Raw genomic sequence first — 56562 nt, forward strand, 5'->3', positions numbered from 1 at the left:
ACGAAGTGAACAACGTTGCACTGAACGATTGCAAGGTCGCCATGAAGCACATAATCGAGCTTGTTGAACCAGACCTTCACCCAAGGCTTGAGCTTGAAACCCTTGTCGTCTGGAAACTCGGGATTGCCGCCAATGAAGTAGGAAAGTGCGCCTTCCTTGGTCGAGCGAAAGGTCTGTAAACTGAAGGTCAACGTCGGCTTGAACAGCACCTTGCCCTTGTCATAGTCGTAGTTGTCACTGAGTATCTGCGCTGCTGTGGCCGCTACATCGCCACCTTCTGAGTGGATCTTGCCAATTCGGACGACGTTGTCGCACCAAACTTGCAAACTATCGACCACCAATTGGTCGATAAAAGCTTTACTACTCATACTATTTCTCTTTCTTAGGAGCCTCGGTGAGGCGTTGGTAAATCGCCGTGTAGTGTTGAGTGCTGAAACCACGTACTATATGGATACGGGCGTTCTCGAACTTGAACAGCTTGCGGATCAGCATTGACCGTCCTCCTTGCCGGGCTTGGTGGGCGGCACCGGGTCGTATCCACCAGGATGCAGAGGGTGGCAGCGCCCAAGACGCATCAGGGTGAGCCATGAGCCTTTGAGCGCGCCATAGGTCTTCAGCGCCTCAATGGCATATTGCGAGCACGTGGGGTGGAAGCGGCAACGTTGACCGAGCATCGGGCTGATGAACAATTGGTAGCCGCGCACCAGTAGCATCAGCAGTTGTGAGGGCCAGCGCTTCATGCAGGCTCCTTGGCAACTGGGCGTAGCAGTGGTCCGGTAGATGTGTCTTCAACCATGAAGCCTAGGCCTTCCAACTCCTCGCGCAGCGCATCCGCTCGGGCGAAGTTGCGATGTTTGCGCGCCTGTTCACGTTGCACTAGAAGAGCCTTGAGCCTCTCGTCATCGGCATACTGCGCGACGGCTAACGGCGTTGTCGGACGTAGCGTTGCCAGGGCGGCATGGGGCTCCTGTTGGAATAGTCCCATCAATCCCGCAGAAGCCAGCAACAAAGACTTGGCATGTGATTGTTGAACCGGGGTGACCGCGTCATCGAGTTGCTTCAACAGAACGTGCAGTCGCATCAAGGCGTTTGGGACATTCAGATCATTGCGCAAGGCCTCCAATACCTCTGGGTCTACCTCGGTTTGGGGCTGGATAGGTACCTGTTCGACCTTTACCAGGCTCTCGTAATAGCACGTCAAGGTCTGTTTCGCGGCCTGGAGACGTTGGGCGTTCCAGTTCAGCGGTCGACGGTAGTGAGTGGACAGCAGTGCCAGCCGGATTGCTTCTCCCGGCGCCTGTTCCAGTAGCTCGCGCATCAACAGCACATTGCCCAGTGATTTGGACATTTTTTGCCCATCCACTGTAACGAAGCTGTTGTGCACCCAGGTGCGGCAATAGAGTGTGCCGTGTGCGCAAGTACCCTGTGCGATTTCATTTTCGTGATGGGGGAAGATCAGATCCTGCCCACCGCCGTGAATGTCGATGGTGTGTCCCAGGTGTTGTCCGATCATGGCCGAGCACTCCACATGCCATCCGGGTCGGCCTCGGCCCCATGGGCTGTCCCAGCCTGGCTGGTCCGGCGTCGACGGTTTCCAGAGCACAAAGTCCAGCGGGTCGCGTTTGTACGGAGCAACTTCCACACGAGCGCCTGCCAGCATGTCTTCGGTGCGTCGGCCCGACAGTCGCCCATAGTCTGGATAGGACGATACATGGAACAACACATGCCCTTGCTTGATGTAGGCGTGGCCCCGTTTAACCAACGTTTGAATCAGCTCGATGATCGCAGGGATGTGGTCGGTGACACGAGGTTCGAGTTCAGGCGATAACACACCCAGTGCTTGCATATCCTCATGGTAGGCGTCGATATAGCGATGGGTGATGGTACTGATGGGAACGCCCGCAGCGGCTGCAGCAGCATTGATCTTGTCATCCACGTCGGTGAAGTTGCGTGCGTAGATCACCTGTGGGTAGTCGTGCCGCAGCAGTCGGGACAGCAAGTCAAAGGCCACGGCGGGGCGCGCATTGCCGATATGGGCGAAGTTATAGACCGTAGGGCCGCACACATACATCGTCACCCGATCCGGTTGTTCGGTGCGCAACGGCTCCTTTTGGCGCGTCAAGGTGTTGTACAGGCGGATGTGGGGTGTCATCGAGCGGACTCCGTGGCTTGCGGGAAGACCTGCTGGAAGGCCCGGAAAGTGGCTTCGATCGCGCTTTTACTTACATCCTGCGTGATAAAGACCAACCGAGAACGATGATCGTTGGTCGGCCAAGTGGGTGACGGAACGGGAGGGTGGAAGATATGCTTACTTCCATGTATAACAATCGGCTTGTCATGCCCTTCAACATTCAAAAAGCCTTTGACGCGCAAGATCAAGATGTTACTGCCGAGCAGATTCATCAGCACCTTCAGCCACCTCACAAGCAAGTGATCCAGCCCCATCCCGCCGAGTTTGTTGATGATGACCAAAATATCCGCCCTCTTGGTTTGTTGTACGAGATGGTTCAACACGATTGTCTTGCCACTGTCGAGAAGACCTGTTAGTAACGTCACAGAAATCAGATTATGGGAGGAACTAGAGCTCATGTAAGTACTCCTTCAGGTAACGGAGAGGCCCAAGCCACTGCATCATGAGGATGCAAACTCTCAAGATGACGGACGTGAATGCTGGGTCGTATATAGTCGTCCAGGGCAGCCTCGATACGACGCACTGCGTCTTCGACGAACATCAGGTTTTGGCCGTTGAGCGATGCGAATACTTGTTCATCAGCACGTTTGACGGCCGTTTGCAGTGGTGTGCCGACAGCCTGCTCAATTCGCTCGATTAGTGGCAGCAAACCAAGCATAGTAGTCTCATCGTTGGTGTTCACGGCGACCACCGCTTCACTGCGTTGGCTGTGTGGTGTTGCCAGAGAGGCATGGCGACGCAGCCAAGCTGCCGCGCTAGTGGTTTCTATAGACTCCTGCGCTTCGAAGGCTTCCTTGAACCTTTGTTCGATTAGCTGTCGAGACAGAGCTGCCGAACAGGGGCATGTCGAAGAGTAACCTACGGTGACTTGCATGCGACAGTTGAACCTGCCGTCGATGAGCGAGGCGTCAAGGCGAACTGGGTAGGACTTCCAGCCAGAAAGGTCTTGAGTAATTAACGCTGGGCGGCGCACCAGCAGATCCAAGTTCAAACGCAGCCGTGCGCTGCGGCTGTCGCAGTCTTGATGGCTGTCGATCATGGCCTTTAGTAACTGATGTAAGCCGGCGCGCGAAAGCGCTTCACCTTGGCCTAAGGTATCCAGCAATCGGTACAACCGAGACATATGGATGCCCTTGATGTGTGGTACCGGCAGGTCAACCTGCACATCGGCGCGCGCATGCAGATCACGGCGGTACCCCGGTTCAGCCACAGTGATGGGGAGGTCGATATTCTGCATACCGACCCAGGCGAGTGGGCTCAAGTTGGAAGAAATATCAGTGATTGAGACATCAGGTAGTGCTATATTCATACTCAAATCCAATGTGGAATGGGGTGCACCCCACTCGGTCTGGAGCATGGGGAGCACGGTCGAATTAGGACCAGTTGGGGAAAGGGTTATGCCAAGTTGTCCAAACGTTGGGGCCGTGAGCCATTTCCTCGTCGGTCAGCAAACAGGCTTCAAAACGGGCACGTAGCGCTGTTTCGTCCATGTCCATGCCAATCAATACGAGCTCTTGGCGGGCATCACCTACTTGGTCATCCCATTTCGCACGAATCAGCGCGACCGATTCTGGGTCTTGCGGCCAGTGCTCCTGTGGCATTGCTGCCCACCAGTAGCCAGCAACACCATGCCGCGCGACAGCACCAGCCTGTGACCAAGAACCAGCTAATGTCGGGTTTGTCGCCAGCCAGAAGAAGCCTTTAGAGCGAACCACACCCTGCCATTCGCTTTCGACCAGATCGAAAAAACGCTGGGGGTGAAAGGGGCGACGAGCTCGGTAGACAAAGCTACTGATGCCGTATTCTTCAGTTTCGGGAGTGTGCGTACCACGAAGCTCCTGTAGCCAGCCTGGAGCTCTGGACGCTTCGTCGAAATTAAACAAGCCCGTATTCAGCACGCGCTCCAGCGACACCTTGCCAAACTCCGCGATTTCGATGCGGGCTCGGGGGTTGAGGCTGCTCAAAATAGCCATCAACCGCTCGCGTTCTTCGGTGCTGATGAGATCGATTTTGTTGAGCACAATCACATCGCAAAATTCGATCTGCTCAATCAGCAGATCCACTACTGTGCGCTCGTCTTCTTCACCCAGGGACTCGCCGCGCGACTGCAAACTGTCATATGAGCTGTAATCGCGCAGGAAGTTGTAGGCATCGACTACCGTAACCATGGTATCGAGCTGAGCCATTTCGTTCAGACAGCGGCCATCTTCCCCTTCGAAAGTGAAGGTTTCAGCCACAGGTAAGGGTTCAGAGATGCCTGTAGACTCGATAACTAGTTGGTCGAATTTTCCTTCTCTTGCGAGGCGTTCGACCTCTACAAGGAGATCTTCGCGTAAGGTGCAACAAATACAGCCGTTGCTCATTTCTACCAGCTTTTCATCCGCGCGCGACAATTCGGCACCGCCCTCGCGCACTAGATCAGCGTCAATATTGACCTCGGACATATCATTAACGATCACCGCAACGCGCCGTCCCTCACGGTTATTAAGAATGTGGTTAAGCAAAGTGGTCTTGCCCGCGCCAAGAAAGCCAGATAAAACGGTGACAGGGAGTTTGTGGTGCGTGAGCAGGGTTTGAGTTTGGGGGCTCATTTATGTATACCTGTGTAAATATGAAATATAGTGCTAATGTTTTCTAGATTCAGATGAGAGTTGTCTGAGCAAGCTTCATGCAGTTCACACACGCGCCACGGAGTTCAATTGCGTGGTCTCCCATAAAAAAATCGTGGTTTTCTGCCCAGCACTCCAAGCGTTGACCTAGATCGTTATCGACAAACTCGTCGATATGTCCACAGCTTTCACAGATAGCGAATGCCTTGAAACTAGGCTTGCAGCGCTGAGCGTACTTACAGGTGACGTAAGCGTTCAGAGTTTCCAAGCGATGTGCAAGACCATGTTGTATTAGCTGTTCCAATGCGCGATAGATCTGCACGGGGGCCTTTAAGCCAACTGCACGTAGCTGTTCAAGAAGTGCATAAGCGCTGAGTGGGCGATCAGCGCGTTGCAGAGCGTTCAAAACAAGCTGTTGGTTTGTGGTCAGTTGCATTGAAATCTCCTAGTCAGTCTCATGCGAACTGGTTGGTAGAATTAGTTACTTTGTTGTAACGTTATAACATATCAATATTAAAGCGGTAGTTCAACTTCAAGAGTTTAGCGAGTTTGGATTATTGTATTATTTTTTAGGGCCGTTATACGGCTAACCTAGCTTTAGTAAGATGCTCTAGGTTGGTCTGTGGAATGAGTGATTTGGAGCAATAGCACCACTATGGAGAATCAGATGCGGTTTACTGCCACATCTGAATGCTATAGATTAACAGGAGTTATTTCTGCAGTTATACGTAAGGAAGAGATAACTCTTGTTGCGGTGCTTTTAGTTGGATGTGGTTTATGATTTTCGACGTCGACTTTGCAGCCAAGCGATAAAGCCTAGGAGTAATAATCCCGGAATCCACATCCATTCTTTCTGGATACGATCGGTCGGTGCACGAACGCGTAAAATTTCCTGATCAAACTCTAAGCCAAGGTCAGCCGCTTGGCTGCCAAAAGCCACGTTGTCGATCAGTAGTTTGCCATCTTCAACCATCAGTTCTAGGCCTAGTTTTTCTAAGCGTTGCTCACCTGTATCGCCAGAAGGCACTGGCAGTAACAGGACAAACTCACGGGGCTGACCAATACCATCTTCACCCATGATCCGTAAACGTAGTTGGCTGCCTTCATCTACTTGACCTAAGGCTTGCACCATTTCGGTTGGTGGAATTTCTTGGTAAGGGTCATGCAGCTTATCCATCCAAAAGCCTGGGCGGAATAAGGTGAAAGCCACTAACAACAGTAAGACACTGTCGTACCAACGGTTTTTGGTGATAAACCAACCTTGGGTTCCAGCGGCAAAGATCAGCATCGCGATAGTGGCTACAACAAAGATTAATAACCCGTGCCAAAAGCTCACATCGATTAACAGTAAATCGGTGTTAAAGATGAACAAGAAAGGCAGTGCTGCAGTACGTAAACTGTAGTAAAAGGCCTGCACGCCGGTTTTAATTGGACTGCCCTTAGAAACTGCCGCCGCCGCGAAGGAGGCCAGTCCCACCGGAGGAGTCACGTCGGCCATAATGCCGAAGTAAAACACGAATAAGTGCACGGCAATTAATGGCACGATCAGTCCATTTTGTTGGCCCAGCTGGACAATCACGGGTGCTAGCAGGCTTGAGACCACAATGTAGTTGGCGGTAGTGGGTAAACCCATACCTAAAATCAAGCTAAATACCGCAGTAAATAGCAGCATCAACAGTAGGTTGCCCATCGACAGTAGCTCGACTAAATCAGCGAGAACTAGCCCAACACCGGTTTGGGAAACGGCACCGACGATGATTCCAGCCGCTGCGGTTGCAATCCCAATCCCGATCATGTTGCGCGCACCGGAGATTAAGCCTTCACGTAGGTCGATTAAACCATCGGTAAAACTGCCATGATTAAAGCTATGGTCTTTGCGCATCCAGTTCAGCAATGGGCGCTGGGTGATTAAAATCAGCATCAGCATCACACTGCCCCAGAACGCGGACAATCCGGGCGACAAGCGTTCGACCATCAAACACCAGACCAACACCACCACCGGTAAAATAAAGTGCAGACCAGACAGCAGCACCTCTTTCGTTTTCGGTAGCACATCAATCGGTTTATCTGAGGCATCCGCCGGCAGCGGTGGATTTGAAGCCGCAATTTTTAACAAGCCTAAATAGGTGACCAATAAAATAATGGCCGAACCTAACAGCATGTACTCGCCAAGCACGGGCTTGAGCCAGCCGAGCCCGTAATATACCAGCAGTGAAATACCCGAGATCAGCATCACGCCAAAGGTAAAACCGGTTAAGCGGCGTAACCAAGGTTTGGGTGTGTGTTCACCAATTGGCTGCATGCCCAGTTTTAGCGCTTCAAGGTGCACAATATATAGCAAGGCAATATAGGAAATTGCTGCTGGTAAGAAGGCATGCTTGATCACTTCAACGTAGGGAATCCCCACATATTCCACCATCAAAAACGCAGCAGCGCCCATCACTGGCGGCATAATTTGCCCATTAACCGAGGACGCCACTTCCACTGCACCGGCTTTTTCTGCTGAGAAACCAACGCGTTTCATCATCGGAATAGTGAACGTACCGGTGGTCACTACGTTGGCAATTGATGAGCCAGAAATCATCCCGGTCAGTGCAGAAGAAACCACCGCCGCTTTGGCTGGACCACCGCGCATGTGTCCCAGTAGGCTAAAGGCTAGCTGGATAAAATAGTTACCGGCTCCAGCACGTTCGAGTAGCGCCCCAAAGAGTACAAATAAGAACACAAAGCTGGTGGAAACGCCCAATGCAATGCCGAACACCCCTTCGGTGGTAATCCACTGATGGTTTGCGAGCGCATTAATACTGACGCCGCGGTGGGCGATCAGGCTGGGCATATAAGGGCCGGCCAAACTGTAGATTAAAAAGATTAGGGCAATAATCGCCAGTGGTGGACCAAGGGCGCGACGGGTGGCTTCCAGTAGTAAGGGAATACCAATACAGGCGGTTACCATGTCGCCAGTTGTTAAACTACCTGGGCGTAGCGCTAACTGTTGATAAAAAATAAACAGGTAGGCGGCACTGGCGGCAGCCACCAGTCCCAAAGCAATATCAATTAAGGGTACACGGTTACGGGGTGAGCGCTTAAAGGCTGGATAAGCTAAAAAAGCTAACAACAACGCAAAAGTTAAATGGATTGCGCGGGCTTGGGTGTCATTAAACACCCCAAATCCGAAAATGAAGGGCAGTGGTGAGGCAATCCATAGTTGGAAGCTCGACCATAATAATGCCAAGCCAGCCATCACCTTGGCCATTACGCCATCGGGCAAGCGCGCACCGGTATCTTGAGCAATTAGCTCTTGGGTAGAAAGTTGTTTCTCAGGCATAAAAGAACCTGCTGTTAACAGCTAAGAAAGCGAAAAACGCCCGCACCTGAGTAGGTGGGGCGTTCAATTACAATCACGAAGTAACGCGTTTAAGTTACATCCAGCCGCGTTCTTTGTAGTAACGCACCGCACCGTCATGTAAAGGCGCAGAGAGACCGGCTTTGATCATTTCTTCTTCTTTTAGATCTTTAAATGCAGGGTGCAATTTCTTAAAGCGATCTAAGTTATCAAACACCGATTTAACTAAAGCATATACCGTGTCATCGCTGACTTTAGCGCTGGTGGTTAATACGGCTTTACCGCCAATCGATGGCGTGGGATTGTCATTACCCTTGTACACGCCACCTGGAATTTCGGCTTTGGTGTAGTAGGATTTTTCTGCTAGGAGCTGATCAATTGCTTCGCCAGTGACCGGAACTAACACCGAGTCGACGGTGGTCGTGGCTTCTTGAATTGCACCATTGGGATGACCTACGAAGTAAGTCATGGCATCAATGTTATTGTCGCCTAACGCACTGGCTTGTTCAGCTGGTTTAAGCTCTGCAGCTAAGGCAAAGTCTTTTTTACTCCAGCCTTTGACCGCCATGATTTCTTCTAAGGTGTCACGCTGACCTGAACCTGGGTTACCAACGTTTACACGTTTGCCTTTAAGGTCATCAAAGTTGGCGATATGCGCATCGCGGCGGGCCAAAATGGTGAATACTTCACTTTGGAGAGAAAATACTGCGCGGATATCGTCCATTGCGCCTTCTTTTTCAAAGGGCGCCAGACCTTCCATAGCTTTGTATTGGTGATCAGATTGCATCACCCCAAAGTTAAATTCGCCGCTGCGAATGCCATTTACGTTGGCCACACCGCCACCACTGGCTGGGGCGTTGCATTTGATGCCGGTAGTTTTAGTATCGCGGTTTACAAAGCGGCAGATTGACTGCCCAGCTACGTAATACACTCCGGTTTGGCCACCTGTACCGATGGTTACAAACTTATCGTCTGCTTGCACAGCGCTGGTAGCGCCTAAGCTAAGACCTGCCAGCGTAGCGGACAGGGCCCATGCGAGGGATTTACCTTTAATCATGGGATGACTCCTTGATGTTTGTTTGTCGAAAATGCTGAAATGCAATTTTTTCGAGATCGGGCGGATATTAACGTATTTTTAATCGAATGCGTATTATCCCAAGGTTTTGCGAAAAACTTTAGAATTGCGTTGGAAGTTGTATAACTCTGCTTTTTTCTGTGGTAACTGTTCGAGCTGGCAAGGTTCAAAGCCGCGCTCTTGGAACCAGTGTGCGGTACGGGTGGTAAGGACAAACAGGCTATTTAAGCCCTGGGCTTGAGCGCGCTGCTCAATCCGCTCCAGTACGGCATCACCACGGCCGCCGTGGCGATATTCAGGGTGGACTGCTAAGCAGGCGAGCTCTCCTGTTTGTTCTTGGGGAAACTCATATAAGGCGGCGCAGGCAATGATGGTGCCGTCACGCTCGACAATCGAGAAGTGGCTGATTTCTTGCTCAAGCAGATCTCTTGAGCGGCGCACTAGGATTCCTTGTTCTTCAAGGGGGCGGATCAGCTCCAGTAAGCCGCCCACATCTTCAATACTAGCCTCACGTACTTGTTCAAATAGCCCGGCACTAATTAAGGTGCCGCTGCCATCGCGGGTAAAGAGTTCGGTTAATAAGGCGCCATCTTCGGCATAGCTGACTACATGGCAGCGCTTAACAGTCTCAGCGCAGGCTTGTACGGCGCTACTTAATAACGAACGACTGGGCGCGGTAGTGGGTAGTTGCTCGGCTAGCTGCCGCGCTTGTTCAAGGTTCAGTTCACGTAATAGTTGCTGCTTAGTATCGACAATGCCAGGTTCGGGGCTAAACAAAATTAACTTATCGGCATGCAAGCTGAGCGCTGCTTGGGTTGCAACGGTTTCGGCTGATAGGTTAAAGGCCTCACCGGTAGGCGAATAACCTAATGCAGATAGCAGCACAATATTTTGCCGCTCTAATACTTGGCTAATCGCTGCACGATTAATCCGCCGTACTTCACCAGTGCTTTGTAAATCAACACCCTCTACTACGCCAATCGGTTTAGCTGTTACCCAATTACCGCTGACTACTTGGACCTGGGCGCCGCGCATGGGAGAAGAGGCCATATCGGTGGAGAGTAAGGCTTCTATTTGAATCCGTAATTGACCTACTGCCTGTTGCACACAGTTTAAGGTGGGGCCATCGGTAATACGCAGACCTTGATGATAACGCGAGGCCAGCTGTTGCTCGGCCAGTCGCTGTTCAATTTGTGGACGAGCGCCATGCACCAGTATCAGCTTGACGCCTAGGCTATGGAGTAAGACTAGGTCGTGAATGATGGCTTGAAAATTGGGGTGAGCCATGGCCTCGCCTGGCAGCATAACCACAAACACTCGGCCGCGGTGGGCATTGATATAGGGCGAGGCATTGCGTAGCCAGGTAACAGAATTGGGCATGGTTAATCCAAAAGCAAAGTAAAGTCAGTGATTAATTTAATGCATCAGTCAGTTTACGCAAGGGTTGGCGCTAATCTGTGAGGCGATATGTTCTTTAGGCATAAAAAAACGGTATTGGCAGAGCCAATACCGTTTCGGTTAACGCTGTAGCTTAGAGGAAAATCAGCTTTAAAATGCTAAAGAAGATAATCGCTAAGAACGCACCGGCTGGTAAGGTAATGGCCCATGACATAAAAATCGAACCAATCACGCGTAAGTTAAGTGCGCCAATACCGCGGGCTAAACCGATGCCTAAGACCGCCCCGACTAAGGTGTGGGTAGTCGATACCGGTAAGCCAATGGCTGAAGCGCCTACCACCGTTGAAGCAGTAGCAAGCTCAGCAGCAAAGCCACGGCTTGGAGTAAGTTCGGTAATTTGTCCACCTACGGTGGCAATGACTTTATAGCCGTAAGTGGCTAAGCCGATCACAATCCCTAGGGCGCCGAGCAACAGTACCCAAGCGGGTACGGCTGATTTCGTGGTGAGCTCGGTTAAGCCTTCGGACTGAATCACACCGGCAATCGCCGCTAAGGGACCGACTGCGTTGGCTACGTCGTTAGCACCATGGGCAAAGGCCATAGAACAGGCGGTGAAGATCATTAGGATCGCAAAGACTTTTTCAACTCCCGCAAAGTAGGTGTTGTTATTGGCTTGGGTGTCGACCTTAATGTTGCGCAGCAACAAGATACCAAGCAGCATCACTAAAATACCCACCCCGATGGCCAGTAAAATACTTTGCTCATCCGATAAGTCTAAGCCCACATGCTTTAACCCCTTGGACAGGGTCATAATTGCCACCATAAAGCCGGTGACAAACATATAGAAAGGTACATAGCGCTTAGCATTGGCGAACGGATCATCGGTATTAATAATCAGTTTTTGTACACTGACAAATAAACCAAAGGCCAAAATTCCAGATAAGAAGGGCGTAACAACCCAGCTCATGGTGATCGGAATAATCGCTGCCCAGTGCACTGCATCGAAGGACACGCCAATGGCTGAGAAGCCAACCACCGCACCAATAATAGAGTGGGTGGTAGAGACCGGCCAGCCTTTACTGGTGGCAATCATTAGCCAGGTACCAGCGGCTAAGAGTGCCGACATCATGCCCAAGACTAGTAAGTCTGGTGTCATGACATCCATATCCACAATGCCATTTTTAATGGTTTCGGTAACCTGACCACCTGCGAGATAAGCGCCGCAGAATTCAAAGACCATGGCGATAATAATCGCCTGTTTAATGGTTAACGCTTTGGAGCCTACCGAAGTTCCCATGGCGTTAGCGACGTCGTTTGCACCGACCCCCCACGCCATAAAAAAACCAAATAGACAAGCCAGCACCAAGAGTACGAAGCCGTAGTCGGCGAGAAAAGACATATAAATAATTCCGCTAGTAAAAAGCTTAGCGCGTTACCTTAACGCGCTAACAGTTGTTCCAGACGGTTACCGATTCGCTCGGCACGGTCAGCGACATCACCGATCCATTCGATAATGGTGTATAAGAACATCACATCGACTGGAGGCAAATCCTTCTCCAGTGCGTAGAGAGAGCGGCGTACTTCAATTTGGATACGATCGGTATCGTGCTCGATATCTTCTAGCACTTCGATCATCCCAGTAATACGCGCCACTTGGCGAGAGCCAAAGCCGGTTTCTAAGACTTCATCGAGTTCGTTCATGGCCCGCAACGCTTGTTCGCTGGCATCCACACTGCGCTGCACATACGCCAACATGGCGAGTTGCATAGGCTGTGGAATAGTCATTTGACGGCCTGTCATCAGTCCAGCGATATCTTTTGCGCGGTTGGCTACTTTGTCCTGTACACTGAGCAGCTCTAATAAGTCTGAGCGTGGCACAGGTAAAAATAGGCTTTTAGGCAGGTGAATGCGCACGTTTCGTTTCAGCTTGTCAGCTTCTTTTTCAAGACGCGACATTTCTTGCTGAACTTCAGTCACTTTAGGCCAATCTTCGGCGATAACCGCTTGAAAGAACGGGACTAAGTGGGTCGCACATTCATGTGCTTTAGCAATATGTTGTTGCATCGGCCCGATAGGGGAACGACCAAACAAGCTAACAAAGGGATTAATTGACATAGCGAGCAACGCTCAGTTTCCAATGATGGCGCTAATTATACGGTGGGAACTGTCGCTCGACTAGCATCCTTGCGCTTTCAGCGTTTTTAAACAGGTAAAACATGGCAATTGAAACAGAAATTAAGCTGCAAACAACGCTAGAAGGCTTGCAGGCCTTGCGTCAGTCTACAGTTGTAGCAAAGTTACAAAAAGATACGGCTTGGCAAACTAAGCAGCTAAATAATCAGTATTTTGATACCCCGGACTGTCGTTTGGCGCATTCAGCAGTGGCGCTGCGGATTCGCCAAGATGGTCAGCAACTGATCCAAACGCTAAAAACCCGAGGCCAAAGTGTGGCCGGTTTAGCAGCGCGTAATGAGTGGGAGTGGCCACTCACCAGCGAGCAATTAGACCTAACACGCCTTGATGACAGCTGCTGGCCGATTGAACTTAATGACTTAGATAAAACACAGTTGCAGCCGATTTTTCGCACTGACTTTAGCCGAGAGTTACTGGAACTAGCCTTTGACTATGAAGGGCAGCCAGTAGTGATTGAGCTGGCGCTGGATCAGGGCCAAGTGACGACAGCCCAAGGCAGTGAGGCAATCTGCGAAGTGGAGCTTGAGTTGCGTCAAGGACCCGCAGTGGCCTTGTTGATTGTCGCTCAGCAATTAGCAGCTGAGGTAGTTTTGCTACCCTGTGATGTGAGTAAAGCCGAGCGAGGTTACCGCTTGTTAGGTGCTGAACACTATGCACTCCGCTTAGCTAAATTGCACTTAGCTCAGGAGGATACCCTAGATCAAACGATTGCCGCTTGTAGTGGGTACTTACTCGGTAATAGTCAGCGTTTAGCTGAGCACTATCGCTTTACCGGGCAGTGGAAGTTGTTTGAGCAATGGCTGCAGCAGGTGGCTCAGTTAAAAGCCTTCCTGAGCAGTTTGGGCTTAGCCGCACCCCGTAAAACTACCGCCCATTTACGTCAGCAATTAGAAGGCGTTATTGCTCATTGGCAATCCCAGATCCAAGCAGGGAGCCAGCAACAAAGTGCCCGTGAGCAAGTTGCAGCCAGTTTCAATGAGTGGTTACAGCAACCGGCCTGGGGCCAGTTTGTACTGGCCATGGCGCTCTGGATTGAGCAACAGGCCTGGCAAGTTGGGCGTAATGCTAAGGGGCAACGTCAAGGCCAAGCGTTGTTAGTGAATTGGCTAAGCCACTTCTTGCAAGATGAGTTGCACGCTTTATCAGTGACTGACTACCTACGAGAGCCGCAACGCATTAATGAGCAACAGCCACGGCTAGCGCGGATATTAGTCTGGCTAGAGTTAGCCCGCGAGCAGTTGGCGCTGGCTGAGATTGATCAACTATTGGGCAGTTTACGGGCTATTTATAGCCTCAGCCAAACCACCGAGCAGTGGCCAAGTGCTGAGGCAACGGTTGCCAGTGATGAATTAGAACAAGTGGTGATGACTCCAGCGGCACAGCTTATTGAGCGATTAATTGAGTTACGTCGTTTATCGGCGTGGAAACAACTGGTTAAATAATCCTTATAACAGGATGTGCTGCTCTGCTGTGAAGACGCAGGCGTACATTGATTAGACATACACAGCGGAGAATTAAAGATGGATATGGGAACGGCAGTTATTGTTTTTTTTGGCTTAATCGCCGCCATTATTTTTATGGGCTTCAAGGTGGTGCCTCAAGGTGATGAGTGGACTGTAGAGCGTTTTGGGCGCTATATCAAAACCTTAAAACCTGGGCTGAATGTGATTGTACCTGTAATGGATACCATTGGCCGTAAGCTCAATATGATGGAGCGGGTATTGGATATTCCACCGCAAGAGGCGATCAGTGCTGATAACGCCATTGTGCGGATTGATGCTGTGTGTTTCTTTCAAGTGATTGATGCTGCGCGCGCGGCCTACGAGGTGAGTGATCTGGAATATGCCATTCGCAACCTAGTCATGACCAATATTCGCACGGTATTAGGCTCAATGGAGCTGGATCATATGTTAAGTCAGCGCGACTCTATTAATGAGCGCTTACTGACCACGGTGGACCATGCTACTGCGCCTTGGGGGATTAAAGTCACCCGGATTGAGATTAAAGACATCACCCCGCCAGCGGATCTAGTGGACGCGATGGCTAGTCAGATGAAAGCAGAACGCATTAAGCGGGCGCAAATTCTGGAAGCTGAAGGTAAGCGGGCAGCAGAGATTTTAACTGCAGAAGGTGAAAAGCAATCACAAATTTTAACCGCCCAAGGTAAACGTGAAGCGGCGTTCCTTGAAGCCGAAGCCCGTGAGCGGGCTGCCCAAGCAGAAGCAGAAGCTACGCGCATGGTATCGGAGGCGATTGCTGAGGGTAACGTGCATGCGGTGAACTACTTTGTGGCACAAAAGTATGTGGATGCCTTAGGCAAGGTCGCCTCTGCCAATAACAGTAAAATTATCATGATGCCCTTAGAGTCTACCCAGTTAGTTGGCTCGGTTGCAGGGGTGGGTGAAATCATTAAGGCTGCATTTGACGGAAAGAAATAAATGAGTGCGCTGTTAACCGAACTGACACCATGGACGTGGCTGGCAATCGCCGGTTTACTATTGATAGTTGAGGTATTTGGGACAGCTGGCTATTTCTTATGGTTTGGTATTTCTGCGGCCCTAGTGGCCGCAGTACTTGCATTGTTCCCTTTGCCTTGGACCTTGCAGCTGACGTTGTTTGGTTGCCTAGCGTTAGTCACGGCTGTGATTTGGTGGAAACGTCTTAAATTGCGCGCACCAGAAGCCTTTAGCCTGAATAACCTAGGTAAAGAATACCTAGGACGTGAAGTGTTACTGCATGAGGCGATTATTAATGGTCGCGGTAAGATCAGGCTAAATGACAGCTTTTGGTTGGTGGAAGGTCCGGAGCTGGCTGCAGGTAGTGCCGTGCGCATCACCGGGCAAAATGGCGTGATTTTTAAAGTGGAGCCGGCCTCAGCGCCTCGACACTAATTAATCCACGGGCAGAATAGGAGGGTGGCCATGTGTTTATTAGTCTTTGCTTGGCAGCCAGGTACTGAACAGCCGCTTGTGTTATTGGCTAATCGTGATGAGTTTTTGGCGCGCCCTAGTGCGCCCTTAGCCGCGTGGCCAGATCAGCCGCAGATTGTGGCAGGACGTGATTTAGATGCTCAGGGCACTTGGTTGGGGGTTAATAGTCAGGGCAGTGTTGCGGCGCTGACTAATATTCGCGACTTAAACTTAGCGGAAGGGCCGCGCTCTCGTGGGCAACTAGTCAGTGACTTTCTGCAAGCGCAGTTGAGTCCCGAGCACTATCTACAGCAGGTCGTTGCCGAGCGGGGGCTGTATAGTGGCTTTAATTTACTGCTGGGTAACCGCCAGCAACTGTGGTTTTTTAACTCGACTCAAATTAAGCCTCAGCGTTTAAGTCCAGGAATTTATGCCTTATGTAATGCCAGTCTAGATACACCCTGGCCTAAGTTGGTGCGTTTGCGTACGGCCTTTAGTGCTTGTTACCGCACGGCTAGTGATCAGCAACTATTGGCATTAATGCAAGATTCACAGCGCGCAGAGGATGAGTTTTTGCCCGATACCGGAGTGGGCTTAACTGCTGAGCGGTTATTGTCGAGTATTTTTATCCGCGGTGAGCACTACGGAACGCGAGCGACGACCTTAGTGCGTTTGTTGTCAAGTGAGTGTCAGATTACTGAGCAAACCTATTTAACTGAAGGGCAAAGGCCAGCTCCGGTGCAGTTTAGGCTGCCATTGGATTAACTTATTACAGTATATTTATCGCTTAGCTATTGGCTGGATAACGGACGTATACTTAGTCCGAGTCGAATTGAATAATTTGAATTTAATGATTAATTAAGCGTCTTAAACAGCTTAAATTGACCTAATTTGGGAGCCATCGATGCGCAAACTACTGTTATCTTCTTTTCTTGCAACCAGTTGTTTATTCGGAGCCCAAGCCTTGGCGGTTGAGCCAGTGGCGGGAACCAACTACGTAGTATTAGAGAGCCCTGTGGCGGTCTCGAAAAAAGATCAAATTGAAGTAGTAGAGCTGTTTTGGTACGGCTGCCCCCATTGCTATCAGTTAGAGCCGACCCTTAATCCTTGGGTTGAGCAGCTGCCTGAAGACGTCAACTTCGTCAAAATGCCAGCGATGTTTGGTGGTGCTTGGGATGTGCATGGCCAATTGTTCTATACCTTGCAGGCCTTAAAGGTTGAGCAGAAAGTGCACGACCGAGTATTTGATGCGTTGCATAACAAAAAACAGCGCTTAGCCAATGCCAAAGAAATTGCCAGCTTCTTAGAGGCCGATGGCATTGATCAAGACACCTTTAACAAAACTTGGAATTCGTTTGGGGTTAAAAGCCAAATGGAAAAAGCCCGCCAACAAGCTATGGCGTATCAAGTACAAGGTGTACCGGCCTTGGTAATTAACGGCAAATACCGTTTTGATATTGGTATGGCTGGTGGCTTAACCGAAACCACTGAACTGGCCGATGCCCTGATTGCTCAAGAGCGCCAAGCGACTGAGTCTGAATAAGAGTAAGTAGCGCGTATTATGATTTTATCCCGTCGTCCTGAGGACCGCTTAGTCGCTCCCTGTCAGCCCGAAGTGAATGAACACTTTTTGGTGGATAATAAAGTGTGGGTGGATGACGGGATATTGCGCCTACTGAGTTTTAATATTCAGGTAGGCATTAATACCGCAGCTTATCGCCACTATGTCACCCGTAGCTGGCAGCATATTTTACCGCACCAACAACGCAACAATAATTTGCATCGGATTGCCCAGTTAGTGAGTCAGTTTGATGTGGTTGCACTGCAGGAAGTAGATGGCGGCAGTTTACGTTCGGGATATATCAATCAAGTGGAGTATCTGTCTAAACTGGCGCACTTTCCTTATTGGTATCAACAGCTCAACCGCAATTTAGGGCACTTTGCCCAGCACAGTAATGGTTTGCTGGCGCGTTTTCAGCCAGAATTTATCGAAGATCATCCCTTGCCTGGACCGCCTGGTCGAGGTGCAATCTTGATGCCCATTGGCCACGGTGAGCAGCAAGTGGCCGTGGTGATGATGCACCTAGCCTTAGGCGCTCGGGTCCGTAATCGGCAGTTGGAGTATGTCAAAGAGTTAGTCAGCGATTATAAACACTGCATCTTGATGGGCGATATGAATACCCTGCCAGATGTGTTGCTGAATAACTCGCCCCTAGCTGAACTAAAGCTACGGGCCCCGCAATTAGAAGCAACCTTTCCTAGCTGGAAGCCCCAGCGCTGCTTGGATCATATTTTAATTTCCTCAGAGCTAGAGTTAGAAAGCGTAGAAGTATTGCCGGTTACCATTTCTGATCATTTACCGGTGGCCATGCGCATTCGCTTACCTCAAGTGATTAGCATCGCTCGGCCTTATTTAGCTAATCCAATGCTGGGGCTCTAACTGATTAGTATGCCTTGGTATTGGACGGGAATTCTAATTTAGGAGACTAACAATGCAACGTTTACATTGGGGCAATGAGTTATTTACTGTGTCGTTCAACAGTTAATTTAATTAAAGTGATTGCTACCCTGTAACTATGTTAGGTTACGGAAAAAAGAGATTGGTATTTCATTAACCTTAGATCTTACAATAATTTTTTATACTTCTAACGTGTAGCCTAGGCCTTTATTAAGCTAGAACTGCACAATTTTACATAGGTGGTTAACCAATATGTCCTTAAAAGTCGGCGTGGTAATGGATCCCATTGATGAGATTGCATTCTATAAAGACAGCACCTTAGCGATGTTACTTGCAGCTCAGGCCAAAGGGTGGTCGTTATTTTATATGGAGCCGCATGATCTGTACCAGCTTCGTTCTGAGGTGCGGGCAAAAATGTGTCCCTTACGTGTTTTTAACGATTCTGAGCATTGGTTTGAGTTGGATCATGAAATTGATTTAGCACTAGGTGAGCTTGATGTCATTTTAATGCGCAAAGACCCTCCATTTGATAATGAGTTTTTATATAGCACTTACTTATTAGAGCAAGCCGAGCAAGCAGGTTGTCTAGTGGTAAATAAAGCTGCCAGTTTGCGCGATTGTAATGAAAAGCTATTTGCGACGTTATTTCCTGAGTTAACTCCAACCACTTTAGTTTCACGTCGTCCTGATATTATTCGTCAGTTTGTGCAAGAGCAAAAAGATGTAATTCTCAAGCCGTTAGACGGCATGGGTGGCTCGTCTATCTTTCGACACCGAGAGGGAGATCCGAACTTATCTGTAATTTTAGAAACTCTAACAGTACATGGTACTCAACAAATTATGGCACAAGCTTATCTGCCAGCGATCGTGGAAGGTGATAAGCGTATTTTGATGATTGATGGTGAGCCTGTACCTTATTGCTTGGCACGAATTCCAGCACAAGGTGAAACCCGCGGCAACTTGGCGGCTGGCGGACGTGGTGAGGCGCGCCCCTTAACCGAGCAAGACTTAGCCATTGCTAAGGCGGTCGGCCCAGAGTTACGTAAGCGGGGTTTACTCTTTGTTGGCCTAGATGTGATTGGTGATCGTTTAACTGAAATTAACGTCACCAGCCCAACATGTATTCGCGAGATTGATCAGGCTTACGATACAAAAATAGCTGCACGCTTGATGGATGTAATTGAGCAAAAGGTTTCTGAAAAAGCATAAGTTTTAGCGTTAAGTTAACAGCATCTAATATCTTAATCATTGATATTACATCCAGGGTGCTGTTAATTTTTCTGTAAAGTATTTGTATGCTATTCGCCAACTAGTTTTTATTGTTTATTGTCAAATAAGCATTTGTCTAAGAGTTTAGCTGCTGCATTCAAGTGTTGAGCTCTTATTGCTTTGATTGAAGACTGTTGTTTATTCGCTCAGAGAGGATTTTAGCTGAAAAGCTATGTGTAAAGCTTATTCAAGTACCTTAGTAGAGTAGAATGGTGTACATGAAAAAAGATAATTTTGTTTCATTACGGCATCACTTTTTAATTGCTATGCCCAATTTACAGGACAGCTATTTTAGCCAGTCTGTGGTGTATCTGGTTGAGCACAGCCCCAAAGGGGCAATGGGGCTGATTATTAATCAGCCCAGTGGGCTTAATCTATCGGATATTTTGCAGCAGTTACGTCCAGAAAATACGGCGCCTACGGGTTTTATGCATAGTGTGCATAATGGCGGGCCAGTAGACACTGGACGTGGTTTTGTGCTGCATTCAGCTGAACAAAACTATCGCGAAAGCATTGAGCTTAACGGCTTACGCTTAAGTACTTCACAAGACGTATTGTTTGCCATTGCTGACCAGCAAGATGCGCCAGCAAAAAGCCTGATTGCGCTAGGTTTTGCCGGTTGGGATGCGGGGCAGTTAGAGCAAGAGTTAGCGGCTAACAGTTGGCTTATGGTACCCGCTACTGAACGCATTATCTTTGACACACCAGCCACTGAAAAGCGGGCCCAAGCTGCTGCGCTGCTGGGGATTAATCTTAACCAACTCTCTACCCAAGTAGGTCATGCATGAGTGGGCAATCGATTCAAACAGTGCTGGGATTTGACTATGGCACCCGCCAAATTGGTGTGGCAGTTGGACAAACGGTCACCGCCCAAGCGCGTGAGCTGACCACCCTCAAAGCGCAAAATGGTGTACCTAATTGGGAGCAAGTCGCGCAACTGCTCGACGAGTGGCAACCCGATGCAGTGGTGGTGGGTTTACCGTTAAATATGGATGGGAGCCGTAGTGAGATGTGTGAGCGGGCAGAGAAATTTGCGCGCCGTTTAGAAGGACGTTTCAATGTCACTTATTTTATGCATGATGAGCGTCTGACTACCTTTGAAGCCAAGGGACAGCGTTTGCAAGCCGGTGACTATGCTAAAAATTTTCGTGAGCGACCTGTGGATGCCATAGCAGCAGCGCTGTTATTACAGGGATGGCTTGAACACTTTGTGCAACACTAGGAGGAGCCATGACTTTACCTCAACCCCATGACCTATTACCGGTAATGGCGCAGCAGCTAGAGGCGTATTTAGCCGAGCGGCAAATTGAACAACCCCACTTTGTCAGTATTCAAACTGGCGGGGTATGGGTGGCTAATGCCTTATTAGCAGCAATGAATCGAGCTGATCAGCCATTGGGAACCTTAAATGTATCCTTTTATCGCGATGATTTTAGCCGCAAAGGGCTGCACCCATTAGTCCGCCCATCACAGCTGCCCTTTGATATCGAAGGCCAGCATTTAGTGTTAATTGATGACGTGTTAATGAGTGGCCGAACCATTCGTGCAGCACTGAATGAACTGTTTGATTATGGTCGCCCAGCCAGCGTGACCTTAGTCTGCTTATTAGATTTAAATGCTCGCGAATTGCCGATTCGCCCTGATATTGTCGGGGCAACACTTACTTTACCTGCCGCGCAGCGAGTAAAATTAACCGGACCTGAACCTTTAGCCATTGAGCTAAGAACTCTTGCGTAATTGTCATACTGGAAACGCCCATGCCCTCTAAATTTGCTGCTTGTCCTTTGCAACTTAATGAACACGGTCGCTTGCGACACTTTCTCTCTTTGGATGGATTACCGAAAGAGATGCTCACCGAAATCTTGGACACAGCCGATTCCTTTTTAGAGGTGGGCGCTCGAGCAGTTAAAAAAGTGCCGTTACTGCGTGGAATGACAGTGTGTAACGTGTTTTTTGAAAACTCGACCCGTACCCGCACCACCTTTGAACTGGCAGCTAAGCGTTTATCAGCCGACGTATTAACGCTCAACGTTTCAACCTCGTCGACTAGTAAAGGTGAAACCCTGACCGATACCTTGCGTAACCTTGAAGCGATGGCGGCCGATATGTTTGTGGTGCGCCATGCCGACTCAGGCGCTGCCCACTTTATTGCCGAGCATGTCAGCCCCAATGTAGCGATTATCAATGGCGGTGATGGCCGTCATGCACACCCGACTCAGGGGATGCTCGATATGTTGACCATTCGTCGACATAAGGGGGATTTTTCTAAGTTATCGGTGGCTATTGTTGGCGATATTCTGCATTCGCGAGTGGCGCGCTCAGATATGTTGGCGCTGAAGACTTTAGGTTGCCCAGATATTCGAGTGATTGCGCCAAAAACCTTATTGCCTGTGGGGCTAGAGCAGTATGGGGTATCGGTTTATCACGATATTGAGCAGGGCCTCAAAGACGTGGATGTGATCATTATGTTGCGCTTACAGCGCGAGCGGATGCAAGGTGGGCTGCTGCCTAGCCATGGCGAGTTTTTTCGTTTATATGGGCTCACAGAGCAGCGGCTAGCTTTAGCTAAACCAGATGCCATTGTGATGCACCCAGGGCCGATTAATCGTGGCGTAGAGATTGAATCAGCGGTAGCCGATAGCGCCCAGTCGTTGATCTTAAATCAAGTTACTTACGGCATTGCGATACGCATGGCAGTGTTGTCTATGGCGATGAGCGGGCAGATGGAGCAACGGAATGAGTTTGAGCGTTTAGCGGCACAGGAGATCAACTAACATGCGAATTCAGATCAGTGGCGCCCGTTTAATTGATCCAGCCAATCAGCTAGATCAAGTAGCCGATATTTTTATTCAGTCCGGTAAGGTGGTTGCGATCGGACGGATGCCCCGTGATTTTGTGGCCGATCAAATGATCGATGCCCATGGTTTAGTGGCAGCACCAGGGTTAGTCGATTTAGCCGCTTCGCTGCGCGAGCCAGGCTATGGCCGTAAAGGCAATATTGCCAGCGAAACCTTCGCTGCCGCAGTCGGTGGAGTAACTAGCCTATGCTGTACGCCCTTTACCAAACCGGTAACCGATACTGCAGCGGTGGTTGACTTAATCTTAGAAAAAGCCCGCGATCAAGGCTTTACCAAGGTATATCCTTTAGGTGCGCTAACCCAAGGTTTAAAAGGTGAGCAATTAGCAGAGTTAGTTACCTTAAAACAAGCTGGTTGTGTGGCCTTTACTAATGGTTTGCAGCCGATTGTGAATAACCGCGTGTTGCGCCATGCCTTAGAGTACGCTGCGACCTTTGATTTAACTGTGATCTTTCAACCTCAAGACGCTGATTTAGCTGCCGGTGGTATTGCTCACGAAGGTAAAACCGCGAGCTTCCGTGGCTTAGCGGGCATTCCAGAAACCGCTGAAACCGTGGCGTTATCTAGGGATTTACTACTGGTTGAGCAAAGTGGGGTACGGGCGCATTTTAGCCAGATTACCACTGCTAAAGGCGCTTATTTAATTGCTAAAGCCCAAGCCCGTGGTCTGCCGGTGACGGCTGATGTGGCAATGTATCAGTTGCTATTAAATGACGAAGAATTAATCGATTTTTCTAGTGACTACCATGTTATTCCGCCGATTCGCTCACAAGAAGATCAGCAAGGCTTACTCGAAGCGGTGAAGTCTGGAGTCATTGGTGCAATTGCTAGCCACCATCAGCCCCAAGAGCGCGATGCGAAGCTAGCGCCGTTTGCCGATACTGAACCTGGTATTAGCAGCATTGAAATTCTTTTACCCTTAGCGTTACGTTTAGTTGAGCAGGGGCTATTGGATTTACCGACCGCGATTGCCCGCTTAACCTATGGCCCAGCACAAGCTCTGAATTTAAAAGCAGGCCGACTGACGGTTGGCTCGGTTGCCGATTTGGTGTTATTTGATCCGCAGCAGAGCATCACGGTAGGTGAGCGTTGGTATTCGAAAGGTCGCAATTGTCCGTTTATGGGTGAAACCTTGCCGGGGCATGTGCGCTATACCCTGCTCAATGGTGAAATTATTTACCGCGCCTAAACCAGCGCTAAATATAACGGGGCGCTTAACTGCCCCGTTATTGATGGCAGTGATTAACTGGTAGGTAAAACACGGCATACCATGGTCTTTAGTACACGGCTTTCGTTGATCGCCGGATGGCTTGGGTAGCAAGGGCTAGCACCACTGACTTGTAGCACTTGTAGGTTACGATCTAAGTGGCGAGCACTGGCCAGCAACGCTGCTTGCATTTGTTCTTCATTAAAGAAGGGCGAGCGCGAGTTGACCAGTAATAAACCATCGCGGTTGAGTAAACGCATGGCACCTTCATAGAGTTTGCGATAGCCTGCTTCACCGGTTTTGAGGTCTTTTTTACGCTTAATAAAGGCCGGTGGATCAATAATCACCAGATCAAAACGCTGTTCTTCGGCTTTTAGGCTCTGCAAACCTTCTAGTACTTCCCCTTGTAAACACTGCACGATCTCTTGCACTTGATGCTGTTCAGCGTTTTCTAACAGTAAATCAGTGGCTAATTCGCCAGCTTCTAAGGCGACTACTGACTCTGCTCCAGCAATCGCTGCAGTAATTGGCCAAGCGCCAGTGTCGGCATACAGGCAGAGTACGCGTCTATCAGTCACCCATTGCGCCAGCTGCTGACGGCTGCTTTGTAAGTCAAACTGCCACGAAGTTTTTTTCTTTTCTAAGGCGTGGGTGACAAAATCAAGGCCGTTTTCTTCCACCATCAGGGCTTCAGGAAACTCGCCATAGGCAGTTTCTACATAGCGTGGCAGCTCTTCCCAGTCGCGGTTAGGTAAATCATGGCGCCAGAGCACGGCTTCAGGCTTAAACACTTGCACGATTGCTTCCAGCAGCAGTGCTTTGTGCTGCTCCATCGCTTGGGTAGAAAGCTGCACAACAAAGTAATCACCAAAGCGATCAATCTCAATCCCGGGTAAAAAGTCAGCTTCGGCATTCACTAAACGATAAAACGGGCTAGGATAGATTGCATCGCGCAATGAGGCGGCAATGTTTAAGCGGTGTACCAGTAGCGATTTATCAAACGGATGCTCAATATCGCGGGAGTATAAACGGGCACAGACCAACTGATTAGGCGCCATTAAGGCAATACCTAATGCCTTACCTTGGGCGCTTTCAATAATCACCGCTTGGCCTTGGCTAAATTGAGTCAGAGGTGTGAGTTTAGTATCGACTTCATTGCTGTAAACCCACAGATGGCCGCTGCGCAAACGGCGGTCGGCTTGGGCCTTGAGTCGAAGAATCGCCAGAGACATGTAACTACCCCAAAAAATAATAAAAAACTGGGCCGTAGTTTACCTTGCGGTAACATACTGCGCTCATTCTTCTGTTACTTCGTCTTAGGATTGATCACCTTGTTTAAAGTACGCTGGAAAATCGTTGTTCTTATGGCCTTATTAATATTACTCGGTAGTGCCAGCCATTATTTTCATTGGCATCAACAGTTATTGTTTTGGGTTAAAGAAACCACAGTCAGACAAAAAGTGCGCGAGCAAAGTATTTGGTTGCCCGATTATGAGGCGGTGATTCAAGCTAAGGAACTGCCGGGCCTAGAAAAGTATGAGACCTCGGCTTTAACTTGGAACCCAGCCACTCAAACGTTATTTAGCGTAACAGGCAAGATACCGCAACTTGTGGAAATCTCACCTGAGGGTGAGCTGTTGCGCAGAATTGAGCTTGAAGGGTTTGCTGATCCGGAAGGGGTTGAGGTAATTGATGCACAACGCATGGCTATTATCGATGAGCGTCGTGGCGAAATGGTGGTGTTTAAACTGCCGATTAAAGGCGATGTATTACGTTATGCAGAATTGGTCGCAGTCAACTTAGGCATTGTTAAAGCCGGCAATAAAGGTTTTGAAGGGATTGCTTGGGATGCGGTGAATCAGCGCATGATTTTAGCTAAAGAACGCAGTCCCTATGGGTTGTTTAGTCTGCCATTTCCTGACGACAATAACTTTCCTAAGACCCTGCAAGAGCTGCCTTCGAAGCATTTATTTGTGCGTGATATGTCATCTCTGGCGATTGACCCACGTACAGGACACATGCTGGTGTTATCCGATGAGTCGCGGTTGTTGGTAGAGCTAGATGAAAATGGGGAAACGGTCAGCTATATCAGTTTAGTTCGCGGTTTTAACGGCTTGAAAAAGAGTATTAATCAAGCCGAAGGGGTAGCGATAGATGAGCACGGCACAATTTATTTAGTCAGTGAGCCAAACTTATTCTATGTCTTTAAAAAGCTCAAGAATTAGCAATAACTTAAGCCTTAGCTTGTGCCAGCAGGGGACGCAAACTGGCAAACCACGGCGCATCTTTTGCTAATGCCATAAAATAAGGGTTAAGTAAGCTCGCTTGAGCTGGGTAATTAAAACGACTGCCATCTAACTTCAATACTACGCCGCCAGCGCCTTCGACTACCGCTTGGGCGGCGGCGGTATCCCACTGCGAAGTGGGCGCAAGGCGTGGATAAAAATCGACTAACCCCTGGGCTAATAAACAAAACTTGAGCGAGCTGCCAATGTTGGCCAGTTCTACTGCAAATTGTTGTTTGAGGGTGGCTAAGAGTTGCTCTTGTAACTCTGAACTATGGCGGCGACTGGCGACTACAGTCAGTGTTTCAGGGCTGTTACGTACCTTAATCGGCTGTGGGCTGCTGTGTGGTTCGATTAACCAAGCGCCTAACTCAGCGCCGCCATAAAAACATTGCTGCCGCACAGGTACGCCAACTACACCAAAGACCACTTGGCCCTGCTCGATTAGCGCCACATTGACGGTAAATTCATCACTGCCATTGATAAACTCTTTGGTGCCATCGAGCGGATCAACCAACCACCAACGCTGCCATTGCTGGCGCTCACTTAGGGCAATAGCGCAGTCCTCTTCCGAGAGCACTGGGATTTCGGGAGCAATGTGCTGCAAACCTTGGCTTAAGACATGATGGGCGGCCAAGTCTGCCGCAGTGACTGGGGAGTTATCTGGTTTTTGGCTAACTTCGGTGTTGGTTTTCCAGTAAGGCAAAATGGCTGCACCGGCTTCCATCACCAGCGCCACAACGGCTTGCATTAGCGCATCAGAAATCTGCATTAAGGTGCTCCCTTAACATCAGTAGGCTTGAGTAAGCCGCGCTGCTGTAATAGATCGCGTACCACATAGAGCGCCGCTAAAGCGCGGCCTTCCGAAAAGTTAGGGCGAGCTAATAAGCCGAGTAAGTCATTGAGCGAGGCTGTTTCAACCCCCATAGGTTCAGGCTCATCACCCTCAAGCCGAGATGGGTATAAATCGCGAGCCAGCACCACTTGTATGCGTTGGCTCATATAGCCGGGCGATAAGCTCAGCTCGGTGATCCATTCTAGTTCACGGGCAGCATAGCCTGCTTCTTCTTGCAGCTCACGATTGGCGGCCATTAAGGCATCTTCACCGGGATCAATCAGCCCCTTAGGTAGGGTTAATTCGTAGCTTTCAGTGCCGGCGCAGTACTCTTCAATTAACACAAAGTTTTCGGCATCGAGCATGGCCACAATCATCACCGCACCTAGGCCGCCGGGTTTACCGCGTAAGCGCTCGTAGGTGCGCTGCACGCCATTACTGAAGCGTAGCTCTAATTGTTCTACCCGAAATAAACGGCTCTTTGCCACTTCTTGAGTAGCTAAAATTTCAGGTTTTTTACGCATATAGAGGCTCCTTTAGTGATTCCTTGTATCATACCTTGCTCGACAATCAATTGAATGGGTTAGTTTGCATGTTGCCATTACCGTGGGCCGAGATAGATACCGTGCTATTAGATATGGACGGTACCTTGCTGGACTTACATTTTGATAATTATTTTTGGCTGCATCATTTGCCTGCCTGTTATGCCAAGCAACATCGGCTGAGCCTAGAGCAAGCAAAGGCCTATTTACAGCCATTACTGGCCAGTTATCAAGGTCAATTAGCCTGGTATTGCACCGACTTTTGGAGCGAAAAGCTGCAGCTGCCGATTGTGCAGATGAAACGTGATACGGCCGAAAAAATTGCGTGGCGCCCAGAAGCCCAAGCATTTTTACAGCGTTTAGGAGCGATGGGTAAACAGCGGGTGTTAATTACCAACGCCCATCCTGACTCGTTACAGATTAAGTTAGAACAGGTGGCTTTAGCGCCTTATTTAGACCAGATAATTAGCTCCCATACGCTTGGCTATCCGAAAGAAGATCAGTGTTTCTGGCAGGCACTACAGGCACAGTTGCAGTTTAGTCGTGCGCGGAGTGTGTTCTTTGATGACAGTGAAGCGGTGTTAACCAGCGCTCAGCACTATGGCGTTGCACATACCTTAGCCATTGCCCAGCCAGATAGCCAAGGGCCATTCAAGCATTACCAGCACTTTAGTGCAGTACAGAGCTTTATGGCGTTATTTGAATCTTAATAACTATTCAGCCCGCATATTGCGGGCTGAATATATCGGATTAGAAACTAAAGGCTGAAGGTGCTGGTGGCGGTGGTGGAGGAACCCAAGCACCACTGGCTAAATAGTACGCACCAGCAGCTACTATCAGGGAAAAGACTAAGGCGATCCAGCCGCCTCCTTTGGCATCTTGTTGGCTGTCATGGGTCGCTTTGGCTTGGCCGGTGATCATGGGTTTGACTAAATTATGCTTTTTAACTAACGCATGCAGAGCAATGGCCAGAATGTGTAAGCTAATTAAGCCGACAATAAACCAGAGGCCTAAGCGGTGCAGGCTGGTGATTTCTAAGCTGGTGCTGGTGCTGACCAAGCGGGCTAAGGGACCGCGAAAGGCAATGTCGTCGTAGGTAAATAAGCCCGTCACTGCTTGCCAGGTCAGCAAGCCGAGCAGCGCGAAAACCGATAATACGCCTAGTGGATTGTGACCGGCTTGGTGCCACTGACCCTTCAAGTACTTTGGCAATTGCAGTACCGAGCAGAGTAAGCGATCAATTCGGGCATAGGTCGAGCCAACTAGCATCCAGCTCAAACGAAAGGCCAGTAAGGCGACAATCAAGATGCCTAAGCGTCCGTGCCATTGCATTAAACTGCCGCCTTGCCAGCCAGTATAGAGCGCACCGAAGGTGGCAGCGGCAAGTAACCAATGAAACACCCGCAAGGGTGCATCCCATACACGAATTGAGCGAACCATGATGACTCCCTATAGTAAGTAAAAATAATTAAAAATTAGTAGGTGTTTTAGCTTTTTCACGTGCTCTTTCGGTACTAATTAAACCACGGCTAACTAACTCATGCAGTGAGCGATCAAGAGTTTGCATGCCTAAAGCTCCACTGGTTTGAATTGCGGAGTACATTTGGGCGATCTTATCTTCTCTTATTAAGTTTCGAATGGCAGGGGTATTAAGCATGATTTCATGGGCAGCAACGCGTCCCCCTCCATTTTTTTTCAATAATGTTTGGGAGATTACTGCTTCTAGTGATTCGGAAAGCATTGATCGGATCATAGGTTTCTCTCCAGCAGGAAACACATCGATGATACGATCAATGGTTTTAGCTGCAGAGGTGGTGTGTAGGGTACCGAAAACTAGATGCCCTGTTTCTGCAGCTGTAAGAGCTAAACGAATAGTCTCTAAGTCACGTAACTCACCTACTAGAATAATATCTGGATCTTCTCGGAGAGCTGAGCGTAATGCTTGATTGAAATTTAATGTGTCGCGATGTACTTCACGTTGATTTATTAGACAGCGTTTCGACTCGTGAACGAATTCGATAGGATCTTCAATGGTGAGAATATGGCGATGAAAGTTGTTATTTAGATAGTCGATCATCGCTGCTAGAGTCGTGGACTTACCAGACCCTGTTGGACCAGTAACCAACACTAAGCCACGTGGAGTTTCAGCAATACGGCGAAACACGTCTCCCATCTCTAGGTCTTCCATGGAGAGTGCGGTGTTTGGAATAGTTCGAAACACTGCTGCTGAGCCGCGATGCTGAGTAAAAGCATTGACTCGGAAGCGGGCAACACCAGAAACTTCAAATGAGAAATCTGTTTCTAAATTAGTTTCATAGTCTTTTAGTTGGCGATCATTCATAAGACTACAAATTAATGAATGAACCTGTTTGTGCTCCATTATAGGCGCATCCATTCGACGCATATCACCGTCTACACGAATCATTGGTGGTAATCCTGCCGATAAGTGTAAATCTGATGCGCCTTGTTTGGCACTAAAAGCCAGTAATTCGGTAATATTCATGATGCTCCAGAAAACCTTTAGATAACAGGTGTTAAGTGGTCAGCGTTAAGCTATTAATGGTAACTATAAATGTAGAGTCTGATTTGATTTACATCTTAAAAACTCAAACTATTTTTAATAAACTGTTTAATAAAGAATCAAAATTTAATCATGTCTACTAACTTAGCACAAAATTTTCAGCAAGTTTGCCAACGGTTGGAACAGGCAAGTTTAGAGCTTGCTGCTGGGGCAGCCGCTCCACAACTCTTAGCGGTTAGCAAATACCACAGCAGTTCTTTAATTGCAGAGCTATATCAATTAGGGCAGGTTGCTTTTGCAGAGAGCTATGTGCAAGAGGCCTTAAGTAAGCAACAGGAGCTAGCAGGGCTTGCAATAGAGTGGCATTTCATTGGGCCAATTCAATCCAATAAAACTAAACAAATTGCGCAGCACTTTACTTGGGTGCATTCGGTTGATCGCTTAAAGGTTGCCGAGCGTTTAAATAAAGCCTGTGCTGATAGTGGTCGGCGTTTAAATATTTGTTTGCAAGTTAATATCAGTCGTGAAGCCAGTAAGTCAGGCTGTTTACCCGAAGAACTGCCAGCCTTAGCTATAGCTGTGCAGTCTTTGCCTTATTTGCAGTTACGAGGATTAATGGCTATTCCTAACCCAACTGAAGATATCGCCGAACAGCGTGCAAACTTTGCTAAAGTGGCAGCATTGCAAGCGCAGCTTAATCAAATCCTTGATGACCCATTAGATACGCTATCTATGGGGATGAGTAATGATTTAGAGGCAGCCGTGGCTGAAGGTGCCACCTACGTGCGTATAGGAACAGCGTTATTTGGTGCACGTACTTAATATTGGGGAATTTGGAACGATGAAAAAAATTGCATTTATTGGCGGTGGTAATATGGCCGCCAGTCTAATCGGTGGTTTAGTGAGCAATGGATGGACTGCCGAGTATATTATAGTGAGTGATCCAAGTGTTGAGCGACTGGCATATTTACAGCACACTTTTGGAATTCAGACTACGCAAGATAATAGTGCAGCAGCAGCGTATGCTGAAGTGATAGTGTTAGCAGTCAAACCTCAGGTGATGCAGTCTGTTTGTATGAGCTTGAGTGAGCAAGTAGGCTCGCAATTGATTATTTCAATTGCTGCAGGCATTCCCTGCTCAGTTATTAGTCAATGGCTGGGCAGCCAAACAGTCATTCGCTGCATGCCCAATACTCCAGCTTTGATTGGAGCGGGTATTAGTGGATTGTTTGCAACTGCAGTAGTTACAGCGGAGCAAAAACAATTAGCAGAAAGAATTTTGCAAGGTGCAGGCAAGGTCAGTTGGTTAACACAAGAAGTACAAATTGATGCGGTAACTGCTATTTCAGGAAGTGGTCCGGCATATTTTTTCTTGCTAGTTGAAGCGATGATAGCAAGTGGTGAGCAACTCGGCTTAAGTCGTGCGGTGGCTACTGAGCTAGCTCAGCAAACGGCCTTAGGCGCAGCTAAAATGCTTGTACAGAGTCCGCATGATGCAGCGACCTTGCGTCAGCAGGTGACTTCACCACAGGGTACAACGGAAGCAGCGATTAAGACTTTTTTAAACGGTGGTTTTATGGCCTTAGCTGAGCAAGCCATTACCGCAGCTGCGACTCGCTCGCAAGAGTTGGCTCAGCAGTTGAGTCAGTAACCGAATGAATTTATTAGCAGAAGTTGAGTAATTTATGAACGAAGCACTTTCTGGCGGGCAAGCGTTACTGTATGCAGTAAAAGTATTAGGTGGCTTTTATATTTTTTTAGTCATGATGCGTTTTTTACTGCAATTGGTGTACGCAGATTTTTACAATCCAATTTCACAGTTTATGGTTAAAAGTACTCAGCCATTATTAGCTCCATTAAGACGCTTATTGCCATCTAAAGGACGTCTAGATTTTGCGTCTTTAGTTCTGGCAGTTGGGTTGCAAACAGGGCTAATTCTCATAATGTTGGTACTGATATTTGATAGCAGTGTGTTGGGCGATTTTGCTCTCAGTGCGGTACTTTGGAGTATTGTGTTGTTAGGTAAGTTAGCGGTAAAAATATTTTATTTTTCGTTAATTATCAGTGTGATTTTATCGTGGATCGCACCAATGAGTCGCCATCCTGCTGCAGAACTGATTAATCAGGTAGTTGATCCAATGCTAGGTATTTTCCGACGTTTCCTTCCTAATTTAGGAGGGCTGGATATTTCGCCAATCTTTGCCATTATTGGACTTAACTTGCTTGATAACTTTGTACTGATGAATTTAGCTCAGGCAGTTAATATGCCCAGTATTTTATTAGGGAGTTTTTAATTAGTGCTTGAGACAGTATGGCGTCAAGAGGGTGAGGATATTGTCTTATTTTGTCACTTGCAGCCTGGTGCACGTACAACTGAATTAGCAGGCTTGCATGATGGGCGTCTTAAAATACGGATTCAAGCGCCTCCTGTTGAAGGTAAAGCTAATACAGTCCTGATTCATTTTCTGAGTAAATTATTCGGTGTGCCAAAACGTCGAGTTCTTATTGAATCTGGTGAGCTTAATCGACAAAAACGTGTGCGTATTATTGCGCCTGCAAACAATCCGCTTTTAACTTAGGCAATTTGTAGGAACAGAAGATGTTGCTTGTTCTGAGTAGGTATATGCTATGAAAAATTGTGATAAAACACACTGAAAAATAAGCCAGTCAATACCTGTCGTACAGTAGATTCTGTCACTCGCCTAAGCCACATTTGTTTAAAGTTAGTAAAATAAGTGCGGCTAACCTTGCCGCACTGCGCGGCAAAATCTAGACTGCATAGCTTACGTATGAGAGAGATTGGTCGTGCCTTCTACATTTCCTGAAGATTCTGTGGGGTTAGTGACTCCACAAATCGCTGAGTTTGAGCAGCCACTTGAGCTGGACTGCGGCAAAACCCTACCGGCTTATCAAATTATTTATGAAACCTATGGCCAGTTGAATGCTGCTGGCAGTAACGCAGTGCTAATTTGTCACGCGTTATCGGGTCATCATCATGCGGCTGGTTACCATTCGCCGGAGGATAAAAAGCCTGGCTGGTGGGATGCCTGTATTGGTCCGGGTAAAGCCATTGATACCAATAAGTTTTTTGTGGTGAGCTTGAATAACCTTGGCGGCTGCCATGGCTCTACTGGACCTGCCAGTATTGATCCTGAAACCGGCAAGCAGTACGGCGCAACCTTCCCAATTGTTACGGTTAAGGATTGGGTGCGTAGCCAAGTGCGCCTAGCGGATCGCTTAGGTATTAAACAATGGGCAGCCGTGGTTGGCGGCAGCATGGGCGGTATGCAGGCAATGCAGTGGAGTATCATGTATCCCGAACGGGTACGCCATTGCGTGGCAATTGCTGCGGCGCCTAAATTATCTGCGCAGAATATTGCCTTTAATGAGGTAGCGCGCCAAGCAATTATGAAAGATCCTGACTTTCATGGCGGAGACTTTGCCGCCCATGGCGTCATTCCTAAGCGTGGATTAATGTTGGCGCGGATGGTCGGGCACATTACCTATTTGTCCGATGACTCCATGGGGCAAAAGTTTGGCCGTGAACTGCGCAGTGATTGCCTAACCTATGACTTTAATAATATCGAGTTTCAGGTTGAAAGCTATTTGCGTTATCAGGGCGAGCAGTTTTCTACCCGCTTTGATGGCAATACCTATCTGTTAATGACTAAGGCTTTGGATTATTTTGATCCTGCCGCTGACTTTAACGATGATCTGAGTGCTGCAATGGCTGAAGCCAGTGCCAGTTTCTTTATTGTGTCCTTTACTACTGACTGGCGTTTCTCGCCGGCGCGTTCACGGGAAATTGTCGATGCGTTGATTTCAGCTGACAAGCGAGTGACTTATTTAGAGGTGGATGCGCCCCAAGGGCATGATGCGTTCTTGATTCCGATTCCTCGTTATTTACAAGCCTTTAGCGGCTTTATGCAGCGGATTGAGGTGTGAGATGCGTGCCGATTTAGCGTTAATTGAACAGTGGATTCCTAAAGGCAGCCGGGTGCTGGACTTAGGCTGCGGTGATGGTGAGTTGTTGGCTTCATTGATGAAGCACAAACAAGTCACTGGTTATGGTTTAGAAATTGCGGCCGACAACATTGCTGCCTGTATCGACAAAGGCGTCAATGTGATTGAACAAGACCTTGACCAAGGCTTGAGTAATTTTGATAGTGATAGTTTTGATGTGGTGGTGATGAGCCAAGCACTGCAAGTGGTGCATTACCCGGACAAAATTTTGCAAGAAATGCTGCGGGTGGGTAAAACCTGCATCATCACCTTTCCAAACTTTGGGCACTGGCGTTGCCGTTGGTACTTAGCTACTAAAGGGCAGATGCCGGTGTCTGAGTTTATGCCCTACACCTGGTACAACACACCGAACATTCACTTCTGTACCTTTAAAGATTTTGAGGTGATGTGTCAGCAAATGAATATGCAGGTGTTAGATCGTCTCGCGGTAGATAGTCAGTATGAGAAAACCGTGGCCAGTGATCTGTGGCCGAACCTCTTTGGTGAGGTGGGGATTTATCGGGTCACGGCTAATCGTCACAACTAAGGAGAACAGCATGCGTCATTTAATCGTCCTATTGCTCAGTGCGGTGTTAGCTTTACCGGTATTGGCTGCAGAGCGTATGCAGCGCTTAGGTGAAGTGGAGGCCCATTACAGTGTGTTTAATTCCAGTTTTTTACAGCCCGAGATTGCTAAAGCCAGTGGCTTAACCCGCAGTAAAGAGCTAGGCGTATTGAACTTGTCTTTTGTGCAACAGGGTAAAGGTCAGGTAGTAAAACTTAGCGGTACGGTGACCGACTTAATGAGTAAAACTACGCCATTAACCTTTCGCGAAACCAAAGAAGGCAGTGCGGTGTATTACTTAGCGCAGTTCAAGCAAAGCAGCCGTGAAATTTTAAAATTCAAGATTGAGGCTGAGTTTGCCGATGGCCAGCGCCATACCCTGCAATTCAGCCAAGAAGTTTTTCCGGACTAAATTTTCTCAGTAAATAAGTAGCGACTTAATGAAAGAACTTGTTCTCGCCAGCCATAACCCAGGCAAACTCAAAGAGCTACAAGCGATGCTCGGAGCGCAGGTCAAACTGCGTTCGATTGCTGAGTTTAGCCAAGTCGAGCCTGAAGAAACGGGCTTAAGCTTTATTGAAAATGCCATTTTAAAAGCCCGACATGCTGCCGAAGTTTCGGGCTTACCGGCCTTAGCCGATGATTCGGGACTGGCTGTGGATTATTTAGGCGGTGCGCCGGGTATTTATTCGGCGCGCTTCGCTGCCGATGAAGGTGCTAAAGGTGATGCGGCGAATAACGCCAAATTGTTGCGCGTGCTTGAAGGTGTACCTGAAGCTGAACGGGGTGCGCAGTTTGTCTGTGTTTTAGCACTTATGCGCCACGCGGCTGATCCACTACCGCTGGTGTGTGAAGGACTGTGGCAGGGCCGTATTTTGTTGCAAGCTCAAGGCCAACATGGCTTTGGCTATGATCCTTTATTTTGGCTTGAGGAGCATCAGTGCAGTAGCGCAGAGTTAGCCCCAGAGCTGAAAAATCAGCATAGCCATCGGGCGCTGGCGATGCGTTTGCTTAAGCAACGCTTAGGACTGTAAATGCCCAGTTCTTTGCTGCAGTTACCGCCGCTTTCACTGTATATCCATATTCCATGGTGTATTCGTAAATGCCCGTATTGCGATTTTAACTCCCATGCCGCTGGCCCTGAATTACCTGAGGCAGCGTATGTGGCTGCATTGCTTGAGGATTTGCAGCAAGATTTAGCTTGGGTGCAAGGGCGTAAACTGGCCTCAATTTTTTTTGGTGGTGGCACTCCTAGCCTGTTTTCTGCCAATGCTATGCAACAGATTTTAACCGGAGTCGAGCAGTTAATTCCATTTCAGCCAGGGATTGAAATTACCTTAGAAGCTAATCCTGGTACCTTTGAGCAAGACAAGTTTACTGGCTTTCGCCAGACCGGCATTAATCGGTTATCGATTGGAATGCAAAGCTTTCAAGACGATAAGCTTAAGGTACTGGGGCGAGTACATACCGGCACAGAAGCCATGCGCGCCGCAGATATGGCACGCACGGCTGGGTTTGATAACTTTAACTTAGACCTCATGCACGGTTTACCTAAGCAAACTGTGGCAGATGCAATGGATGACTTAGCCCGTGTCTTTGCTTTGCAGCCGACACATATTTCTTGGTATCAGCTGACCATGGAGCCCAATACGCTGTTTTGGAGTAAGCCGCCGGTACTGCCTGAAGACGACACCCTGTGGGATATTCAAGAGCAAGGGCAAGCACTGTTAGCTGAACAGGGGTATCGCCAGTATGAAACCTCAGCCTATGCCAAGCCTGGCTATCAAGCGCAGCACAATCTTAATTATTGGCAATTTGGTGATTTTTTAGGCATTGGAGCTGGCGCCCACGGCAAAATTACCCAAGCCGATGGCCAAATTCTACGAATGTGGAAAACCCGCCAGCCTGCGGATTATTTGAATCCTGATAAAGCTTTTTTAGCCGGCAGTAAGGTGCTGATGGCTGAAGATCTGCCATTTGAATTTTTGATGAACACCCTGCGTTTAGTTGAGGGTGTGCCGAGTACGCTGTTTAGCCAGCGCACAGGCTTGCCGTTAGCCCAATTAGCAGCAGGCCGACAGCAGGCCGAGCACAAGGGATTGTTAGACAAAAATCTTGCGTATTTACGACCTAGCGCCCAAGGGCAGCTGTTTTTAAATGATTTACTACAGCTGTTTTTAGAGTAATTGAGTAAATTTTCGCTAAAAAAAGCACAAAATGTTACTTCCAGTCGGTCTATTGGTTCTAATAATTAACGATTAACCGCCGGTTAATTTTAAGTGAATGCGTCAAGTGTTGGCACTTGGCGCTTGAGTAACAGGGTAGAACAGACCGATGAAAAGCTCTAAGAAAGCGTCGCCCGAAAACCATAGCAGTCAGTTTAGTCTGCTTAAACAACAGCGTTTCGCGCCATTTTTTTGGGTGCAGTTTGCAGGAGCTGCAAACGACAACTTATTTAAGTTTGCCTTTACCGTAATGGTCACCTATCAGCTGAGTGTCAGCTGGATGCCACCGAGCATGGCAGGTCTTGTGATTGCTGCGTTGTTTATTTTTCCTTACTTATTATTCTCGGCGACTTCAGGACAAATCAGCGATAAGTTCGCCAAAACCAAATTAATTCGCCACGTTAAAGATTTAGAAATCGGCATTATGCTGCTGGGGGTTGTGGGCTTTGTCCTAGAAAGTCCTGTGGTGTTATTACTATGTACTTTTTTAATGGGGCTGCAGTCGACCATTTTTGGTCCACTGAAATACGCCTATTTACCCCAAGTTCTCAATCAGCGTGAACTAACCGGTGGGAATGGGGTGATTGAGATGGGCACCTTTGTGGCGATTTTATTGGGTAACGTCGCAGGTGGCTTAATGATTGCGGTGCCCGAAATAGGTCACTATCAGGTCGCGGCAGCCTGCTTGGGCTTAGCAGTACTGGGGCGTTTAATCGCACAAGCAGTGCCAGAGCTACCGGCCACTGATCCGCAGCTTAAAATTAATTGGAATCCCTTGACTGAAACGTGGCGCAATCTAAAACTGGCACGAGCCAATCCGGTGGTGTTTCGCTCTATGCTGGGGATCAGCTGGATGTGGTTCTTTGGCGCGGTATTTTTAAGTCAGTTTCCCAGTTTTGCCAAAGAAGTACTGCAGGGTAATGAGCAAGTAGCTTCATTATTGCTGGTGGTGTTTTCGGTGGGTATTGCTATCGGGTCCTTACTTTGTGAAACCCTTAGCCGCCGCCAAGTAGAAATTGGTTTAGTGCCGATTGGCGCTATTGGCATGAGTCTGTTTGCGGTGGATCTGTATTTTTCTACCCGTGGTTTGCCAAATCAGGCCGAAATGGGCCTAGCCGCTTTTATGCAGCAGCCTGCACACTGGCGGGTATTAGTGGATTTATTAGGCTTAAGTTTATTTGCCGGCCTGTACAGCGTGCCAATGTATGCCTTGATTCAAATGCGTACGGAACCGACTCATGTGGCACGGATGATTGCTGCCAATAATATTTTAAACGCACTCTTTATGATTGCTAGCTCCTTACTTGCTGGTGGTTTATTGGCTGCGGGTTTAACTATTCCCCAAGTGTTTTTAGTGGTTGGGGTGATGAATGCACTAGTAACTTTTTATATTTTTATGCTGGTGCCGGAGTACTTTTTACGCTTTTTATCTTGGCTACTTTCCAACCTTATTTATCGCTTTAAGGTTAGTAATGCTGAGGCCATTCCCCAGCAGGGGCCGGTGGTTTTAACCTGTAACCATGTCAGCTTTGTTGATGCGGTCTTGCTTATGGCTGCTAGCCCCCGGCCGATTTACTTTTTAATGGATCACCGGATTTTTAAAACTCCAGTCTTAGGCTGGGTATTTAAATTAGCCAAAGCCATTCCTATTGCACCCCAGCGCGATGATGCGGCCGCCTATGAGCAAGCCTTTGAGCAAGCAGCGCAGGTGCTAAAAAACGGTGATGTGTTAGCGATCTTCCCTGAAGGAGCCATTACCCGTGATGGTGAGCTAGGAGCGTTTAAACCGGGGCTATTAAAAATTTTAGCCTCAGCCAAACAAGCGGGCTTGTCGGTACCGGTGATCCCTATGGCGCTCACTAACTTATGGGGTTCGTACTTTAGCCGAATTGAGGGAGTAGCGATGAAAAAGCCATTGCGTCGTGGCCTTTGGAACAAAGTGGGACTGCGAGTAGGGGAACCCATAGCCGGTGATCAAGTGCGAATGGATCAGCTCAAGCAGCAGATCCAGGCATTACTTAATCAAGCCTAAGCACACAAAGTTAATGGCGGTGGCGGTGTTGAGTTTAAAGTGCGCCGTCACCAGTTACTGAGCAGACTCGTAGGTAGGGGTAAAGGCTTTAACAAAGCCATTTTTTAGCACTGATAAAAAAGCTTGTAAGGGGCTCAGTTTGGCGTGCTGAGTGGTGCCCTTAAGCTCAACCTTGGTGGCAAACTGATTTTTTGCTTGGTTTTTTAGTGCTGTTTCACCAGTACCAACCAGCGCTTCCCATAGCCCTTGGAAAATATTCTTATCCGGATTTTTAATATCTTGCTGGTAGTTAAATACCTCAACGTTATGCAGCAAGGGTTTGATGTAACCGCTGAGCTGCGAGTCTTTTGCTTCAACATCCAGCACCACATCGCCAGTACCTTTAGCAAAATCAAACTTAGCGTAAGCTTGGGTAAATTCATTAAAGTGTTTGAGTGCCACGTCCGTGGTTTTGGCTTTAATGGCAAAGTTTTGCCAATCAGTTAAGGGGTCAAAGGAGGCGCTAGCCTCTATTTTGGCCGCATTAAATAACTGGCCATGCCCAGTAAAGTGCGCCACTCGCTGACCTTGAGCGTCCTCAATATTGGTTAGATTACTGATGCTGCCTTGAACTTGATCAGCATACAGATGCACTTTGGGCTGGGTGGTAAAATTGTAAAAGGCTAGCTGTCCATCATGGATCTGTACTTCGTTAAGCTTAATCGGCACTAATTGCCGCAGTTGCTGACGCCAGTCCACGCCCTGACCGGTTTGTGAAGCACCTGTTCGGCCGCCATCAACAAAGTTGACTTCAGGTTGTTCAAAACTGACGGTGGCAACAACAGAGTGCCGGTTCCAAAGAGCTGGCCAGCTAATCGAGATAAAAATTTGTTTGGCGGCAAATAAAGGGACGGGAATTTCTGCATTCTTTTTAACAATGCTGAGTTGGTCGATTCGATAAGCCCCACGCCATAATTGCAGATCAATGTGCTCAATATGGCCACGATATTGCTCTAAATTATCTAGTTTTTGATTGAGATAGTGTAATAACCAAAGGGGTAGTAGCCATTCAATGGCGATGACTAACAATAACAGGCTAAACAGGAGCCCCAGGGAAATTTTAGCGGTACGAGACATGGCATTACCCTACCTAGAGTCAGTGGTGGCGATAAACTAATCGACCGAGAATAGGGCTAAGGGTTCGCGCATGTGCGCTGCGCAAAGTTTAAATTAGTCGTCAAACTGCAGTGCAGTTTCTAGCATCGTTAAAAAAGCACGGGTTTTAGTGGGCATTAATTGGCGACTAGGAAACACCGCCCACGCGGTTTGCGCTGGTAAGCACCACTCAGGTAATACCCGCTGCAGCAGGTTTTTGTGCTGATAAATTTGCGTAAAATAGTGAGGCACGGCGATGATACCTGCACCGCGGCAGGCCAAATTAATCAACAGTTCTGGCGAGTTGGCAGTGAGGCGTCCAGGAGGTAAGCCTTGCCATTGTTCTTGGCCTTTTTTTAGTAACCACGGGATACTGGCGCCTTGGCCTGTCATTAAGCGGATCGAGTCAAACTGCATTAACTGGTCGGGCGTGGCAGGCGTGCCTCGTTCCCGTAAGTAAGCACTTGAGGCATACAAGCCACATTCAAAGACGCGCAGTTTTTTGGCAATTAATTGTGGATTGTCATCCACATTGCCAACTCGCAGCGCCAGATCAAAAGCTTCACCTAAGAGATCAACTCGGCGGGCAGATAAATCGAGCTCAAGACTGACATGGGGATGCAGCGCACTAAAGGCCGCCAGCATATCGACCAATAAAATATTAGCAAAGTCAGCCGGCATTGATACCCGTAATCGCCCGCTTGGTTGAGCTTGACGACTATCGCTAAGCTGCTGGGCTGCACCTACTTCAAGGCTAATTTGTTGCGCGTGCTCGAGTAACTGTTCGCCAAATTCAGTTAAGCGCAAACGCCTTGTGGTGCGTAGTAACACCTGCTCGCCTAATACCTGTTCTAGCTGGCTAATCCGCCGAGAAACGGTGGACTTAGGCAATCCTAAGCGATTGGCGGCGGCGGTAAAGCTGCCAAGTTCAACCACTTTGGCAAAGATCACCAAATCATCTGCGGTTAATTGTTCTTCAGGTGGAACAATGTTATCCATTTTCCCTCTCTAATCAGTGTGCGCAACAGTTGCTAGGATAACCCCACATTTAACGATTAACTATTTTATTTTATCCAGCCAGTGCTAAGGAACTCTCGATGAAAATTTTACAAGTGAATGCCAGCGTACGCGGTGATCAAGCTAACTCTACAAAAATTGCTAACCAAATAACGGCAGCCTTGCTCAATAAGCACCCAGAAGCTGAAGTAATCATTCGTGATTTAGGCCAGCAATCACCCGCGGTATTAGACAGTGCTGGTGTTCAAGCGCTATTTACGCCAGAAGAGGTACGCACACCTGAGCAGCAACGCCGCGTGGCCTTAGATGATCAGTTAATTGCTGAAGTGCAAGCAGCCGATGTGCTGGTGCTTGGCGTGCCGATGTATAACTTTGGTAACTCGATTCAACTAAAAAGCTGGATTGATGCACTGTGCCGTAACGGTACTACCTTCCGTTATACCGAAAATGGCCCAGTCGGTTTATTAACCGATAAGACAGTGTACGTCGGCTTTGCCCGAGGTGGGCGCTACCGTGGTACTGAGCAAGATAGCCAAACTCCATACTTAAAAACTGTACTGGGTTTTATTGGATTAACTGATGTGCGCTTTGTGTATGCCGAAGGATTAAATATGGGCCCCGATGCTGCCGCCCAAGGTTTTGCTGAGGCCGAACAAGATATTGCTCAGCAGGTGCAATAATTTCTGAACCTTGTTATTAACGACGCTGGAGATTGAGATGAAACACGTTACCCAACAAGCGATTCAACGTAGCCGCGAAATTGAATCAGTCGTGGCTGGGCAAGCAACCTCAGACGGTGCAGGCGTGCAACTTACCCGTTTACTTGGGCAACAACTGCAGCGTCGTTTAGATCCATTTTTGATGCTCGATGCGTTTGGTAGCGATAATCCGGATGATTACATTGCCGGCTTTCCTGACCACCCACACCGAGGATTTGAGACAGTGACTTATATGCTGCACGGCAAAATGCTACACCGCGATAGCCAAGGTAATGAGGGCTTATTACAAGACGGTGGGATGCAGTGGATGAGTGCAGCCCGTGGGGTGATTCACTCAGAAATTCCCCAGCAAAGTGCAGGCTTAATGCAGGGCTTTCAGTTATGGGTAAATTTACCGGCGGCCAATAAAATGGATCAGCCGTGGTATCAAGATGTAAACCCCGAGCAAATTCCGGCTATAGAAACTGAGCAGGGCGTACAGGTAAAAATTTTGGCGGGCGAAACCCATGGGGTGCGAGGAGCAATTCAGCGCCCAGTCACCGAGCCGCTGATTTTAGATATCAGCTTGCCGGCTAATAGTGAGTTTTCCCAAGCCTTGGCTGCCGAGATGAACGCTTTTGTCGTGCCTTATCAAGGAGAGCTGCGATTGGCTGGGCAGAGAGTGAGTAGCCATCAGTTAGCGATTCTAAATAATTCAGCAGCTGCCGATGGTGTTATTTTGCGTAGTGCTGAGCAGCCAACACGGGTGTTATTGATAGCGGGCAAACCACTAAAAGAAGATATTGCGCAATATGGCCCCTTTGTGATGAATAGCAAAGAGGAGATTTACCAAGCAGTGAATGATTTTCAGCAGGGTAAGTTCGTTTAATTCACGCTGTTTAACAGGTCCACGCACTCAGCCTTTGCCCACAAGCGCTGGGTGCGTTAAGATTTGCCCCTTAAATTGGACACTGTAAAGGACATCGCGATGAAGCGCGTTTTATATCCTGGTACCTTTGACCCCATCACTCGCGGTCATAGCGATCTTGTGGAGCGTGCGGCCCGCATTTTCGACGAAGTAATTGTAGCGGTTGCGGCTAGCCCGAAAAAACAGCCATTATTTAGCTTAGAAAAGCGCGTAGCCTTGGCCGAAGAAGCCTTAGCGCATTTACCTAATGTACGGGTATTGGGCTTTAGCAATCTACTTGCGCACTTTGTAAAAGAAGTCGATGCCCATGTACTGATGCGTGGTTTGCGTGCAGTTTCTGATTTTGAGTATGAATTTCAACTGGCCAATATGAACCGTAAATTAGCCCCTGATGTTGAAAGCATGTTTTTAACCCCATCAGAAAAATACTCCTTTATTTCCTCAACCTTAGTGCGAGAAATTGCGGCGCTTGAAGGAGATATTTCTGAGTTTGTGCATCCCGCAGTAGAGGCGGCTTTAGCTGAGCGCCGTCGGCAAGTGGCGGCTGAAAAAGCGGCTAATTAGCTGACTCGTTGCGCGGAATAATGTTTTGTAGGAGTAGCCAATCATGGCGCTAGTCATCACTGATGATTGTATTAACTGCGATGTGTGTGAGCCGGAGTGTCCGAATAGCGCGATTTCGCAGGGCGAAGAAATTTATGAAATTGATCCCATGCTCTGTACCGAGTGTGTGGGGCACTATGATGAGCCGCAGTGCCAGCAAGTATGCCCAGTAGATTGCATTCCGTTAGATCCTAATAACGTTGAAAGCAAAGATGAGCTGATGGAAAAGTACCTGATCATTACTGGTAAAGCTTAAGTTTTACTACGCAGCTTGCATAATCTGCTCAATCACTAACGCCAAGTAGCCAACGGGATACTTGGCGTTTTTGTTGGCTAAACCGAAATCAGTGGCATCTCGTCATTGTCACTTAAGCGGCGCATTTCCCGTAATAAGTCACCTTCTTGGGATAAGCCCAATTGCATCACATTACGTAAGCTTTGGGTAATACGGCTGCAGTAACCTAGATCATTCATCAGCGAGCTGGCTTCATGACCATTTAATTGCGCATCTCGCACTTGGGCAAAAATTTGCTGGCGAAACAGATGATCAAACTGTGCTGCCTGCCCATCAAACCAGTCTAGGCGCGTGCGCCAGACTTCATCCGGTAATTCGAGTAAGCCCATTTCCCGGACTTGGCGAAGCACCCAGATCAGATGTTTTCTGAGTTCAAAGTAGTTTTGTTGCATGCAGGGGCTGCTTTCTTGCAAAAATCGCCCCAAGTTTTTTTGTAGGTGTTTAGCGTCTTTAACCGCATCCACCAGTTGCAGGGCAACAATTTGTACCGTGCGCCAAAACTGTTGCTGTTCTGGTTCATTGGGAATATCTAAACGACTAATAAAGTCTAATAGGTCGCCATATACCCCTTTAATATGACGCTCGTAGAGCACTTGGGCATCTAACCATTCACGCTCTGGACGGGCCATTAAGCGGGCTTCATCAAGGGTGGGCGCGAGTAGTTGTTGAATTGGTTGGTAGAGCGCATGGCAAATTACCTCCAGACTTAGGCGGCCTAAGTGCTGCAACTCTTGTACCACTGCCCGTGAGGCTGTGTCTGGTGACGTTAGCGCTGAGGCACTGAGATAGCGAGCTTGGGTAAGGGGTGCGCTATGGGCAGAGAGCTGTTGGTCGGCAATGAGCACTTCTGGCTCTTGGCGATCGGGCAGTAGCTTAATCAGCGCTTTTTCCAGTAAATTTTGCCATGGCCAAAATAAGCCAACGCCAATTAAATTAAATAGAGTTTGAAACAGTGCCAGCTGCAACAGAGGATTATCCCCTGCGGCTAACCACTGCATCAGCCATTGGCAAAGCCAAGCTAAGGGGCTTAATAGCAGTAAGGTGATAATTCCCCCGCTAAGGTTAAATAACACATGCACCAAAACAAGGCGTTGGCCGCCCCGGTTACCGCCCAACCAGCCGACAATGGCAGTGGTTACACTACTGCCCACGTTGCCACCAATGGCCAGCGCCATACCTTGCCATAGCTCGATTTGTCCGGTGGCGAGCGCGGCTAAAATCAGCATTAAGGTGGCGTGACTGGATTGCAAAATTGAAGTCAGTAGCAAGCCAATTGCCACCAGAATCAGTTGCCCTATTAGGGTGTTATCCACCGCTTGGGTAAAATCAATCGAGTCGCCAAACTCACTGAAACCCACTTTAAGCTGATCGATGCCTAAAAAGATAAAGGCAATGCCTAATACTAAGCGACCAGCGGCTTTACCTTTGCTGCCATGAAAGCCTGCCAGCACGCCAAATACCAGTAGTGGCAGGGCTAATGGACTCAGGCTAAAGCCTTGACCGGCAGCGGCCAGTAGCCAAATGCCAGCACTGGTGCCCAAGTTAATACCGAGCAAAATGGCAATGCCGCCCGCCAGTTGAATCAATCCGGTGCTGATAAAGGCAATGGTTAGTAACGACATCAGCGTGGTGGATTGCAAGAGCATGGTGCCGCCCATCCCAAATAAAAAACTTTTGCCGCGGGTGGCGGTGCTGCGTTCTAGCCAGGTATCCAGTTTGCTGCCTGCTAACTGTTTTAACCCTTCTTCAAGGCACTGCATGCCAAATAAAAATAAGGCAAGGCCTGCACACAACTGTAACCAGCTGGCACTAAACCAAAAGCTGACACTGAGCAGAGTGATTAAAATCGCGATAAAACTAAGTTGTTTGATAACCGTATTCATGCAGAGTTACTCAAGGCTGCGGGCAAAAAAATCCCAAACCGATTAAGGCTTGGGATTTTAAGCTAAAACCTAGGCGGGATTATGTTTCACCCGCAGGCTAGGGTATTAATAGTGCTGTTCTTCAGAATCTAAGGCGATATCGTCCAGATTAACTTCTTGCATTTGCTCTTGCACCACTGCTTCATCAACTCGCGGGTCAAGGGCCGCTACTAATGGTGAGCTGCTTAAACTGTCGGGCATCACCACGTGCTGTAGCGTATCTTCGACCACTGTATCGTCTGGGATATTGCTTGGGTGCACGCAGATTGCAATAATCACCGCACACACGGTAAAAAATGCGTACAGCATATTGGCACCTATCAGGTTCATCAAGGATCCTGCCAACAGTGGGCCAATACTGGCGCCAACACCAAAAATAGTCAGCATAACCGCGGTGAGTGACACCCGGCGATCGGCATCCACATGGTCGTTGGCTAAAGCCACAGCCAGCGGATATAAGCTAAAAAATAGCGCACTACTGGCCGCGCCTAGGGTAAAGATTGCCCATAATGGGAATTCACTAAAAATAGCTAACGGCAGTGCGGTAAGCATTAAGATAATACTGCAACCACGAATTAACGTGGGCCGTGCTAAGCGGTCAGATAACCAACCAATAGGCCATTGCACCAATAAGCCGGCCACAATACAGATCGCCATAAACAAACCAATTTTATCGGTCGGTAGGCCAATTAACTTGGCATAGAGTGGCGCTAGACCATAGAACGCACCCACGGCCAGGCCTGCAGTGATTCCGGTAATCATCGACAAGGGAATTTTACTAATAAAGTAGCGCGGATTCAGCGGCGCAGGGCGTAACGGTTCGGGGTGAATCCGGCGAGTCACGGCCACTGGCACCAAGCACAAAGAAAAACACAAAGCCACCAATAACAGCAATTGAGTGCCCAAACTAGGTAACGCCACCAACACCAGTTGCCCTAAGACCATCCCCAGATAAGAAGCCATCATATAGCCAGAAAACACTAAGCCGCGTTCATGGGCACTGGACTGTTCGTTAAGCCAGCTTTCAATCACCATGTACATACACATCATGCCCAGCCCGACAATGACCCGCAGACCCAGCCAAATACTCAACTCTTGAGTCAGGCCATGGCCGAGCACCGCCGCGGTAACAACACCAGCACTGGCCACATAGGCACGAATATGACCCACCCTGGCAATCAGCCGGTGTCCTAACTTACCGCCAAGTACCAGTCCTAAATAAAACCCTGTCATCAAAGCACCCACCCAGATACTGCTGGCTTTATCGGCGATTTGTAAGGCTAGGTAGGTACTTAATAAACCTGAGCCAAGGAGCATGAGTAGGGTGGCAAAATACAACGCGCGAAAGGATTTCCACAGTTCCATGGTGCTTTAGGTCTCCTATCTAAAGGTATGGGGGGGTAGGACGCCAAGATACGTCGAGAAGACGAGTGGCGATGGTAAGTGGCTGTGAGCACCTAGGCTCATGCTACACCTAAGGGCAATGGGATGCCAAAAGTCGACTAAAGTTTAGTCTTGCAGAGGCTTAACTAGCGCTACCTAGAGTTGGGATAGATAAAATTATTGGCTGAGACTTTTTCCGCTGATCTGCGCTGCGACAATCGAGCCGAGCTTAGGTATACTGTGGGCTTTCATGCCAGTTTTTAAATGGGTATTTTTGTGAGCCAGACAACACCTGCGGTACGCACATTTCAGGATTTGATTCTCGCCTTGCAGAGCTTCTGGGCCGAGCAGGGCTGTATTGTATTACAACCTTACGATATGGAAGTAGGCGCGGGTACTTTCCACACCGCTACTTTCTTACGCGCGATTGGCCCCGAAACATGGAATGCGGCCTACGTGCAGCCCTCGCGTCGTCCAACTGATGGCCGTTACGGCGAAAACCCTAACCGTTTACAGCATTACTACCAATTTCAGGTGGTGCTCAAGCCTAACCCAGACAATATTCAAGACTTATACCTAGAATCGCTGCGTCGTATCGGTATTGATACTCAGGTGCACGATGTACGCTTTGTGGAAGATAACTGGGAATCGCCAACGCTGGGTGCGTGGGGATTAGGCTGGGAAGTGTGGCTCAATGGTATGGAAGTCACCCAGTTTACTTATTTTCAGCAAGTCGGTGGCGTTGAGTGCTATCCTGTAACCGGTGAAATCACCTACGGTTTAGAGCGCTTAGCCATGTACTTGCAAGGCGTGGACTCAGTATATGACTTAGTTTGGACCGATGGCCCCTTTGGTGTCGTGACCTATGGCGATGTGTTCCATCAAAACGAAGTCGAGCAATCCACCTACAACTTTGAACATGCCAATGTTGAAAAAATGTTCGAGTTATTTGATTTCTATGAAAGCGAAGCGAATCGCTTAATTGCTTTAGATTTACCCTTGCCCACCTATGAAATGGTGCTTAAAGCATCCCACACCTTTAACTTGCTGGATGCGCGCCGGGCCATTTCGGTGACCGAACGTCAGCGTTATATTTTACGGGTTCGCACCCTTGCACGTGCGGTGGCCCAAAGTTATTTACAGGCCCGGGCTAAACTAGGTTTCCCGATGGCCGAAGCCAGCTTGCGTGATGAAGTATTAGCTAAATTGGAGGCAGCAGAATGAACAACCTAGACTTTTTAGTCGAATTAGGAACCGAAGAGCTGCCACCGAAAGCCCTGCAAAGTTTAGGTAAAGCCTTTTTAGAAGGGGTGCTAAAAGGGGTTAAAGAAAACGGTTTACTGCATGGTGAAGCGCGTTTTTATGCGGCTCCACGTCGCTTAGCGGTCATGATCGAAGGCTTAGAAATTCAGCAGCCAGATCGTGAAGTCACCTTAGAAGGGCCGCCGGTTAATGTGGCGTTTGATGAAACTGGTGCACCGACTAAGGCTGCAGAAGGCTTTGCCCGTAAGTGCGGCGTAGAGCTAAGCGAAGTGGATCGCAGTGGGGCTAAATTGCGCTATGTGCGTCAGATTGCAGGCTTGCCAACCACAGAGTTAATGCCAGCGATCGTGGAAACCGCGCTGAATAGTCTGCCGGTGCCCAAGCGGATGCGTTGGGGTGCGAGCCGTAATGAGTTTGTACGTCCCACCCAGTGGTTATTAATGATTATTGGTGGCGAAATCATTGACTGTGAGATTCTTGGGCAAACCGCTAATCGCCTCAGCTATGGCCATCGTTTCCATCATAATCAAGCGATCACCATCAATAAGCCCAGCGAGTACCTTGATAAGCTCCGTGCCGGCTATGTGATTGCCGACTTTAATGAGCGCCGTGAACTGATTCAACGTCGAGTTGAGCAGTTAGCTAGCGAGCAGCAGGGCACCGCCATTGTGCCGCCAAGCTTGCTCGATGAAGTCACTGCACTGGTTGAGTGGCCTGTGCCGTTAGTCTGCTCATTTGAAGAGCACTTTTTGGCTGTACCGCAAGAAGCCTTGATTATCACCATGCAAGATAACCAGAAGTATTTCTGTTTGTTAGATGCTGAAGGCAAGTTGCTACCACGCTTTATCACCGTTTCTAATATTGAAAGTAAAGATCCGCGTCAGGTGATCGAAGGTAACGAAAAAGTGGTGCGTCCGCGCTTAACCGATGCCGAGTTCTTCTATCTACAAGACCAAAAGCAGCCCTTAGCCGACTTTAATGAGCGGTTAAAATCAGTGGTATTCCAAGCGCAGCTGGGTACGGTTTATGAGAAGGCGTTACGGGTTTCGGCCTTAGCGGGCAAAATCGCCCAGCAAATTGGCGGTGATGTCGAGCAGGCACAGCGTGCAGGTTTGCTCTCAAAATGCGACCTTGCTACGGAAATGGTCGGCGAGTTTCCTGAGATGCAAGGTATCGCTGGCTACTACTACGCCCAAGCGAACCAAGAGCCAGGTGAGGTGGCGTTAGCTCTGAACGAGCAGTATATGCCACGTGGGGCCGGAGCTGAGCTACCTAGCACTCTAACCGGTGCGGCAGTAGCGATTGCCGATAAGCTAGATACCTTAGTGGGGATTTTTGGCATTGGCATGTTGCCAACAGGTTCTAAAGACCCTTATGCCTTACGTCGTGCTGCCTTAGGTGTGCTGCGAATTTTGATCGAGAAAAAGCTCGAACTTGATTTACCAGCGATTTTACAACAGGCGATTGCCCAATTTGGCGAGCGAATAAAAGCGGCAGGCTTGTTGGAGCAAGTGCAAGAATTTATCTTTGACCGTTTACGTGCGCGCTACGAAGACGAAGGGGTCAATGTACAGGTCTATCAAGCGGTGCGTGCGATTCATCCCGTCTCGCCGCTAGATTTTGATCAGCGAGTACAGGCGGTACAAAACTTTATTCAGTTGCCAGAGGCGCAAGCCTTAGCGGCAGCTAATAAGCGTGTATCGAACTTACTGGGTAAAAGTGCCGATGCCCAACAGGTAAAAATTGAGCCACGGTTCTTTGATACGCCGGCTGAGTTCACATTGTATTCGGCGCTGCAACTAGCCGAGCAAGCAACTCAACCTCTGCGTGAACAACATCAGTACAGCGAAGTTTTATCCCGTTTAGCCAGTTTGCAAGAGCCGGTGGATAAGTTCTTTGATGATGTGATGGTGAATGCCGAGCATGCCGATATTCGTAACAACCGCCATGCCTTGCTGGCGCAGTTACGCCGCTTATTCTTGGCGGTAGCCGATATTTCGGTGCTTGACTAACACCTTTAAAGCCGCTGCGAGTGATTGCTAACAGCGGCTTTTTTATCGGCGCAGTAAATTTTTGACTCTTGGGTCACACGGGTGACCTTGATGTAGCTAGAAGGTAAAAACGAAGGCATGCAGTTAATTATTCTTGATCGTGACGGTGTGATTAATCAGGACTCTGATGCCTATATCAAAACCGTAGATGAGTGGATCGCCTTACCCGGAGCAATTGAGGCCATGGCACAACTTAGCCAAGCTGGTTGGACCGTGGCGATTGCCACCAATCAGTCGGGTTTAGCCCGCGGTTACTACAGCGAGCAAACCTTGCACGCCATGCACGCTAAGTTGCGCGCTTTGGTGCAGGCGGCGGGCGGTGAGGTGGGCTACATTGCCTATTGCCCGCATGGTCCTGATGATGGCTGTAATTGCCGTAAACCCTTGCCTGGTTTATTGGAACAAATAGCGGCGCACTATCAAACCGATTTAACTGATGTCTGGTTTGTCGGCGATAGTTTGCGTGACTTAGAAGCAGCAGTAGCAATCAAAGCTAAACCGGTATTAGTCAAAACCGGTAAAGGTGTAGAAACCGTCAATAAACGTTTACCCGCAGATACCTTAATTTTTTCTGATTTAGCCGCAGTGGCCGAGTATTTGATCAGCTCAGGAGCTTAATATGGTGTTACTAGCAAACATTCGAACCACAGTGTTTTATGTGTTATTGGCGCTGTTTTCTTTGCTGTGGTGCGTGGTTTGCTTATTTGTAGCACCCTTTTTAGGGTTTTCTAAACGCTATCATTTTACTGCGGTGTACTGGTGCCGTGGGGCGCTTTGGCTAGCCGAGCATATTTTAGGTATCACTTACCGGATTGAAGGGGCAGAGCATATTCCCCAGCAGCCCTGTGTGATTTTGGCTAAACATCAAAGCACTTGGGAGACGTTTTTTCTGTCTAAGTACTTTGAGCCGCTGACCCAGGTGCTGAAAAAAGAGCTGTTATCCATCCCATTTTTTGGCTGGACTATGGGTATGCTAAAACCCATTGCCATTGATCGTAGCAACCCCAAGCAAGCCTTAAAGCAAGTAGCGACCCAAGGCGGCTTAGCGCTTAAAGATCAGCGCTGGCTATTAATTTTTCCTGAAGGTACACGGGTGCCGGTGGGCAATATTGGCAAGTTCTCCCGCGGTGGGGCAGCCTTGGCGGTTAATAACCAAGTGGGGGTATTGCCGGTTGCGCATAACGCTGGGCGTTTTTGGCCGAAAAAAGGCTGGGCGAAATACCCCGGAGAAATTACCGTGCGGTTTGGCCCGGTGTTATATGCCGAAGGCACAGGTTCTGAGGCGATTAATCAGCTCAATCAGCAAGCCTTTGCTTGGATTGCGCAGGCGCAATACGAAATTGGTGATTTAAATGCTAAGGTGTGGAGCGATTTAGATCTTGGAGAGAAGGAAATCCAGCATGTCCCAGCCGCCCTTGAGCCACCACAGCCTTAAAACTAAACAACGGCGCCTACGCCCAGACTTTTCAGAAGGCCTATCTTTACGCGTGCACCGCGCACTGAGCTGGTTACAGCGCGCAGAGCAAGAAACTGATGATTTAGATGCCAAGCTGGTATTTTTATGGATCGCCTTTAATGCGGCCTATGCTCAAGATATTGACGAGCAGTACCGCACCTCGGCCTACGAAACCTTCACCGAGTTTTTAATCAAGTTGTGCAATCTGGATCTAGATGGCCGGGTCGAGCGTATGGTGTGGGAGCAGCTGCCGCGCAGTATTCGTTTTTTAATGGATAACGAATACATGGCTGCCGATTTTTGGAATTTTCAGCGGGGTAAAATCAGCCAAGCCGAGTGGAAACAACGCTTTAGCAGCGCTAAGTTCGCTACTCGCCAAGCCTTAAGTGGTCGTGATACTGCTACGGTGCTTAGCCTAGCGATGAATCGAGTCTATGTGCTGCGCAACCAACTGATGCACGGCGGTGCCACCTGGAATAGCAGCATCAACCGCGAGCAAGTGAAACTGGGGGTTACTTTTTTATCGGCTTTTGTCCCCTTGCTCATCGATATCATGATGGACAACCCCAAAACCCTGTGGGGCGATGCCTATTATCCGGTGATTAAGGATTAATGATCCCTAGTTGAGGAGTTATCTTATGCCTAATATTAAGCACTTACTCATTATCGCCCACGCGCCCTCAGCCAATACCCAGCAACTGCGCGATGCAGTGGTTAAGGGCGCAACCCATCCTGATATTGAGAATATTCAGGTTAAGGTGTTAGCTCCGCTAGAAGCCCAGCCTGAAGATATTTTAGCCGCCAATGCGGTCATCATCGGCACCACCGAAAACTTTGGCTATATGGCAGGGCTAGTGAAAGATATGTTTGATCGCTGCTATTACCCGTGCATTGAACACACCGAGGGTTTGCCCTTTGCTTTTTATATCCGCGCCGGATTAGATGGCACCGGCACCCGCCGCGCCATCGAAAGCATCACCCAAGGCTTACGCTGGAAACTCGTCCAACAACCGCTGATTTGCTTGGGCGATTTTAAACCCGAGTTTCTTCAGCAATGCGAGGAATTAGGCTTATCCATGGCCGCCAGTTTAGAGGCGGGGATTGTTTAGCTGAACGATCAAATAAAAAACCTTCCAGATGGAAGGTTTTTAGGGGTTAGTGGCTAAACAGGGCAATTAAATCGCATCTTTACCTGTTTCACCGGTACGAATCCGGATGGCTTGCTCAAGGGCGGTGACGAAGATTTTACCGTCACCGATTTTACCGGTATTGGCCGCGTTGCTGATGGCATCGATTACATCATCTAGTTGGCTGGCGGCAATGGCGACTTCGATTTTAACTTTGGGTAAAAAATCTACAACATATTCGGCGCCGCGGTAGAGTTCGGTGTGGCCTTTTTGGCGACCAAAACCTTTGACTTCAGTGACAGTAATGCCCTGAACTCCGATTTCGGAGAGTGCTTCGCGCACGTCATCTAATTTAAAAGGTTTAATAATTGCAGTGACTAATTTCATGAATACACCTTGCAAGTAGGGCAGTTATTCCAGAAACGGAGGGCTGTAGTGTAATGCTTTCACCTAGGCTTTGTAATCTTATTTTATGAGTCAGCGGCCCATGGCATAAGCATTACACCGTTGCGCCATTAGAGCAGAAAAAATAAAACTTGGTTGCAGCACTAGGGCAAAAAAACTTAAGGTGCTGGGCCTTAAGGGATTAGCCTAAGCGCTGGCGGTATGCTCAAAATGGCAGGTGAAGGTACTGCCCACCCCCAACTCACTACTGATGCTAAGGCGTGCTTGATGACGGAGTAATACGTGCTTAACAATTGCCAGCCCAAGACCCGTGCCGCCACTGTAGCTGGCGCGGCTGGAGTCGACCCGATAAAAGCGCTCAGTTAAGCGGGGTAGGTGTTTTTTATCAATCCCTACGCCGGTATCACTGACCGCCACGTGAATCCCCGCCTGATCAGACCAGGCAGAAATAGTGATGGCTCCAGGGGTAGGGGTGTATTTTACAGCGTTAAAAATCAGATTAGAAAAGGCGCTACGTAACTCGTTTTTATTGCCTGGTACCGATAAGTTGGGCTGAATTCGTAACTCAAACTGGTGCTGATCATCGGATAAGCTTTGGGCATCGTTAACTATTTTATGCAGCAGCGGCTGTAGCTCAACACCCTGATTTTCAGCGTGGTGTTCGGTAGCTTCAAGGCGGGCCAGCAGCAGCAAATCATCTACTAGATGCTGCATCCGCTCACCTTGCAATTGCATTTGTTGCAGCGCACGGCGCCAGCGCGGGTTAAGGTTTTCGTCGGCGTTATCGAGTAGGGTCTCTAAATAGCCGCTAATGACAGTCAGCGGCGTACGCAACTCGTGGGAGACGTTGGCCACAAAGTCTTTACGCATTTGTTCGAGCTGATGAATGCGGGTGATATCGCGCACCAGCAGTAAGTGTTCGTTATTGCCGTAAACGGTTAAGTGAAACTGCAGCAATACTTGCTCTTTAACTGGTGAAGGTAGCACCAGCGTATCGTTATGTTTTTTGCGGTAAAAAAACTCTTTAAATTCAGGGTGGCGAATCAGGTTACTGGCCAATTGATTTAAGTCTTGGGGCTTTTTAAAGCCCAGTAGCGTTTCTGCTGCTTGGTTCCACCAGCGTAATTGGCCATTTTTATCTAGCATAATTACCGCATCGGTTAACGCCGCAGTGGATTCTTGCACCCGATCAATCACTGATTGCAAGCTGGCGCGAATGCGCAAATCACGTTGCTGCATGCGGTACAGCTGATCAAATACTTCGCCCCACAGGTTGCTGCTATAGGGTGGCTCGGTACCTGGCTCGCTGTATTTTAACCAGCGCAATAAGCGCAGCAGTTGCTGAAAATGCCACAGCAACAGCGCCCCTAAGCCGAGCATAAAACTCAGGGCATAGGCTTTGCTGATCATGCCGAGCACTAAGCAGACTAAGCCAATGAGTAGCAGTTGTAGCAGAAGTTGCGTGCGCCAATGGGACATAAGCGTAGCTAACTCTTGGTCGAGAAGCGGTAGCCTGTGCCACGCACGGTTTGAATCAACTCGGCGTGTTCTTCACCAATGGCTTTACGTAGACGGCGTATATGCACATCCACGGTGCGCTCTTCAACGTAGACGTTACCGCCCCAGACCTGATCCAATAACTGACCACGGGTATAGGCGCGTTCGGGGTGGGTCATAAAAAAGTGCAGTAAACGGTATTCGGTAGGACCTAAGGCGAGCGGCTCTCCGTGGCAAGAAACCCGCTGACTAATGGGATCAATTTCTAGGCCATTAACATCGATTGGTGCTTCATTTTCGCCAATGCCGGCACGACGTAACACCGCTTTTAAGCGCGCTACTAACTCGCGCGGCGAAAAGGGTTTGGTAATGTAATCATCGGCGCCCACTTCTAAGCCTAAAATTTTATTATCCTCTTCACCTTTGGCGGTGAGCATAATAATCGGCAGCTCGGCAGTTAAGTCATCGCGCTTTAAGCGGCGCGCCAATTCAATGCCGCTGGTGCCGGGCAGCATCCAATCGAGTAGGAGTAAATCAGGCTGAGCATCGACAATAATCGAGTGTGCATCTTGGGCATTTTCCGCTTCTAAGCATTCGTAGCCAGCCATTTCTAAGGCAACGGCGATCATCTCCCGAATCGGCGCCTCATCATCCACAATCAAAATACGCTTGCCAGTCATGGCGATCCTCATCTCTACTATTCAGAATTAAGGCTATTAGATAACGAAATTGTTGCAGTAATGTGACATTGCCCCAGTCGCTTAGCTAGTTGCCGCTAAAGCGTGGCCACCACGCTACCCAGAAAAATACATAAACCTGCCCAGTGATTATGCAAAAACGCTTCAAAACAACGTTGCGGATGGTTGCCTCGTGTATGCCAGAGTTCCCAGAGATAACAGATTAAAGCGGCAAATAAGCCCCAATAAAAGGCATCACTTAGTTCAAACAGTTGACCGGCCCAGCTTAACAGCAACAGCATCAAAATTTGCAGGGTAAAAATAATACTGCGCACGGATTTGCCAAAGGCGACCGCGGTAGATTTAACGCCAATTTTTAAATCATCTTCAAGGTCTGCAATGGCGTAATAGGTATCGTAGGCAATGGTCCAGAGTAAATTAGCTAGATACAAAATAATCGCCGCAGCCGGTACGCTGCCTTGCTCGGCAGTAAAGGCCATAAAAATTCCCCAGGAATAAGCAGCGCCTAAAAATACTTGGGGGTAAAAGGTGTAGCGCTTCATAAAGGGGTAGCACGCGGCCAGTAGCACTGCACCAAAGGCCCAAAATACAGTGGTGCCATTGGTCATTAGCACTAAGATAAAGCTGATTCCAGTGAGGATGGCTGCGGTTAATAACGCTTCTTTAGGGCTAATGCGGCCAGTGGCTAAGGGGCGATCTTGGGTGCGGGCCACATGCCCATCAAACTCGCGGTCGGCGTAGTCATTAATGGCACAACCCGCAGCACGCATAAAGGCGACACCTAGGGTAAAAATCAGGACGTTTTTTAAGCTAGGGCTGCCGTCGCCAGCAATCCATAGCGCGGTTAAGGTGGGCCATAGCAGTAAATAAATGCCAATCGGTCGCTCAAAACGGGTGAGCCGAATAAAGTCCCAAGCCCGCGGGTGCAGGCGGCTGAGTGATTGCAAAAGATGCTGATACATAGAAGTTTCCTAATCTAAAGCACTGGCTTGCTGCGCCGCATGCCAAAAGCTGGGTAAAAAGGTTTCGGCTACTAGCACCTGTAATTCAGCATGGGCGAAGCAGGAACGTCGTGCCCATAACGGCTGGCTGTATTCAGCCAAATTTAACTGAGCGGGTAACCAACTGAGGGGAAAAGGACTGACTTCAATCGGTAAGCGCTGAAAGGCATTTTGTTTAAACAGGTGCTCGCCTAAGGAGCGATTGCCGAGGGTGGCTAAATCAAACGAAGAGCGCTGCATTTGTTGCTGGCAGGCAACGCTACGGGCATATACCCAAGGTTGCTGTTGACCGAGCAACAGTACTTCGCGGATCCAACCCTGACTGTGGGGTGCAATGCCTAAGGCGTGGCACTCATCTTTGCGTAGCGGTGCGTAGTACTCGCGTAGCGGCTGCACCGCAAACTGTTGTTGGCTAAGGTCACGCAGTTGTTGGGTGAGTAGCTCACGGCTAAATAACCAGTGTTGCTGCAGTAAACTAAGCGCAGTCTGTTGTGCTTGCCAGTTAAGGCCGGAGGCAACATCCACAGCGGAAGAAGATAAAATAGGCACAGGCGGTTATCGGTCAAA

General features: G+C 48.6%; 60 protein-coding genes (1 of these 60 only partly in view). 34 read left to right on the forward strand and 26 right to left on the reverse strand.

What is annotated here, in order from left to right; all coding sequences use genetic code 11:
• From AKN87_RS09320 to AKN87_RS09375, 12 genes are all read right to left on the reverse strand, one after another.
• Positions 1-368, reverse strand: partial view of a hypothetical protein gene (locus tag AKN87_RS09320; RefSeq protein ID WP_053103255.1) — the 5' portion only. Its footprint begins 124 nt before the window's first position; 368 of the gene's 492 nt are visible here — the first part of the coding sequence; the start codon lies at positions 366-368; its stop codon lies off the left edge, out of view.
• 117 nt (positions 369-485) lie between these two features.
• Positions 486-740, reverse strand: a complete 255-nt coding sequence (gene yidD / locus AKN87_RS09325) for a membrane protein insertion efficiency factor YidD (RefSeq protein WP_053103256.1) — start codon at positions 738-740, stop codon at positions 486-488.
• Positions 737-2152, reverse strand: a complete 1416-nt coding sequence (gene cysS / locus AKN87_RS09330) for a cysteine--tRNA ligase (protein ID WP_053103257.1) — start codon at positions 2150-2152, stop codon at positions 737-739. The genes yidD and cysS overlap by 4 nt, the downstream gene beginning before the upstream one ends.
• Positions 2149-2589, reverse strand: coding sequence for a CobW C-terminal domain-containing protein (locus tag AKN87_RS09335; protein WP_053103258.1), 441 nt, complete (start codon positions 2587-2589; stop codon positions 2149-2151). The genes cysS and AKN87_RS09335 overlap by 4 nt, the downstream gene beginning before the upstream one ends.
• Positions 2586-3500, reverse strand: coding sequence for a GTP cyclohydrolase FolE2 (gene folE2 / locus AKN87_RS09340; protein ID WP_053103259.1), 915 nt, complete (start codon positions 3498-3500; stop codon positions 2586-2588). Before folE2 ends, AKN87_RS09335 begins: the two co-directional genes overlap by 4 nt.
• 64 nt (positions 3501-3564) lie before the next feature.
• On the reverse strand, positions 3565-4782 hold the full coding sequence (gene zigA, locus AKN87_RS09345; RefSeq protein ID WP_053103260.1) for a zinc metallochaperone GTPase ZigA: 1218 nt from the start codon (positions 4780-4782) through the stop codon (positions 3565-3567).
• Between the two features lie 49 nt (positions 4783-4831).
• Complete coding sequence (locus tag AKN87_RS09350; RefSeq protein ID WP_053103261.1) at positions 4832-5236, reverse strand: Fur family transcriptional regulator; 405 nt, start codon at positions 5234-5236, stop codon at positions 4832-4834.
• 339 nt (positions 5237-5575) lie between these two features.
• Positions 5576-8125 carry a TRAP transporter permease gene (locus AKN87_RS09355; RefSeq protein WP_053103262.1) on the reverse strand — a complete coding sequence of 850 codons (2550 nt, stop codon included), beginning with the start codon at positions 8123-8125 and terminating at the stop codon, positions 5576-5578.
• A gap of 94 nt (positions 8126-8219) precedes the next feature.
• Positions 8220-9197, reverse strand: coding sequence for a TAXI family TRAP transporter solute-binding subunit (locus AKN87_RS09360; RefSeq protein WP_053101959.1), 978 nt, complete (start codon positions 9195-9197; stop codon positions 8220-8222).
• A 96-nt stretch (positions 9198-9293) separates the two neighbouring features.
• A complete protein-coding gene (argA, locus tag AKN87_RS09365; RefSeq protein ID WP_053103263.1) occupies positions 9294-10598 on the reverse strand; it encodes an amino-acid N-acetyltransferase in 1305 nt (434 codons plus the stop codon).
• Positions 10599-10749: 151 nt separating this feature from the next.
• Positions 10750-12015: an inorganic phosphate transporter gene (locus AKN87_RS09370; RefSeq protein ID WP_053103264.1), complete on the reverse strand. Its 1266-nt coding sequence runs from the start codon at positions 12013-12015 to the stop codon at positions 10750-10752.
• 38 nt (positions 12016-12053) lie between these two features.
• The gene (locus AKN87_RS09375; RefSeq protein WP_053100866.1) at positions 12054-12731 is read right to left on the reverse strand and encodes a TIGR00153 family protein; all 678 of its coding nucleotides are present in this window, start codon (positions 12729-12731) and stop codon (positions 12054-12056) included.
• 101 nt (positions 12732-12832) lie between these two features.
• On the opposite strand from AKN87_RS09375, the gene AKN87_RS09380 reads away from it, so the two are divergent.
• From AKN87_RS09380 to AKN87_RS09435, 12 genes are all read left to right on the forward strand, one after another.
• Positions 12833-14251, forward strand: coding sequence for a CYTH domain-containing protein (locus tag AKN87_RS09380; protein WP_053103265.1), 1419 nt, complete (start codon positions 12833-12835; stop codon positions 14249-14251).
• Between the two features lie 78 nt (positions 14252-14329).
• A complete protein-coding gene (locus AKN87_RS09385; protein WP_053103266.1) occupies positions 14330-15247 on the forward strand; it encodes an SPFH domain-containing protein in 918 nt (305 codons plus the stop codon).
• Positions 15248-15700 (forward strand): NfeD family protein, encoded by a 453-nt coding sequence (locus tag AKN87_RS09390; RefSeq protein WP_053103267.1) that lies wholly within the window; start codon positions 15248-15250, stop codon positions 15698-15700.
• Positions 15701-15730: 30 nt separating this feature from the next.
• The gene (locus tag AKN87_RS09395) at positions 15731-16483 is read left to right on the forward strand and encodes an NRDE family protein (RefSeq protein WP_053103268.1); all 753 of its coding nucleotides are present in this window, start codon (positions 15731-15733) and stop codon (positions 16481-16483) included.
• Between the two features lie 139 nt (positions 16484-16622).
• Positions 16623-17261, forward strand: coding sequence for a thiol:disulfide interchange protein DsbA/DsbL (locus AKN87_RS09400; protein WP_053103269.1), 639 nt, complete (start codon positions 16623-16625; stop codon positions 17259-17261).
• A gap of 21 nt (positions 17262-17282) precedes the next feature.
• Positions 17283-18158 carry an endonuclease/exonuclease/phosphatase family protein gene (locus tag AKN87_RS09405; RefSeq protein WP_053103669.1) on the forward strand — a complete coding sequence of 292 codons (876 nt, stop codon included), beginning with the start codon at positions 17283-17285 and terminating at the stop codon, positions 18156-18158.
• A 270-nt stretch (positions 18159-18428) separates the two neighbouring features.
• Positions 18429-19385, forward strand: a complete 957-nt coding sequence (gene gshB, locus AKN87_RS09410) for a glutathione synthase (RefSeq protein WP_053103270.1) — start codon at positions 18429-18431, stop codon at positions 19383-19385.
• A gap of 278 nt (positions 19386-19663) precedes the next feature.
• Entirely contained in the window at positions 19664-20233 is a 570-nt protein-coding gene (locus AKN87_RS09415; protein ID WP_053103271.1) for a YqgE/AlgH family protein, read from the forward strand.
• Positions 20230-20667 carry a Holliday junction resolvase RuvX gene (ruvX, locus tag AKN87_RS09420; RefSeq protein ID WP_053100879.1) on the forward strand — a complete coding sequence of 146 codons (438 nt, stop codon included), beginning with the start codon at positions 20230-20232 and terminating at the stop codon, positions 20665-20667. Before AKN87_RS09415 ends, ruvX begins: the two co-directional genes overlap by 4 nt.
• Before the next feature lie 8 nt (positions 20668-20675).
• Positions 20676-21182, forward strand: coding sequence for a bifunctional pyr operon transcriptional regulator/uracil phosphoribosyltransferase PyrR (gene pyrR / locus AKN87_RS09425; RefSeq protein WP_053100880.1), 507 nt, complete (start codon positions 20676-20678; stop codon positions 21180-21182).
• A gap of 20 nt (positions 21183-21202) precedes the next feature.
• Complete coding sequence (locus AKN87_RS09430; RefSeq protein ID WP_053100881.1) at positions 21203-22219, forward strand: aspartate carbamoyltransferase catalytic subunit; 1017 nt, start codon at positions 21203-21205, stop codon at positions 22217-22219.
• A 1-nt stretch (position 22220) separates the two neighbouring features.
• Positions 22221-23492: a dihydroorotase gene (locus AKN87_RS09435; protein ID WP_053103272.1), complete on the forward strand. Its 1272-nt coding sequence runs from the start codon at positions 22221-22223 to the stop codon at positions 23490-23492.
• 53 nt (positions 23493-23545) lie between these two features.
• Here AKN87_RS09435 and AKN87_RS09440 read toward each other — a convergent pair whose 3' ends face one another.
• A complete protein-coding gene (locus tag AKN87_RS09440) occupies positions 23546-24742 on the reverse strand; it encodes a class I SAM-dependent rRNA methyltransferase (protein WP_053103273.1) in 1197 nt (398 codons plus the stop codon).
• A gap of 99 nt (positions 24743-24841) precedes the next feature.
• Between AKN87_RS09440 and AKN87_RS09445 the strand changes: the two genes are divergently transcribed.
• Positions 24842-25735, forward strand: a complete 894-nt coding sequence (locus AKN87_RS09445; protein WP_231692601.1) for an SdiA-regulated domain-containing protein — start codon at positions 24842-24844, stop codon at positions 25733-25735.
• Between the two features lie 7 nt (positions 25736-25742).
• Here the strand turns inward: AKN87_RS09445 and cysQ are convergent, their stop codons facing one another.
• Positions 25743-26567 carry a 3'(2'),5'-bisphosphate nucleotidase CysQ gene (gene cysQ, locus AKN87_RS09450; RefSeq protein WP_373332254.1) on the reverse strand — a complete coding sequence of 275 codons (825 nt, stop codon included), beginning with the start codon at positions 26565-26567 and terminating at the stop codon, positions 25743-25745.
• A complete protein-coding gene (gene nudE, locus AKN87_RS09455) occupies positions 26567-27154 on the reverse strand; it encodes an ADP compounds hydrolase NudE (RefSeq protein ID WP_053103275.1) in 588 nt (195 codons plus the stop codon). The genes cysQ and nudE overlap by 1 nt, the downstream gene beginning before the upstream one ends.
• A 68-nt stretch (positions 27155-27222) precedes the next feature.
• On the opposite strand from nudE, the gene yrfG reads away from it, so the two are divergent.
• The gene (yrfG, locus tag AKN87_RS09460; protein WP_053103276.1) at positions 27223-27882 is read left to right on the forward strand and encodes a GMP/IMP nucleotidase; all 660 of its coding nucleotides are present in this window, start codon (positions 27223-27225) and stop codon (positions 27880-27882) included.
• Positions 27883-27922: 40 nt separating this feature from the next.
• Here the strand turns inward: yrfG and AKN87_RS09465 are convergent, their stop codons facing one another.
• Together AKN87_RS09465 and AKN87_RS09470 are read right to left on the reverse strand one after the other, a co-directional pair.
• A complete protein-coding gene (locus tag AKN87_RS09465; RefSeq protein ID WP_053103277.1) occupies positions 27923-28612 on the reverse strand; it encodes a cytochrome b/b6 domain-containing protein in 690 nt (229 codons plus the stop codon).
• 28 nt (positions 28613-28640) lie between these two features.
• Complete coding sequence (locus AKN87_RS09470; RefSeq protein ID WP_053103278.1) at positions 28641-29675, reverse strand: type IV pilus twitching motility protein PilT; 1035 nt, start codon at positions 29673-29675, stop codon at positions 28641-28643.
• 150 nt (positions 29676-29825) lie between these two features.
• Here AKN87_RS09470 and AKN87_RS09475 point away from each other — a divergent pair, with 150 nt between their 5' ends.
• The 10 genes from AKN87_RS09475 (at position 29826) to AKN87_RS09520 (ending at position 38517) form a co-directional block, all read left to right on the forward strand.
• Complete coding sequence (locus tag AKN87_RS09475) at positions 29826-30515, forward strand: YggS family pyridoxal phosphate-dependent enzyme (RefSeq protein ID WP_053103279.1); 690 nt, start codon at positions 29826-29828, stop codon at positions 30513-30515.
• A 19-nt stretch (positions 30516-30534) separates the two neighbouring features.
• A complete protein-coding gene (gene proC / locus AKN87_RS09480; protein WP_053103280.1) occupies positions 30535-31344 on the forward strand; it encodes a pyrroline-5-carboxylate reductase in 810 nt (269 codons plus the stop codon).
• 34 nt (positions 31345-31378) lie between these two features.
• On the forward strand, positions 31379-31987 hold the full coding sequence (locus AKN87_RS09485) for a YggT family protein (protein ID WP_053103281.1): 609 nt from the start codon (positions 31379-31381) through the stop codon (positions 31985-31987).
• Positions 31988-31990: 3 nt separating this feature from the next.
• Positions 31991-32272, forward strand: a complete 282-nt coding sequence (locus AKN87_RS09490; protein WP_053100891.1) for a DUF167 family protein — start codon at positions 31991-31993, stop codon at positions 32270-32272.
• Between the two features lie 226 nt (positions 32273-32498).
• Positions 32499-33638 carry a homoserine O-succinyltransferase MetX gene (gene metX, locus AKN87_RS09495; RefSeq protein WP_053103671.1) on the forward strand — a complete coding sequence of 380 codons (1140 nt, stop codon included), beginning with the start codon at positions 32499-32501 and terminating at the stop codon, positions 33636-33638.
• Between the two features lies 1 nt (position 33639).
• Positions 33640-34242, forward strand: a complete 603-nt coding sequence (metW, locus tag AKN87_RS09500; RefSeq protein WP_053100892.1) for a methionine biosynthesis protein MetW — start codon at positions 33640-33642, stop codon at positions 34240-34242.
• A 10-nt stretch (positions 34243-34252) separates the two neighbouring features.
• On the forward strand, positions 34253-34672 hold the full coding sequence (locus AKN87_RS09505) for a DUF4426 domain-containing protein (RefSeq protein WP_053100893.1): 420 nt from the start codon (positions 34253-34255) through the stop codon (positions 34670-34672).
• Positions 34673-34700: 28 nt separating this feature from the next.
• On the forward strand, positions 34701-35294 hold the full coding sequence (rdgB, locus tag AKN87_RS09510) for an RdgB/HAM1 family non-canonical purine NTP pyrophosphatase (RefSeq protein ID WP_053103282.1): 594 nt from the start codon (positions 34701-34703) through the stop codon (positions 35292-35294).
• Positions 35295-36446, forward strand: a complete 1152-nt coding sequence (gene hemW / locus AKN87_RS09515; RefSeq protein ID WP_053103283.1) for a radical SAM family heme chaperone HemW — start codon at positions 35295-35297, stop codon at positions 36444-36446. It abuts the gene before it with no gap.
• 148 nt (positions 36447-36594) lie between these two features.
• Positions 36595-38517, forward strand: coding sequence for an MFS transporter (locus AKN87_RS09520; RefSeq protein ID WP_053103284.1), 1923 nt, complete (start codon positions 36595-36597; stop codon positions 38515-38517).
• A 54-nt stretch (positions 38518-38571) separates the two neighbouring features.
• Here AKN87_RS09520 and AKN87_RS09525 read toward each other — a convergent pair whose 3' ends face one another.
• Together AKN87_RS09525 and AKN87_RS09530 are read right to left on the reverse strand one after the other, a co-directional pair.
• Entirely contained in the window at positions 38572-39633 is a 1062-nt protein-coding gene (locus AKN87_RS09525; RefSeq protein WP_053103285.1) for a DUF748 domain-containing protein, read from the reverse strand.
• A gap of 93 nt (positions 39634-39726) precedes the next feature.
• Positions 39727-40650, reverse strand: coding sequence for a LysR family transcriptional regulator (locus AKN87_RS09530; protein ID WP_053103286.1), 924 nt, complete (start codon positions 40648-40650; stop codon positions 39727-39729).
• A 98-nt stretch (positions 40651-40748) separates the two neighbouring features.
• Between AKN87_RS09530 and AKN87_RS09535 the strand changes: the two genes are divergently transcribed.
• From AKN87_RS09535 to AKN87_RS09550, 4 genes are all read left to right on the forward strand, one after another.
• Complete coding sequence (locus AKN87_RS09535) at positions 40749-41348, forward strand: FMN-dependent NADH-azoreductase (protein ID WP_053100898.1); 600 nt, start codon at positions 40749-40751, stop codon at positions 41346-41348.
• Positions 41349-41409: 61 nt separating this feature from the next.
• Positions 41410-42255, forward strand: coding sequence for a pirin family protein (locus tag AKN87_RS09540; RefSeq protein ID WP_199533081.1), 846 nt, complete (start codon positions 41410-41412; stop codon positions 42253-42255).
• 99 nt (positions 42256-42354) lie between these two features.
• Entirely contained in the window at positions 42355-42858 is a 504-nt protein-coding gene (gene coaD, locus AKN87_RS09545; RefSeq protein WP_053100900.1) for a pantetheine-phosphate adenylyltransferase, read from the forward strand.
• 43 nt (positions 42859-42901) lie between these two features.
• Entirely contained in the window at positions 42902-43153 is a 252-nt protein-coding gene (locus AKN87_RS09550) for a YfhL family 4Fe-4S dicluster ferredoxin (RefSeq protein ID WP_053100901.1), read from the forward strand.
• Positions 43154-43230: 77 nt separating this feature from the next.
• On the opposite strand, the gene AKN87_RS09555 is transcribed toward AKN87_RS09550, so the two are convergent.
• Both AKN87_RS09555 and AKN87_RS09560 read right to left on the reverse strand, forming a co-directional pair.
• Complete coding sequence (locus AKN87_RS09555) at positions 43231-45075, reverse strand: Na/Pi cotransporter family protein (RefSeq protein ID WP_053103287.1); 1845 nt, start codon at positions 45073-45075, stop codon at positions 43231-43233.
• Between the two features lie 105 nt (positions 45076-45180).
• Positions 45181-46479 carry an MFS transporter gene (locus AKN87_RS09560; RefSeq protein ID WP_053103288.1) on the reverse strand — a complete coding sequence of 433 codons (1299 nt, stop codon included), beginning with the start codon at positions 46477-46479 and terminating at the stop codon, positions 45181-45183.
• A gap of 294 nt (positions 46480-46773) precedes the next feature.
• Here AKN87_RS09560 and glyQ point away from each other — a divergent pair, with 294 nt between their 5' ends.
• From glyQ to AKN87_RS09590, 6 genes are all read left to right on the forward strand, one after another.
• Positions 46774-47721, forward strand: coding sequence for a glycine--tRNA ligase subunit alpha (glyQ, locus tag AKN87_RS09565; protein ID WP_053101967.1), 948 nt, complete (start codon positions 46774-46776; stop codon positions 47719-47721).
• The gene (gene glyS, locus AKN87_RS09570) at positions 47718-49772 is read left to right on the forward strand and encodes a glycine--tRNA ligase subunit beta (protein ID WP_053103289.1); all 2055 of its coding nucleotides are present in this window, start codon (positions 47718-47720) and stop codon (positions 49770-49772) included. The genes glyQ and glyS overlap by 4 nt, the downstream gene beginning before the upstream one ends.
• Before the next feature lie 117 nt (positions 49773-49889).
• Positions 49890-50429, forward strand: coding sequence for a D-glycero-beta-D-manno-heptose 1,7-bisphosphate 7-phosphatase (gene gmhB / locus AKN87_RS09575; RefSeq protein WP_053100905.1), 540 nt, complete (start codon positions 49890-49892; stop codon positions 50427-50429).
• Between the two features lies 1 nt (position 50430).
• The gene (locus AKN87_RS09580) at positions 50431-51246 is read left to right on the forward strand and encodes a lysophospholipid acyltransferase family protein (RefSeq protein WP_053103290.1); all 816 of its coding nucleotides are present in this window, start codon (positions 50431-50433) and stop codon (positions 51244-51246) included.
• The gene (locus tag AKN87_RS09585; RefSeq protein ID WP_158487767.1) at positions 51212-51880 is read left to right on the forward strand and encodes a HEPN domain-containing protein; all 669 of its coding nucleotides are present in this window, start codon (positions 51212-51214) and stop codon (positions 51878-51880) included. Before AKN87_RS09580 ends, AKN87_RS09585 begins: the two co-directional genes overlap by 35 nt.
• A gap of 25 nt (positions 51881-51905) precedes the next feature.
• On the forward strand, positions 51906-52376 hold the full coding sequence (locus AKN87_RS09590; protein WP_053103291.1) for a flavodoxin family protein: 471 nt from the start codon (positions 51906-51908) through the stop codon (positions 52374-52376).
• Positions 52377-52442: 66 nt separating this feature from the next.
• On the opposite strand, the gene glnK is transcribed toward AKN87_RS09590, so the two are convergent.
• From glnK to AKN87_RS09615, 5 genes are all read right to left on the reverse strand, one after another.
• Positions 52443-52781, reverse strand: a complete 339-nt coding sequence (glnK, locus tag AKN87_RS09595; RefSeq protein WP_053100909.1) for a P-II family nitrogen regulator — start codon at positions 52779-52781, stop codon at positions 52443-52445.
• Positions 52782-52985: 204 nt separating this feature from the next.
• Positions 52986-54278, reverse strand: coding sequence for a phosphate regulon sensor histidine kinase PhoR (phoR, locus tag AKN87_RS09600; RefSeq protein ID WP_053103292.1), 1293 nt, complete (start codon positions 54276-54278; stop codon positions 52986-52988).
• Between the two features lie 8 nt (positions 54279-54286).
• Positions 54287-54976, reverse strand: a complete 690-nt coding sequence (phoB, locus tag AKN87_RS09605; protein WP_053103293.1) for a phosphate regulon transcriptional regulator PhoB — start codon at positions 54974-54976, stop codon at positions 54287-54289.
• Positions 54977-55071: 95 nt separating this feature from the next.
• The gene (ubiA, locus tag AKN87_RS09610) at positions 55072-55956 is read right to left on the reverse strand and encodes a 4-hydroxybenzoate octaprenyltransferase (protein ID WP_053103294.1); all 885 of its coding nucleotides are present in this window, start codon (positions 55954-55956) and stop codon (positions 55072-55074) included.
• Between the two features lie 9 nt (positions 55957-55965).
• Positions 55966-56544 carry a chorismate--pyruvate lyase family protein gene (locus AKN87_RS09615; RefSeq protein WP_199533066.1) on the reverse strand — a complete coding sequence of 193 codons (579 nt, stop codon included), beginning with the start codon at positions 56542-56544 and terminating at the stop codon, positions 55966-55968.
• Positions 56545-56562: the final 18 nt, after the last annotated feature.

The organism is Thiopseudomonas alkaliphila, from assembly GCF_001267175.1.
Lineage (GTDB): Bacteria > Pseudomonadota > Gammaproteobacteria > Pseudomonadales > Pseudomonadaceae > Oblitimonas > Oblitimonas alkaliphila.

What these genes read in the sequence shown, in the direction of transcription:
- yidD (WP_053103256.1), bottom strand. Translation starts at nt 740, where the DNA reads ATGAAGCGCTGGCCCTCACAACTGCTGATGCTACTGGTGCGCGGCTAC.
- cysS (WP_053103257.1), bottom strand. Translation starts at nt 2,152, where the DNA reads ATGACACCCCACATCCGCCTGTACAACACCTTGACGCGCCAAAAGGAG.
- AKN87_RS09335 (WP_053103258.1), bottom strand. Translation starts at nt 2,589, where the DNA reads ATGAGCTCTAGTTCCTCCCATAATCTGATTTCTGTGACGTTACTAACA.
- folE2 (WP_053103259.1), bottom strand. Translation starts at nt 3,500, where the DNA reads ATGAATATAGCACTACCTGATGTCTCAATCACTGATATTTCTTCCAAC.
- zigA (WP_053103260.1), bottom strand. Translation starts at nt 4,782, where the DNA reads ATGAGCCCCCAAACTCAAACCCTGCTCACGCACCACAAACTCCCTGTC.
- AKN87_RS09350 (WP_053103261.1), bottom strand. Translation starts at nt 5,236, where the DNA reads ATGCAACTGACCACAAACCAACAGCTTGTTTTGAACGCTCTGCAACGC.
- AKN87_RS09355 (WP_053103262.1), bottom strand. Translation starts at nt 8,125, where the DNA reads ATGCCTGAGAAACAACTTTCTACCCAAGAGCTAATTGCTCAAGATACC.
- argA (WP_053103263.1), bottom strand. Translation starts at nt 10,598, where the DNA reads ATGCCCAATTCTGTTACCTGGCTACGCAATGCCTCGCCCTATATCAAT.
- AKN87_RS09370 (WP_053103264.1), bottom strand. Translation starts at nt 12,015, where the DNA reads ATGTCTTTTCTCGCCGACTACGGCTTCGTACTCTTGGTGCTGGCTTGT.
- AKN87_RS09375 (WP_053100866.1), bottom strand. Translation starts at nt 12,731, where the DNA reads ATGTCAATTAATCCCTTTGTTAGCTTGTTTGGTCGTTCCCCTATCGGG.
- AKN87_RS09380 (WP_053103265.1), top strand. Translation starts at nt 12,833, where the DNA reads ATGGCAATTGAAACAGAAATTAAGCTGCAAACAACGCTAGAAGGCTTG.
- AKN87_RS09385 (WP_053103266.1), top strand. Translation starts at nt 14,330, where the DNA reads ATGGATATGGGAACGGCAGTTATTGTTTTTTTTGGCTTAATCGCCGCC.
- AKN87_RS09390 (WP_053103267.1), top strand. Translation starts at nt 15,248, where the DNA reads ATGAGTGCGCTGTTAACCGAACTGACACCATGGACGTGGCTGGCAATC.
- AKN87_RS09395 (WP_053103268.1), top strand. Translation starts at nt 15,731, where the DNA reads ATGTGTTTATTAGTCTTTGCTTGGCAGCCAGGTACTGAACAGCCGCTT.
- AKN87_RS09400 (WP_053103269.1), top strand. Translation starts at nt 16,623, where the DNA reads ATGCGCAAACTACTGTTATCTTCTTTTCTTGCAACCAGTTGTTTATTC.
- gshB (WP_053103270.1), top strand. Translation starts at nt 18,429, where the DNA reads ATGTCCTTAAAAGTCGGCGTGGTAATGGATCCCATTGATGAGATTGCA.
- AKN87_RS09415 (WP_053103271.1), top strand. Translation starts at nt 19,664, where the DNA reads ATGAAAAAAGATAATTTTGTTTCATTACGGCATCACTTTTTAATTGCT.
- ruvX (WP_053100879.1), top strand. Translation starts at nt 20,230, where the DNA reads ATGAGTGGGCAATCGATTCAAACAGTGCTGGGATTTGACTATGGCACC.
- pyrR (WP_053100880.1), top strand. Translation starts at nt 20,676, where the DNA reads ATGACTTTACCTCAACCCCATGACCTATTACCGGTAATGGCGCAGCAG.
- AKN87_RS09430 (WP_053100881.1), top strand. Translation starts at nt 21,203, where the DNA reads ATGCCCTCTAAATTTGCTGCTTGTCCTTTGCAACTTAATGAACACGGT.
- AKN87_RS09435 (WP_053103272.1), top strand. Translation starts at nt 22,221, where the DNA reads ATGCGAATTCAGATCAGTGGCGCCCGTTTAATTGATCCAGCCAATCAG.
- AKN87_RS09440 (WP_053103273.1), bottom strand. Translation starts at nt 24,742, where the DNA reads ATGTCTCTGGCGATTCTTCGACTCAAGGCCCAAGCCGACCGCCGTTTG.
- cysQ (WP_373332254.1), bottom strand. Translation starts at nt 26,567, where the DNA reads ATGCAGATTTCTGATGCGCTAATGCAAGCCGTTGTGGCGCTGGTGATG.
- nudE (WP_053103275.1), bottom strand. Translation starts at nt 27,154, where the DNA reads ATGCGTAAAAAACCTGAAATTTTAGCTACTCAAGAAGTGGCAAAGAGC.
- yrfG (WP_053103276.1), top strand. Translation starts at nt 27,223, where the DNA reads ATGTTGCCATTACCGTGGGCCGAGATAGATACCGTGCTATTAGATATG.
- AKN87_RS09465 (WP_053103277.1), bottom strand. Translation starts at nt 28,612, where the DNA reads ATGGTTCGCTCAATTCGTGTATGGGATGCACCCTTGCGGGTGTTTCAT.
- AKN87_RS09470 (WP_053103278.1), bottom strand. Translation starts at nt 29,675, where the DNA reads ATGAATATTACCGAATTACTGGCTTTTAGTGCCAAACAAGGCGCATCA.
- AKN87_RS09475 (WP_053103279.1), top strand. Translation starts at nt 29,826, where the DNA reads ATGTCTACTAACTTAGCACAAAATTTTCAGCAAGTTTGCCAACGGTTG.
- proC (WP_053103280.1), top strand. Translation starts at nt 30,535, where the DNA reads ATGAAAAAAATTGCATTTATTGGCGGTGGTAATATGGCCGCCAGTCTA.
- AKN87_RS09485 (WP_053103281.1), top strand. Translation starts at nt 31,379, where the DNA reads ATGAACGAAGCACTTTCTGGCGGGCAAGCGTTACTGTATGCAGTAAAA.
- metW (WP_053100892.1), top strand. Translation starts at nt 33,640, where the DNA reads ATGCGTGCCGATTTAGCGTTAATTGAACAGTGGATTCCTAAAGGCAGC.
- AKN87_RS09505 (WP_053100893.1), top strand. Translation starts at nt 34,253, where the DNA reads ATGCGTCATTTAATCGTCCTATTGCTCAGTGCGGTGTTAGCTTTACCG.
- rdgB (WP_053103282.1), top strand. Translation starts at nt 34,701, where the DNA reads ATGAAAGAACTTGTTCTCGCCAGCCATAACCCAGGCAAACTCAAAGAG.
- hemW (WP_053103283.1), top strand. Translation starts at nt 35,295, where the DNA reads ATGCCCAGTTCTTTGCTGCAGTTACCGCCGCTTTCACTGTATATCCAT.
- AKN87_RS09520 (WP_053103284.1), top strand. Translation starts at nt 36,595, where the DNA reads ATGAAAAGCTCTAAGAAAGCGTCGCCCGAAAACCATAGCAGTCAGTTT.
- AKN87_RS09525 (WP_053103285.1), bottom strand. Translation starts at nt 39,633, where the DNA reads ATGTCTCGTACCGCTAAAATTTCCCTGGGGCTCCTGTTTAGCCTGTTA.
- AKN87_RS09530 (WP_053103286.1), bottom strand. Translation starts at nt 40,650, where the DNA reads ATGGATAACATTGTTCCACCTGAAGAACAATTAACCGCAGATGATTTG.
- AKN87_RS09535 (WP_053100898.1), top strand. Translation starts at nt 40,749, where the DNA reads ATGAAAATTTTACAAGTGAATGCCAGCGTACGCGGTGATCAAGCTAAC.
- coaD (WP_053100900.1), top strand. Translation starts at nt 42,355, where the DNA reads ATGAAGCGCGTTTTATATCCTGGTACCTTTGACCCCATCACTCGCGGT.
- AKN87_RS09550 (WP_053100901.1), top strand. Translation starts at nt 42,902, where the DNA reads ATGGCGCTAGTCATCACTGATGATTGTATTAACTGCGATGTGTGTGAG.
- AKN87_RS09555 (WP_053103287.1), bottom strand. Translation starts at nt 45,075, where the DNA reads ATGAATACGGTTATCAAACAACTTAGTTTTATCGCGATTTTAATCACT.
- AKN87_RS09560 (WP_053103288.1), bottom strand. Translation starts at nt 46,479, where the DNA reads ATGGAACTGTGGAAATCCTTTCGCGCGTTGTATTTTGCCACCCTACTC.
- glyS (WP_053103289.1), top strand. Translation starts at nt 47,718, where the DNA reads ATGAACAACCTAGACTTTTTAGTCGAATTAGGAACCGAAGAGCTGCCA.
- gmhB (WP_053100905.1), top strand. Translation starts at nt 49,890, where the DNA reads ATGCAGTTAATTATTCTTGATCGTGACGGTGTGATTAATCAGGACTCT.
- AKN87_RS09580 (WP_053103290.1), top strand. Translation starts at nt 50,431, where the DNA reads ATGGTGTTACTAGCAAACATTCGAACCACAGTGTTTTATGTGTTATTG.
- AKN87_RS09585 (WP_158487767.1), top strand. Translation starts at nt 51,212, where the DNA reads ATGTCCCAGCCGCCCTTGAGCCACCACAGCCTTAAAACTAAACAACGG.
- AKN87_RS09590 (WP_053103291.1), top strand. Translation starts at nt 51,906, where the DNA reads ATGCCTAATATTAAGCACTTACTCATTATCGCCCACGCGCCCTCAGCC.
- glnK (WP_053100909.1), bottom strand. Translation starts at nt 52,781, where the DNA reads ATGAAATTAGTCACTGCAATTATTAAACCTTTTAAATTAGATGACGTG.
- phoR (WP_053103292.1), bottom strand. Translation starts at nt 54,278, where the DNA reads ATGTCCCATTGGCGCACGCAACTTCTGCTACAACTGCTACTCATTGGC.
- phoB (WP_053103293.1), bottom strand. Translation starts at nt 54,976, where the DNA reads ATGACTGGCAAGCGTATTTTGATTGTGGATGATGAGGCGCCGATTCGG.
- ubiA (WP_053103294.1), bottom strand. Translation starts at nt 55,956, where the DNA reads ATGTATCAGCATCTTTTGCAATCACTCAGCCGCCTGCACCCGCGGGCT.